38 protein-coding genes and 1 pseudogene (1 of these 39 cut by a window edge) are annotated in these 49,913 nt (G+C 73.6%); 11 read left to right on the forward strand and 28 right to left on the reverse strand.

The window, feature by feature from the left end:
* Window positions 1–237, forward strand: the 3' portion of a protein-coding gene (locus THESUDRAFT_RS10975) for an aldehyde dehydrogenase family protein (RefSeq protein ID WP_006904861.1). 1,254 nt of this gene lie to the left of the window's left edge; the window shows 237 of its 1,491 coding nt (coding positions 1,255–1,491); its start codon lies beyond the left edge, outside the window; it ends in the stop codon at window positions 235–237.
* A 124-nt stretch (window positions 238–361) separates the two neighbouring features.
* Here the strand turns inward: THESUDRAFT_RS10975 and THESUDRAFT_RS10980 are convergent, their stop codons facing one another.
* Window positions 362–1,186, reverse strand: coding sequence for a metallophosphoesterase family protein (locus tag THESUDRAFT_RS10980; RefSeq protein WP_006904862.1), 825 nt, complete (start codon window positions 1,184–1,186; stop codon window positions 362–364).
* A gap of 70 nt (window positions 1,187–1,256) precedes the next feature.
* Entirely contained in the window at window positions 1,257–2,495 is a 1,239-nt protein-coding gene (locus tag THESUDRAFT_RS10985; protein WP_278199634.1) for an MFS transporter, read from the reverse strand.
* Window positions 2,496–2,864: 369 nt separating this feature from the next.
* Here THESUDRAFT_RS10985 and THESUDRAFT_RS13100 point away from each other — a divergent pair, with 369 nt between their 5' ends.
* From THESUDRAFT_RS13100 to THESUDRAFT_RS11000, 3 genes are all read left to right on the forward strand, one after another.
* Window positions 2,865–4,463: an IS200/IS605 family accessory protein TnpB-related protein gene (locus THESUDRAFT_RS13100; protein WP_006904864.1), complete on the forward strand. Its 1,599-nt coding sequence runs from the start codon at window positions 2,865–2,867 to the stop codon at window positions 4,461–4,463.
* A gap of 89 nt (window positions 4,464–4,552) precedes the next feature.
* The gene (locus tag THESUDRAFT_RS10995; RefSeq protein ID WP_006904865.1) at window positions 4,553–5,440 is read left to right on the forward strand and encodes a zinc-binding dehydrogenase; all 888 of its coding nucleotides are present in this window, start codon (window positions 4,553–4,555) and stop codon (window positions 5,438–5,440) included.
* Between the two features lie 217 nt (window positions 5,441–5,657).
* On the forward strand, window positions 5,658–6,473 hold the full coding sequence (locus tag THESUDRAFT_RS11000; protein ID WP_006904866.1) for an enoyl-CoA hydratase/isomerase family protein: 816 nt from the start codon (window positions 5,658–5,660) through the stop codon (window positions 6,471–6,473).
* An 881-nt stretch (window positions 6,474–7,354) separates the two neighbouring features.
* On the opposite strand, the gene THESUDRAFT_RS13760 is transcribed toward THESUDRAFT_RS11000, so the two are convergent.
* Window positions 7,355–7,537, reverse strand: coding sequence for a LysM peptidoglycan-binding domain-containing protein (locus THESUDRAFT_RS13760; RefSeq protein WP_040827659.1), 183 nt, complete (start codon window positions 7,535–7,537; stop codon window positions 7,355–7,357).
* 659 nt (window positions 7,538–8,196) lie between these two features.
* Here THESUDRAFT_RS13760 and lexA point away from each other — a divergent pair.
* Complete coding sequence (gene lexA, locus THESUDRAFT_RS11010; protein WP_006904868.1) at window positions 8,197–8,802, forward strand: transcriptional repressor LexA; 606 nt, start codon at window positions 8,197–8,199, stop codon at window positions 8,800–8,802.
* 71 nt (window positions 8,803–8,873) lie between these two features.
* Here the strand turns inward: lexA and THESUDRAFT_RS11015 are convergent, their stop codons facing one another.
* Window positions 8,874–9,395: a DUF456 domain-containing protein gene (locus THESUDRAFT_RS11015; protein WP_006904869.1), complete on the reverse strand. Its 522-nt coding sequence runs from the start codon at window positions 9,393–9,395 to the stop codon at window positions 8,874–8,876.
* Window positions 9,396–9,467: 72 nt separating this feature from the next.
* Window positions 9,468–11,030 carry a GTPase HflX gene (hflX, locus tag THESUDRAFT_RS11020; protein ID WP_006904870.1) on the reverse strand — a complete coding sequence of 521 codons (1,563 nt, stop codon included), beginning with the start codon at window positions 11,028–11,030 and terminating at the stop codon, window positions 9,468–9,470.
* A 206-nt stretch (window positions 11,031–11,236) separates the two neighbouring features.
* On the opposite strand from hflX, the gene THESUDRAFT_RS11025 reads away from it, so the two are divergent.
* The 3 genes from THESUDRAFT_RS11025 to THESUDRAFT_RS12525 are packed head-to-tail and all read left to right on the forward strand — an operon-like array spanning window position 11,237 to window position 13,669.
* Window positions 11,237–12,268 (forward strand): AAA family ATPase, encoded by a 1,032-nt coding sequence (locus tag THESUDRAFT_RS11025; protein WP_006904871.1) that lies wholly within the window; start codon window positions 11,237–11,239, stop codon window positions 12,266–12,268.
* Window positions 12,265–12,870, forward strand: coding sequence for a GTPase domain-containing protein (locus THESUDRAFT_RS11030; protein WP_006904872.1), 606 nt, complete (start codon window positions 12,265–12,267; stop codon window positions 12,868–12,870). The genes THESUDRAFT_RS11025 and THESUDRAFT_RS11030 overlap by 4 nt, the downstream gene beginning before the upstream one ends.
* Window positions 12,851–13,669, forward strand: a complete 819-nt coding sequence (locus tag THESUDRAFT_RS12525) for a hypothetical protein (protein ID WP_006904873.1) — start codon at window positions 12,851–12,853, stop codon at window positions 13,667–13,669. Before THESUDRAFT_RS11030 ends, THESUDRAFT_RS12525 begins: the two co-directional genes overlap by 20 nt.
* Window positions 13,670–13,924: 255 nt before the next feature.
* Here the strand turns inward: THESUDRAFT_RS12525 and miaA are convergent, their stop codons facing one another.
* From miaA to miaB, 4 genes are all read right to left on the reverse strand, one after another.
* Window positions 13,925–14,920 (reverse strand): tRNA (adenosine(37)-N6)-dimethylallyltransferase MiaA, encoded by a 996-nt coding sequence (miaA, locus tag THESUDRAFT_RS11045; RefSeq protein ID WP_156821928.1) that lies wholly within the window; start codon window positions 14,918–14,920, stop codon window positions 13,925–13,927.
* Window positions 14,921–14,926: 6 nt separating this feature from the next.
* Window positions 14,927–17,065 (reverse strand): DNA mismatch repair endonuclease MutL, encoded by a 2,139-nt coding sequence (mutL, locus tag THESUDRAFT_RS11050; protein ID WP_006904876.1) that lies wholly within the window; start codon window positions 17,063–17,065, stop codon window positions 14,927–14,929.
* Window positions 17,066–17,075: 10 nt separating this feature from the next.
* Window positions 17,076–20,192, reverse strand: coding sequence for a DNA mismatch repair protein MutS (gene mutS, locus THESUDRAFT_RS11055; protein WP_006904877.1), 3,117 nt, complete (start codon window positions 20,190–20,192; stop codon window positions 17,076–17,078).
* 223 nt (window positions 20,193–20,415) lie between these two features.
* Window positions 20,416–21,972, reverse strand: a complete 1,557-nt coding sequence (gene miaB, locus THESUDRAFT_RS11060; RefSeq protein WP_006904878.1) for a tRNA (N6-isopentenyl adenosine(37)-C2)-methylthiotransferase MiaB — start codon at window positions 21,970–21,972, stop codon at window positions 20,416–20,418.
* Window positions 21,973–22,241: 269 nt separating this feature from the next.
* On the opposite strand from miaB, the gene THESUDRAFT_RS11065 reads away from it, so the two are divergent.
* Window positions 22,242–22,658: a hypothetical protein gene (locus tag THESUDRAFT_RS11065; RefSeq protein ID WP_006904879.1), complete on the forward strand. Its 417-nt coding sequence runs from the start codon at window positions 22,242–22,244 to the stop codon at window positions 22,656–22,658.
* Here THESUDRAFT_RS11065 and THESUDRAFT_RS11070 read toward each other — a convergent pair.
* The 16 genes and pseudogenes from THESUDRAFT_RS11070 to bshC form a co-directional block, all read right to left on the reverse strand.
* Complete coding sequence (locus tag THESUDRAFT_RS11070; RefSeq protein WP_006904880.1) at window positions 22,597–23,043, reverse strand: hypothetical protein; 447 nt, start codon at window positions 23,041–23,043, stop codon at window positions 22,597–22,599. The genes THESUDRAFT_RS11065 and THESUDRAFT_RS11070 overlap by 62 nt on opposite strands.
* A 216-nt stretch (window positions 23,044–23,259) precedes the next feature.
* Window positions 23,260–24,126 (reverse strand): PHP domain-containing protein, encoded by an 867-nt coding sequence (locus THESUDRAFT_RS11075; RefSeq protein WP_006904881.1) that lies wholly within the window; start codon window positions 24,124–24,126, stop codon window positions 23,260–23,262.
* The gene (locus THESUDRAFT_RS11080; protein ID WP_006904882.1) at window positions 24,123–25,922 is read right to left on the reverse strand and encodes a leucyl aminopeptidase family protein; all 1,800 of its coding nucleotides are present in this window, start codon (window positions 25,920–25,922) and stop codon (window positions 24,123–24,125) included. Before THESUDRAFT_RS11080 ends, THESUDRAFT_RS11075 begins: the two co-directional genes overlap by 4 nt.
* 47 nt (window positions 25,923–25,969) lie before the next feature.
* On the reverse strand, window positions 25,970–26,983 hold the full coding sequence (locus THESUDRAFT_RS11085) for a dipeptidase (protein WP_006904883.1): 1,014 nt from the start codon (window positions 26,981–26,983) through the stop codon (window positions 25,970–25,972).
* Window positions 26,984–27,300: 317 nt separating this feature from the next.
* The gene (locus tag THESUDRAFT_RS11090) at window positions 27,301–28,089 is read right to left on the reverse strand and encodes a TIGR00282 family metallophosphoesterase (protein WP_006904884.1); all 789 of its coding nucleotides are present in this window, start codon (window positions 28,087–28,089) and stop codon (window positions 27,301–27,303) included.
* 150 nt (window positions 28,090–28,239) lie between these two features.
* Window positions 28,240–29,784, reverse strand: a complete 1,545-nt coding sequence (gene rny, locus THESUDRAFT_RS11095) for a ribonuclease Y (protein ID WP_006904885.1) — start codon at window positions 29,782–29,784, stop codon at window positions 28,240–28,242.
* A gap of 571 nt (window positions 29,785–30,355) precedes the next feature.
* Window positions 30,356–31,024 (reverse strand): regulatory protein RecX, encoded by a 669-nt coding sequence (locus THESUDRAFT_RS12530; RefSeq protein WP_006904886.1) that lies wholly within the window; start codon window positions 31,022–31,024, stop codon window positions 30,356–30,358.
* A 64-nt stretch (window positions 31,025–31,088) separates the two neighbouring features.
* Complete coding sequence (gene recA, locus THESUDRAFT_RS11105) at window positions 31,089–32,111, reverse strand: recombinase RecA (RefSeq protein ID WP_006904887.1); 1,023 nt, start codon at window positions 32,109–32,111, stop codon at window positions 31,089–31,091.
* Window positions 32,112–32,193: 82 nt separating this feature from the next.
* Entirely contained in the window at window positions 32,194–32,856 is a 663-nt protein-coding gene (gene thpR, locus THESUDRAFT_RS11110; RefSeq protein WP_006904888.1) for an RNA 2',3'-cyclic phosphodiesterase, read from the reverse strand.
* A gap of 457 nt (window positions 32,857–33,313) precedes the next feature.
* Complete coding sequence (locus THESUDRAFT_RS11115; RefSeq protein WP_006904889.1) at window positions 33,314–34,834, reverse strand: metallophosphoesterase family protein; 1,521 nt, start codon at window positions 34,832–34,834, stop codon at window positions 33,314–33,316.
* A 335-nt stretch (window positions 34,835–35,169) separates the two neighbouring features.
* Window positions 35,170–35,568 (reverse strand): RNA-guided endonuclease InsQ/TnpB family protein, encoded by a 399-nt coding sequence (locus THESUDRAFT_RS11120; protein WP_242823420.1) that lies wholly within the window; start codon window positions 35,566–35,568, stop codon window positions 35,170–35,172.
* A 232-nt stretch (window positions 35,569–35,800) separates the two neighbouring features.
* Window positions 35,801–37,255, reverse strand: a complete 1,455-nt coding sequence (locus THESUDRAFT_RS11125; RefSeq protein ID WP_006904890.1) for a competence/damage-inducible protein A — start codon at window positions 37,253–37,255, stop codon at window positions 35,801–35,803.
* Window positions 37,256–37,322: 67 nt separating this feature from the next.
* Window positions 37,323–38,996, reverse strand: a complete 1,674-nt coding sequence (locus THESUDRAFT_RS11130) for an AAA family ATPase (RefSeq protein WP_006904891.1) — start codon at window positions 38,994–38,996, stop codon at window positions 37,323–37,325.
* Entirely contained in the window at window positions 38,993–39,529 is a 537-nt protein-coding gene (locus THESUDRAFT_RS11135; protein ID WP_242823406.1) for a hypothetical protein, read from the reverse strand. Before THESUDRAFT_RS11135 ends, THESUDRAFT_RS11130 begins: the two co-directional genes overlap by 4 nt.
* Before the next feature lie 521 nt (window positions 39,530–40,050).
* A pseudogene (locus tag THESUDRAFT_RS13110) lies at window positions 40,051–40,572 on the reverse strand (IMPACT family protein); the annotation flags it as partial.
* Entirely contained in the window at window positions 40,469–42,664 is a 2,196-nt protein-coding gene (gene bshC, locus THESUDRAFT_RS11145; protein ID WP_423219092.1) for a bacillithiol biosynthesis cysteine-adding enzyme BshC, read from the reverse strand. The pseudogene THESUDRAFT_RS13110 and the gene bshC, both read right to left, overlap by 104 nt.
* Before the next feature lie 201 nt (window positions 42,665–42,865).
* Here bshC and THESUDRAFT_RS11150 point away from each other — a divergent pair, with 201 nt between their 5' ends.
* Both THESUDRAFT_RS11150 and THESUDRAFT_RS11155 read left to right on the forward strand, forming a co-directional pair.
* Window positions 42,866–45,133 (forward strand): DEAD/DEAH box helicase, encoded by a 2,268-nt coding sequence (locus THESUDRAFT_RS11150; RefSeq protein ID WP_006904895.1) that lies wholly within the window; start codon window positions 42,866–42,868, stop codon window positions 45,131–45,133.
* Window positions 45,130–46,830, forward strand: coding sequence for a ribonuclease H-like domain-containing protein (locus THESUDRAFT_RS11155; RefSeq protein ID WP_006904896.1), 1,701 nt, complete (start codon window positions 45,130–45,132; stop codon window positions 46,828–46,830). The genes THESUDRAFT_RS11150 and THESUDRAFT_RS11155 overlap by 4 nt, the downstream gene beginning before the upstream one ends.
* A gap of 22 nt (window positions 46,831–46,852) precedes the next feature.
* On the opposite strand, the gene THESUDRAFT_RS11160 is transcribed toward THESUDRAFT_RS11155, so the two are convergent.
* The 3 genes from THESUDRAFT_RS11160 to THESUDRAFT_RS11170 all read right to left on the reverse strand — a co-directional run.
* On the reverse strand, window positions 46,853–47,701 hold the full coding sequence (locus THESUDRAFT_RS11160) for a polysaccharide deacetylase family protein (protein ID WP_006904897.1): 849 nt from the start codon (window positions 47,699–47,701) through the stop codon (window positions 46,853–46,855).
* Between the two features lie 73 nt (window positions 47,702–47,774).
* Window positions 47,775–49,340 carry a D-alanyl-D-alanine carboxypeptidase family protein gene (locus tag THESUDRAFT_RS11165; protein ID WP_006904898.1) on the reverse strand — a complete coding sequence of 522 codons (1,566 nt, stop codon included), beginning with the start codon at window positions 49,338–49,340 and terminating at the stop codon, window positions 47,775–47,777.
* Between the two features lie 162 nt (window positions 49,341–49,502).
* A partial coding sequence (locus THESUDRAFT_RS11170; protein ID WP_006904899.1) for a DUF4115 domain-containing protein occupies window positions 49,503–49,913 on the reverse strand: 411 nt, incomplete at its 5' end.

The raw sequence follows: 49,913 nt of genomic DNA on the forward strand, positions 1-49,913 counted from the left end.
AACGTGCGCAACGCCTTCGTGGCCATGCGGGATCTGGCGACGGGCATCTGCTACGTCAACCACGGCACCATCGGGGCCGAGATCCACCTGCCCTTCGGCGGCATGCGGGCGACGGGCAACGGCCACCGGGAGGCCGGCCAGGCGGCGCTGGAGGTCTACACGGAGTGGAAGGCGATCTACGTGGACTTCAGCGGCCGGCTGCAGCGGGCCCAGATCGACGAGGTGAAGATCGACTAGGGCCCCGTGACGCCTGACGGTTCCTGGACCGCACGATCCCAGGGAAGGCCGGGGGAGGGCAGGGGAGAGCCCTCCCCCGGTGCCGTTCCACCCGGGGTTCGGGGTTCAACCCGGGGTTCGGGGTTCACCCCTGGGGGGCCGGATGCATGCGCGCCTGGCGCAGCTGGGCGGGGAACAGGGGATTGTAGTCCATGAGCCCTGCCTGCCGGTGGGCAGCGATGACGGCCTCCACGTCATAAGGGACCCGCACCAGGGTCACCGCCATCCGCGGTGCACCGACGCGGGGGGCGTCCCTGTCCTCCTCCACGGTGATCAGGGCGTAGGCAGCCCGCGGATCTCCGTCGAAAGGCATGCCCACGCTGCCCGGCCCCACCATCCAGGGGCCGGTCCCACCCTGGCGCCAGGCCAGTTGCAGGTGGTGGTGACCGAAGAGCACCAGCTGGGCGTCCACGCCCGCCAGGGGATCGCCATCCTCCGGGCTGCCGGCACCGGGCGGGCTCCCAGTGCCGGGTCCCGTGCCGGGAGCGCCGGCCGGGCCGGTGCCCGGCAGCCTGGGAAGCAGGGGCTCTTCGTCCGAGCGGGGCGAACCGTGCACCAGAAGCCCTGGGGCGCCACCCCACGTAACCTCGAGCCGCTCGGGCAGAGCCCCCAGCCAGGCCAGCCGCTCCGGCCCCAGGGCTTCCCGCCAGGGGCGCAGCAAGGCGTCGGCCCGCCCGGACGGCATCCCTGGCGGCCGGCCGCCTCCCGCCAGGTACCGGTCGGTGTTCCCCCGCACCGTGGGGATGTGCCGCTCCCGCAAGACGTCCACGCAGTAGGCCGCGTGGGGCCCCTGGAACGCCACGTCACCCAGGCAGTAGATGGCGTCCACGGCCCGGGCGGCGATGTCGGCCAGGACGGCGTCCAGGGCCGGCCCGTTGCCGTGGATGTCGCTGATCACCGCGACCCTCACGGTAGCACCTCCTCGCACGCGTCCCTCACCGGGCCCCGCCCCCGACCCTGCCCGTGCCTGGTCCGCCCCCTCAGGACGAACCCGCCAGCGGCCGGATCCCCCGGGCCAGCCCTTCAGCGCCGCCCGCCAGCCGGCGGTGAAGCCGGCCGATGAGAACCAGGCCCGCCAGTTGCAAGAGCACCGCCAGGCCCCAGGCGGCCGCGTAGTGGCCCACTGCGTCCACCACCCGCCCGAAGAGGGGCGGCGCCAGCATGGTGAAGACGTACAGCACCGTCATGCTCAGGCCCAAAGCCGGCGCCGACCGGGATCCCGCGTTTTCCGCCACCACCGTGGTGTAGAGCCCGTTCCACCCGAGACAACTGAACCCTGCCAGGGCCGCCAGGAGCACCATGGCCGCGGATCCTACCGGACCGTGCCCGCTGGTGCCGCCCAGGAGGGCGGCGGCCACCAGGCCCGCCGCCGCCAGCATCCCCCCCAAGGCCGCACCGGCCATGGGCTGCGCCCGCTGGCCGCCAAACAGCCGGTCGGAGGCCCAGCCCCAGGCCAGCCGCCCCAGCATGCCCCCCAGATGGACCACCAGCAGAAGGCGCCCGGCCGCGTCCGGGGACCAGCCGAACACGTCTTCCATGAACAGGGGCAAGTACCCCGTCAGGCTGAACTGGACCGCTGCCAGCACGCACGCTACGACGGTGACCAGGACCAGCGTGGGCTGGCGGAAGAACCAGGCCGCCACCGCCAGGGCGCCGGCATCCCGCCCCCGCGCCGCCCGGGCCGCCCGCGGGTCCTGGGCCCGCCCCGACCGCCCCCCGTGGACCCCCGCCGGCCCGCATTTCGCGGAACGCCCCCCGGCAACCCGGTCGCGTTGTCCGGACCCGGGTCCGGTTCCCGTCTCCCGGGGCCGTGGGACCGATCTGGGCTCGTCCCGGGGGAGGACCAGTCCCACCAGCACCCCGCTGGCGATGCAGGCCACCGCCGCCCCTGCCAGGGCCGCCCGCCAGCCCCAGGCGCTGGCCAGGCCGGGGAGGAGCCATGCGGCCGCAAACCCGCCCGCCGGCAAGCCCGCCTGGCGGATCCCCATGGCGAGGCCGCGCTCCCTGGGGGGAAACCAGCCGATGACGGCGTGGCTGCCGGCCACCTGGCTGGACGGGAAACCCGTACCCGCCATCACCAGCAGGCCCAGCAGCATGCCCAGCCCCGCCCCATCCAGGGCCGCGGCCAGGGAGACCAGGCCCGCCTGGCCATCCCTGAAGAGGTTTGGGCAGCACCGGCGGTAGCTCCTGCCGGGCAGCCGGGGAGCGCGGGCTGCCACCCGGCTCGCCCGGGGCCCGCCGGTGCCGCCGCCGGCCGGCAAGCCGCCCGTGCCGGGCGGCGCCGCCTTCCTCCCGGTAGCGCCGGGGCGCAGGCCGCCTTGACGAGGCTGTAAGCATTGGCTTATCCCGGTAATGGGTTTACCCGTTAACTGGGTCCAGATCCCACGGGTGGGGGGAGTCCCATGGCGAAGACGGCGAAGACCATGAGGGCCATGGTCATCCGGACCTTCGGAGGGGTTCGTAACTGCTGACCAAACTATCGTCAAATCTTATCAGACGTAGGCGAAACATTTCACCTCCGTCTCCTGTTCCTCTTTGGTGTATGGAACAGGCGTTTGGTATGATGAGAGAGGGAGGACACGCGGGCCATGCAGGCGACCTTTCAGACGAAGATTCAAGACCCGTCTGTTTATCCCGTGCTGGACGCCATCGCCGCCCTGTACGGTCGCCTGCTGCGCCGGTTATTTGTCGATGTCTATGTTCACAATCGTCCCCTTGTTGAGTGCAAGCGGGAATACATTGCCCACTACGGAATCACGGCTCGCCACTTCAATGCTCTGGCCATCGAACTCAAGGCCAAGGTGAAGGCGGCGGAGGAAGCCCATCGGCACCATCTGGTGCATCTGCGCGGGCAGATTCAATCCACCGAACGAGCGATTACCAAGCTCCAAAAGCAGGAGAAAGCCTTGGCATCGGGCAAGGGCCGCTGGGCCGCCCTGCCGCCCGAAGAGCGGGCGGAGCGTCGCCGTCGGGTCCGATTTCAGCTGCACCAGAAGCAACGGCGACTGGCGATGCTTCGCGCTCGCCTTGAAACGGCGGAAGCCCGGACGGGATTGCCGCCGATTTGCTTTGGTTCTCGGCGTTTGTTTCACCGGCAGTTCCACCTTGAAGAGAATGGGTTTGCTTCCCACGACGAATGGCGCAAGGCATGGCGCGATGCCCGTAGCCAAAGCTTCTTCTGCATCGGATCAAAAGGCGAAATGAGCGGGAATTTGAATTGCTCGCTCATCGCCGGGTCATTGCGCCTTCGCGTGCCAAACGCCTTGGCCGCTCGTTTTGGTCGCTACATTTGGATTCACGGTGTCCGCTTCCCCTACGGGGATAATGTGATTTCGCGTGCCATCGCAACCGGGCAAGCGATTTCCTACCGCTTTGTCCGTAAGCGCGGTGTGTGGTATGTGTTCGCCACCACCGAACGGCCAGCGGCCCCGATCACGACATCGCGGATGGCTGGCGCCCTTGGCGCGGATCTGAACCCCGACCGGCTGGCCGTGGCGGAGGTGGACCGCTTCGGCAACCCGGTGGCGGCTCGCGACATCCGGTTTCAGCTTCAAGGCAAGCGCCGCGAGCAGGTGAAGGCCATCCTGGGCGATGTGGTGGCGGACCTTGTGGCATGGGCAAAGGGCGCCGGCAAGCCCATCGTCGTCGAACGGCTGGATTTTCGGGAGAAGAAGGCCCGCCTTCGGGAAGAAGACAACCGCTACGCCCGGATGCTGTCCGCCTTTGCCTACGCCGCGTTTATGGCCCTGCTGCTCTCCCGGGCCGCCCGGGAAGGCGTGGAAGTGATCCGCGTCAACCCGGCCTTCACCAGCGTGATTGGCAAGGTCAAGTTTATGGCCCGGTACGGGCTGTCGCCCCACGCCGCAGCGGCGGTGGCGATTGCCCGCCGGGGCCTTGGTTTGGGCGAGCGCTTGCGCTCTGGAACCGCCCGCCCTCTACCCGCGAGGAATCGAGGGCGGCACGTCTGGAGCGATTGGCGGCGCATCGCCCCGGCGGTGCGCGGCAAGCAGGCGCACCGGCTTTATGAGTGGTCCTCCGAGGACGCCCCAGGCAGGGGAGAACCCCTACCCACCCTGGCACCGGCGGCCCCAAGGCCGCACGGCCCGGGGTGCGATGGTCTGGCTTGGGGTCCGGGGTGCGATCCCCCGGCGCGAATCGTCGGGAGCGCTGTTCGCCCGGCGTCATAGGCAGATGTAATAAATGCCTATGTTTTTAGGAACGGCCTGAGGTCTTTGAAGCCCGGGAGGTACCGGTACCCGAGCCCGGCCCGGGCGAGGTGCTGGTCGAGGTTCACGCCAGTTCCGTCAACCCGGTGGATTACAAGATTCGCCGCAACGGCACCTGGGCCGGTGTGGTGCCTCCTGCCATCATCGGCTACGACGTGTCGGGCGTGGTGGTGGCGGTGGGACCGGGAGTGACGGATTTCCAGCCGGGCGATGAGGTCTACTACACCCCCGAGATCTTCGGTGGCCGGCCGGGCAGCTACGCGCAGTATCACGTGGCGCGCCAGGAGATCGTCGCCCGCAAGCCGGAGAACCTGTCCCACACCGAAGCGGCCGTGGTGCCCCTGGCCGGGGGAACGGCGTGGGACGGCCTGATCACCCGTGGTGGGCTAAAGGTGGGCGAAACGGTGTTGATCCACGGCGCGGCCGGTGGTATCGGCCACTTCGCCGTCCAGATCGCCAAGGCGGCCGGTGCTTTCGTCTACGCGACCGCCCGGGCCGACAACATGGAATTCGTCAAGTCCCTGGGCGCCGACCGGGTGATCGAGTACCGGACCCAGGATTTCGTGGAGGTCATCCGGCGCGAGACCGGCGGCCAGGGCGTGGACCTGGTCCTGGACACGGTGGGAGGGGAGGTCCTCACCTGGAGTCTTGAGGTGGTGCGGCCCCACGGACGGGTGGTGACCATCCTGGGCGGCCAGGTCAACCTGGGCCCCCTGTCGCGGAAGAACCTGACACTGCACGGGCTCTTCCTGGAGCGGGCCCGGTACAAGCTGGACGCCCTCCGGACCCTGATCGAAGGCGGCAAGCTGCGCCCGGCCCTGGACGGCATCCTGCCCCTGGACCAGGTGGCCGAAGCCCACAGCCGCCTGGAGGAGGGCGGCGTGCGCGGCAAGATCGCCCTGCGGGTTCGACCCGCCGGTTCCCCCGGCGGCTTCTGAGCCGGAACCGGACCCGCGGGAGCCGGGAGCCCGGTGCAGGCCGGCCCCGCCAACGGCGACCGCAGCCGAGACGGCAGGAGAGAGAGCCGTGCAGGAGCTCGGCAAAAGTCTCGGCAGGAGTTCGGGGTCCCCCCGGCCGAACTCCGTCTCCCTCGGGTTCACTCGGGGCCGGACGTCTCTCCACTGCACCTGGAACCCTCGCGGAGGAAGGCAGGGAATGCCCGTGTCGTCCTGGTGGCACCAATACCGGCGGCTGCAGCTGTCCTGGGCGGAACCCGGGATCCTGGAGCTGGTCCTGGAGCAGCCGGAGACGCTCAACGCGGTGGACGCCGAGACCCATACCGAGCTTACCCGCATCTGGAGGGACATCGACGGCGACGCCGGAGTTCGGGTCGTGCTGGTACGGGGCGCAGGGAAGGCCTTTTCAGCCGGCGGCGATTTCCGCCTGGTCGAAGCCATCATGCAGGATCCCCAGGTCCGGGTGCGGGTCTGGAAAGAAGCCCGCGACCTGGTGTACAACCTGATCAATTGTTCCAAGCCCGTGGTCTCCGCCATCGAAGGCCCCGCCGTCGGCGCCGGACTGGCCGTGGCGCTGCTGGCCGACATCGCCGTGGCCGCCCGGAACGCCCGCCTGCTGGATGGGCACGTTCGCCTGGGCGTGGCCGCCGGCGATCACGCCGCCATCATCTGGCCTCTACTGGTGGGCATGGCCCGGGCCAAGTATCACCTCCTGCTGAACGAGCCCGTGAGCGGCGAGGAAGCCGCCCGGATCGGGCTCGTCGCCCTCTGCGTGGACGACGGCGAGGCCCGGGAGGCTGCCCTGAACATTGCCCGCCGGCTGGCCCAGGGCAGCCCGACGGCGATCCGCTGGACCAAGTACGCCCTCAACAACTGGCTGCGGGCCGCGGGTCCGATCTTCGACACCTCGACGGCGCTGGAGTTCCTGGGTTTCACCTTGCCGGATGCCGCCGAGGGCCTGGCTTCGCTACGCGGCAAGCGGCCGCCCCAGTTCGAGGCCAGCTCGCCGCTTTGAGGCACGGGCGCACCTTCGGTAGGGATAGACCCCGCCTGCAGCCCCCACCTCCAGCCCACGCCGGCGGAGGGGGACCCGCCCTGGAGCGGGGGCCGGGCTCGCCGCCACACGGGTGGGGCCGCTCGGTCCGTAGGTGCCCCTTCGCGGCGGGCCCCGATTCCGGGCAACATGCTTGGGGGAACGCGGCCGGGTCCGCGTCACCCGGCGACGCCCGCCGTCCCCCGGCACCCTTCGGCTGGGGCGAATCCCTGCAGGCGGGTCGGCGACTTCCGCCTGCAGGGAGCCTCCTCGCCGCTCGTCACGGTCGAACCCGCCGCCGGGCTGGTCGTGTCGCGGGAGCGAGAGGGGCTGGGGGCCGTGGGGTGCCCCGTGCTTACTTAACTTACTTAACATAATGCCACTTATACGAAGTACAGGACGGCGTCCTGAAGCCAGGTCCCGGGGTCTCACCAGAACCCCGGTGTCCCGCTGCCCGCCGGCCCCCCAGCCCTGGCGGTGGCCACGGAAGGTGGTCGCTCATGGCTTCTCCAGAGAAATCTGCGAATCTGGACGAAGCGACCCAGAGCGGCGGTAAGCCTGCCCATCGCATCCACCGGCTGCGCTGCAACCGGTACCGGTTCCTCCGCCCAGGTACGGCTCCGCCGCAATGTGGCTGCCCGCTACCCGCCCGAAAAATCCCGATCGGCGGACGGTTGCATGCTCACCCGGTGTACCGCTGCCGAGCAGCGGGCCCGCAGGATGCCTTCCGGCAAACACAAGGAATGAATCGCTCACAAGACATCCGTAAGAAAAGGCCGGGAGGATGGCCGTATACCATGGGCGGTGCGGCGGCCGGCAGCGGGCCGCCCTGCACCGGATGTCTGGGGTCCGCGGTGCTCCGCCTACCGGAGAACCTCGGGTGGCAGGACCAGGACCATACCGGGCCGTAGTGCCGGGGATGTTAGGCCGTTGGCCTCCATCACGGCCGCCACCAGATCCCGGGGATCCCGGTCGCTGCGCCCATACCGCTCCACAATGGCCCAGATGCGATCGCCCCGCCGGACGACCACCTGGTTCCCCTGCAATAAGGCAGCCTCCCCAGCGCCATCGCCATTCGTGGTCGACGCTTGCGGTGACCTCCCGGCCCGTGCCGCCGGATCCGCGCCCCCTGGATGACGGGCCACCTTTTGAACCGGCGGCTTGGCCGCACCCTCGTCCGAAGCCACCGCCCGTGCCGGCCAGAGCCCGCCGCCCCAGGCTACGCCCAGGATCACCCCTGTCACAAGAACCAGCGCGGCCACGGTCCGCCCAGGCCGGCCCCATCGGTACCGGCGGCGCCTGAAAGCGCCCGCCGCCGGCCGGCCGCTTCGGCCCCTACCGTCGCCAAAGGGTCTGGCACCCCGGCACTGAACCCGTACTGCCACGGTCATCCCCCCGGTACCGAAACATGTGTTCGGGTCCCATCATACCATGGAACATCCGTTCGGTGTCAAGGGACAAAAATCTGGCGACGGTGCGTCCCATCATGCAGGAATTCCCACGCGGGGTCCGAACAACTGTTTGTGGAACCTGCTTTCGATCCGTACAATGGGTGCAGGGCGGGTGCAGGGCGGTCCGCCGGCGCCCGAAGCCGGCAGCGCCGGCGTCACGGCGCCAAGGTGGTGGAAAAGGCCGATCCACCGGGTTAGGAACCGGGGCGGCCTAAGCAGCGGGAAAAGGGCCCGCGGCGGTGGGAGGTGCCGACTTGGAAGAGCTGACCCGCAGGCAGCGGCAGATTCTCGATTACATCAAGGCGTCGATCCGCGAGCGAGGCTATCCCCCTTCGGTACGGGAAATCGGGGAAGCGGTGGGCCTGAAGAGCACATCCACCGTCCACACCTATCTGGCGAGGCTGGAGCGAAAGGGCTACATCCGCCGCGATCCCACCAAGCCGCGGGCCATCGAGGTCCTGGAGGAATCCGGCCTGCGGACGCGGACGGTGCCGGTCCCCCTGGTGGGGCAGGTGACCGCGGGCCAGCCGATCCTGGCGGTCGAGAACATCGAGGACGTCCTCCCCCTCCCGACGGAGCTGGTGCCCGAGGGGGAGGTGTTCGCCCTGCGCATCCGCGGCGACAGCATGATCGGGGCGGGCATCCTGGACGGTGACTACGTCATCGTCCGCCGGCAGGAAACGGCCGACAACGGGGACATCGTGGTCGCCCTGATCGACGATGAAGCGACGGTGAAGCGGTTCTACCGGGAGCGCGACGGCATCCGGTTGCAGCCGGAGAATCCGGCCATGGAACCCATCCGCGTGCGGACGGCCCGTATCCTCGGGAAGGTGGTGGCCCTTCTGCGCCGGATGATTTGAGACCGGGGTGATCAAGGCCGATTCAAGGCCAGGAATGCCCCGGACCGCGGCACCTGACCCGCGGCGCGGCCTCATGCGAGGACCCGTATCCAGAAGTAGACCGCCATGGCGAGGCCGATGAGCAGCTCAAGTGCCAGGCCGGCCACCAGTCCCACCGCTGTCGTCCAGCCGGTGGACAACGCCTGTTGCCATGTCCGGCCGCTGGCCAGTTCACCCACCACGGCCCCGGCCAGCGGCCCCAGCAAGATGCCCAGGGGGCCCAGGATGAAGGTGCCGGCCAGTCCACCTGCAATGGCACCCCAGAAGGCGGCCCGGCTGGCGCCGCGGCGCCGGGCCGCTGCCGGCCCCAGGCCGTATTCCAGGGCCATGCCGGCCACGGTGGCCGCCAACATGACCAGCAGGGCCGTGCCGGAGATTTCCCGAAAGCCCGTGGCGACCGCGTAACCGGCGATGGACAGGAAGACCAGCGGGATCCCCGGGAGCGCGGGGAGGACGGTTCCCACCAGGCCAGCGGCAATGCCGATGGACGCCAGCAGGGCGAGCCACCACGGGCCTCCTCCAGCCTCAGCCGCCATTCCCGGCAGGATCGGCATGATCCCTGATCCCTCCCGTCTGCGGCGCCGTTCCGCCCGTTGCAGCGGCCGGCCCGGCCCGCCACGCCCGGTTCAAGGCCGGCTCCCGTCCAGCCTCCTTGCACCATCTTCCGCGTCCCCGATCGCCGCGTCCTCGATGCGGCACCCGGCCCGCCGGAGCCGCCCGATCTCGGCCTGCGGCAGGAGGGCCACCAGGCTCCAGCCCGCCGGGACCGGTTCTTCCGCCAGGACGGGGCCCCCGGCATGAATCCGGGACCGCAGGTCGCTCCGGTGGTAGGGCACCTCCACCCGCACCCGGCGGCGATCCCGACCCAGCAGTTCCGCCACCGCAACCGCCAGCCGGTCCAGTCCCTGGCCCGTCAGCGCGGAAACCCGCACGGCCCGGCCGCCAATACCAGCAGGGGCCGCATTTTCGCCGCTCAAGGGGGCCGCCGGCAGGGGATGCGCCGTCGGGATGGCCTCGGGCGGCCTGCCTTCTCCCCTGGGGTCCCTGCTCCCGTCTCCGGATTCCCTTCCCCAGGCCTCGCCGCCGCCGGCCTCCCCGCCCTTGCACTCCGCATCGTGTCGTCGGGTCTCCTCGCCGCCGGCCGCCTCTCCCCTCGCCCCCTCTCCCCCGGCCTCCCCCCGGTCGATCTTGTTCAGCACCAGCAGCCGGGGCTGGACGGCGCCCAGGTCATCGAGGATCTCCTCCACCGTGTCCACATCCACGGGCCACCGCGGCTGGGAAACGTCGACCACGTGGAGCAGCAGGTCCGCTTCCAGGACCTCTTCCAGGGTGGCGCGGAAGGCGGCGATCAGGTGGGGCGGCAGGTCGTGGATGAACCCCACGGTGTCGGCCACCAGAACGGGCCCCAGACCGGGCCACTCGACCCGCCGCACCGCGGGGTCCAGGGTGTCGAACAGCCGGTCGCGGCCCGCCACCACCGCACCGGCCGGGACGGCCCCGAACCGCCGGACCAGCGCGGCGTGCAGGGTGGTCTTGCCGGCGTTGGTGTAGCCCACCAGCGCCACCACGGGCAGCCCCGCCCGGCGCCGCCCCTTGCGCTGGGTCTGGCGCTGGCGGCGGACTTCGGCGAGCAGCCGGCGCAGGCCCGCGATCCGGCGGCGGATGCGGCGGCGGTCGACCTCCAGGCGGGTCTCGCCAGGGCCCCGGGTGCCGATCCCGCCGCCCAGGCGGGAGAGGGCTTCGCCCATGCCGGCCAGGCGGGGCAGCAGGTACTGCAGCTGGGCCAGTTCGACCTGCAGCTGGCCCTCCCTGGTCCGGGCCCGGGACGCGAAGATGTCGAGGATCAGCTGGGTGCGGTCGATCACCTTGCCGCCGATGGCCCGCTCCAGGTTCCGCTGCTGGGCCGGGGTCAGGTCCCGATCGAAGATCACCACGTCGGCTTCGAGCCGCCGGCGGGCCTCCGCCACCTCCTGGACCTTGCCCGGCCCGATCAGGGTGGCGGGCTCCGGCCGGTCCCGCCGCTGGCGGATCTCCCCCACCACCTCCGCCCCCGCGGAGCGGGCCAATTCCCTCAGCTCGGCCAGCCGCTCCTCGGGGGAGAGGCGCCCGCCCCGCTCCCAGCTGACGCCCACCAGCAGCGCCCTTTCCGGCCGCCGGCGGGGACTTCCGCCGGCGCTGTCGCCCGTCAAGCCGGTTCCTCCTTCCTCCCGCCTGCCCCCCGGCCCTCCCCGCCGCATCTACCCGAATTCTATCAGACACCCCCGCGACGTCCGCGGCGTCACCGGGGGCGGAGGGACCTCGCCTGGACCCCCGCCTCCTATCCCCCGGCGCCGGACGAACACGGCGCCCCGGCGCCCCGAATACACTGGAACGATGCCGGGCCGGAGGTGGTTTCATGGAACGCGTCGTCGTCACCCGCCCGCCCGCGGGCGGCCGGGTGCCGTCCCCGCAACCGCCCCAGCCGTCCTCCCCCGACGAGGTGCTGCGCTGGATCGAGGACGGCCGCATCGCCCCGCCCCAGGCGGTGGTCTACCTGCACCGGCTGGAGCGGGAACCGGCACCGGACACCACGGAGGACCAGCGGCAGCGAGAGCGGGAAATCGAAGCGGCCCTGGCCGAGCTGGACGCGCTGATCGGCCTGCACCACGTCAAGCGGGTGGTCCGGGAGATCCGGGCCTACGTCACCGTGCGGGAGCGCCGGGCCCGGGCCGGCCTGATCAACGAGCCCCTGACCCTGCATATGGTCTTTACCGGCAACCCGGGCACCGGCAAGACCACCGTGGCCCGCATCCTGGCCCGGCTCTTCCGGGCCCTGGGCGTGCTGGAAAAGGGCCACCTGGTGGAGGTCGAGCGGGCCGACCTGGTGGGCGAGTACATCGGCCACACGGCCCAGAAAACGCGCCAGGTCATCCACCAGGCCCTGGGCGGGGTGCTGTTCATCGATGAGGCGTACTCCCTGGCTCGGGGCGGCGAGAAGGACTTCGGCAAGGAAGCCATCGACACCCTGGTCAAGCAGATGGAAGACCACCGGCAGCGGCTGGTGGTCATCCTGGCAGGGTACCGGCAGGAGATGGCCTGGTTCCTCCAGGTGAACCCGGGCCTGCGCTCCCGGTTCCCCATCCACCTGACCTTTCCCGACTATACCGTGGACGAACTGGTGGCCATCGCCCACCAGCTGGCCGGGCAGCGGCAATACCGGCTGGATCCCGGCGCCGAGCAGAGGCTGCGGGAGATCCTCCTGTCCCTGCCTCCCGGCTACGGCGAGCGGTCCGGCAACGCCCGCACGGTCCGCAACCTGATCGAGCGGGCCATCCGCCGGCAGGCCGTCCGGTTGCTGGACCGGCCCGCGGCCGGCCGGGAGGAGCTCATGCGCCTCACCGCGGCCGATTTCGACCCGGCCCCCGGCCCCGGGGAGGGGTGGCCGTGAAGACGGCGCTGATCATCGGGCAAGCCAACGCGGGCAAGACCCTGTTCCTGCTCAACTTCGCGCGCTACCTGGGGATCGAACGGGCGGAGATGACCGTCCAGGCGGCCGAGGGCGGCACCTTCACCCGGCCCTGCCACCTGGAACGGGACCGCCCGCTGCTGGTGGGGGACGAGCCCCACACCACCCGCTGCCTGCAGTCGCTGACGGTGTCCGTGCCGGGCCGCAAGCGGGCCCGGGTGGTGGTGCTCACCGACTCCACCGGCCTTCTGGACGGCATCGACGAGGACCGCCAGGTCCGGCTGGCGGTGGCCCAGACCCTGCGGGCCCTCCGGCTGGCCGATGCCGTGCTGCACGTGATCGATGCCGACCGGGTGGGGCGGCAGGGCCGGAGCGCCATCGCCGAGGTGGAGGTCCAGATCGCCCGCTACCTGCCCCTGCGGGCACCCTACGCCGTCCTGGCCAACAAGATGGACCTGCCCGCCGCGCCCGGCGGGCTGGCCACCATCCGGCGGGTTTTCAGCGGCCGGCCGGTGCTGCCGGTCTCGGCCCTGCAGCGGACCGGCTTCCGGGAGGTGCGGCGCTTTGTGGCCCGCTACGTCTGATCTCCTTCCCCTGCTGGCCCGCTGGCGGGAGGGGCTGGCGGCCGGATGGCTGCCGCCCGCCGGTCCAGCCGAGGGGCTGCGGGTCCTGGCGGTGCTGCTGGTGGGCGTGGCGGTGAAGCTGATGGACGACGTCCTCGACCGGGAAGAAGATGCCTGGACGGGCCGGCCCAACGCCGCCGCCCGCCTGGGGCCCGCCGCCACCGCCTACGCCCTGGCTGCCCTGGCCGCCGCTGCCGCCCTTTCCCTGCGGGACGCGCTGCTTCTCTTTTGGGCCAGCTACGCCTGGGGGATGGCCCACGGCAGCGGCACCCGGCTGCCCCTGGGGCTGCGCGCCTGGCAGGAGACGGCGCTCACGGTGGCCCTTTCGGTGGCCGCCGCGGGCCTGCCGGACACCCTGGCCGCCCTGGCCCTGGTGGGCTCGGTACAACTGGTGGACGACTGGATCGACCTGCGGCGGGAGCAAGCCCGGACCTCAGGGGACGACCCGCTTGGGCCGGTGCCCGGGGCCGGGCCCGCCCGCAACTGGGCGGCGCGGCTCGGCCCGCAAGAGGCGCTGCTGACCGGGCTCGGGCTGGCTCTGGTGGCGGCCGCCTGGGACCCCCTGCGGGCGGTGGCCGCCTGGGCCGCAGCCGCCGGGGCCGGGCTGGCCGGTCGCGGGCCGCTGGTCCCGGGGAGGCGGGGCCGGACGCACCCGGCGCGGGATCCCCAGGCCGGCAACGGCGCCGTGGCCTCCGGGGCACCCCCACAACGCGGTGGATCCCCGGCCGGCCCTCCGGCCGGCGGGGAGGGTGTGCCGTGAGCCCGGGGGCGTCCGTGCCGGCGCTGGCCGAAACGGGGGTGGCGGCGGTGCTGGCCGGGGCCGCCCTGCTCGTCCTGGCGCTGGCCGCCGGGTATGCCGCCGGCCGGCGGCGGGGGCGGCGAGAGGGCTACCGGCTGGGCTGCGCCGAAGCGCCCCTTGCCCTGCGGGCCGAGGCCCTGGTGCGAGGCAGCTGTCCCGTCTGCGACCACCGGACCGGGGCAGGCCACGACCCCGACAACACGGCCCCGCCCGCCCTCAGCGGCCCGGGGCAGGGGCCTGGCCCGGGTCGTCTTTTGCCGGTGCCACCGGAGCCCGTACCTTCCCGGACGGCATCCCCGCCCCCGCCTCCGCCGCGATGAAGCGGGCCACCTGGGGCAGGGTCCACTCCCGGCGGTCGAACCACCGGACCTCCGGCAGCTGGTGGCGGAACCAGGTCCACTGCCGCTTGGCATAGTGCCGCGTGTTGCGAATGAGCCGCCGCCGGGCCTCGGCCAGGTCGTACTCGCCCCGCAGGTATCCCGCGATCTCCTTGTAGCCCAGGGCCTGCAGCGCCGGCAGCCGGGGGTCGTACCCCGCCTCCAGCAGCCGCCGCACCTCCTCCACCAGGCCCCGGGCCAGCTGGCGGTCGACCCGCCGGGCGATGGCGCGGTAGACGTCATCCCGCGGTGCCGTCAGGCCGTAGCAGCGGGCGGCGAAGGCGAGGGGCCCCGAGCGCGGCGGCGCGAACTGGCTGGGCGGCCGGCCGGTCTGGTACCAGATCTCCAGGGCCCGGACCAGCCGCTTGCGATCGCGGGGGTAGATGACCGCGGCCCGCTGGGGGTCGACGGCGGCCAGCCGCCGGTGGAGGGCCTCCGGGCCCAGCTTCTCGTACTCTTCTTCCAGCCGCCGCCGCAGGTCCGGGTCGGGAGGAACGGGCTCGAAGTCAAAGCCCCGCAGCAGGGCGGTGACGTAGTAGCCCGTCCCTCCCACCAGCACCGGGTACCGCCCCCGCCGGCAGATGGCCTGGATGGCCGCCGTGGCGTCCCGCCGGAAATCGGCCACGCTGTACGGCTCATCGGGGTCACGGATGTCGATCAGGTGGTGGGGGATGCGGCGCCGGACGGCAGGATCGACCTTGTCGGTGCCGATGTCCAGGCCCCGGTAGACCTGGGTGGAATCGGCGGAAACCACTTCGACGGGCATGAGATCGGCCAGCAGCAGGGAGAGTTCGGTCTTGCCCACCGCCGTGGGTCCCACGATCACGATGAGCACGCCGCCTCACCCCCCGCCCCGCCGGCCGAACCGGCGCTCCAGCTCGTCGACCCCCACGCGGATCACCGTGGGCCGGCCGTGGGGACAGGCATAGGGTTGCCGGCAGCGGGCCAGGTCGGCCAGAAGCTGGGCCATTTCCTGGGGGTGGAGCCGGTCCCCCGCCTTGATGGCCGCCTTGCAGGCCGCCAGGATCCGGGCCGCCCGGTCGGTGTCCAGGACCGGCGCCTCCTCCCCCCCGCCGCGGACCGCCTCGGCCAGCAGCCGGGCCAGGAGGTCGGCCAGCAGGGACGGCGCCGGCCGGTCGGCCAGGGCGGCCGGGACCGCCCGCACGGCCACGGAGCGGGGCCCGAAGGGCTCGATCTGAAAGCCCATGCGGGCCACGGCGGCCGCCTGCTCGAGCAGCAGCGCGTATTCCGATGCCGGCAGGTCCAGCACCACGGGGACGGCCAGCAGCTGGGCGGGCACGCCGGCCTGGCCGGCTCCCTGAGCCAGGAACCGCTCGAAGTAGATCCGCTCGTGGGCGGCATGCTGGTCGACCACGTACAGGCCGTCGGGTCCCGCACAGGCCAGGTAGGTCCCCGCCACCTGGCCGAGGGGCTCCAGGCGCAGCAGCAGATCCCGGGCGTCCTGCGTGGGGCCCGCGGGCCCCACGCCCGGCTGCCGCGCTCCGTCGGGCACCTCCTCCTCCCGGGCAAGGGACCCGGTCCCGGCCGCCGGGCTGCCCGTTCCACCGGCGGGGTCGTCCCTCCGGGCGCCCGGACTCCCCCACCCCTCGCCGGGCGGCTGCGGCGCGGGCTCGAACGTCTCCCCGGGAGTACCGGCCTGTCCCGCTCGTGGCCCGCGCGCCGCCCCGGTCCCGTGGGGTTCTTCCCCCCGGCGGAAGACCTCCAGCCAGGCGGCCGTGGCCCCCTCATAGGCTGCCGCCGCTTCCGCCGCGGCCTCCGCCGTCCCTCCCGCCGCCCCTCCGGACGCCACTTCGGGAGCTCGACCGCTCCCCGGCCGCACCGCCCACGACGCCCCCCGCACCCACCGGGGCGACCCCGGGCGCCAGGGGCCTTCCCCATTGCCCCAGGGCCCCTTGGGGGGCGTGAACCGCTCGCCGGGGTTTCCAGGAGAGGGTGCATAGAAGGGGCCCGGCGCCGCAGGACGCAGCGGGTCCCGCTCGGCCAGGGCGCTCTCCACCGCCCGGTAGAGCAGGGACGCCACCGCCCGTTCCCGCACCAGGCGCACCTCCAGCTTGGCGGGGTGGACGTTGACGTCGACCTCCTCCCCCGGCACCGTCAGCGCCAGCACGGCCACGGGGTAGCGGCGGGCGGGCAGCAGGTGGCGGTAGGCGTTCTCCAGGCTGAAGCGCAGGCTCGGCACCTGGACGGGCCGGCGGTTGATGCTGAAGAACTGCCAGGCCCGGCTGGCCCGGGCGATGCGCGGGGCCCCCACGTAACCCTCGATCCGGCAGGCGTCGCCGGCGGCCGCCACCGGGATCAGGCCGGTGGCCACGTCGGGCCCGAAGCACTCCAGCACCGCCACCGCTGGGTCGCCGCTGCCGGAGGTGCGCAGCACCTCCCGGCCGTTGTGCCAGAGCTCGAAGCGCACGTCGGGCCGGGCCAGGGCGTGGGCGGTGACCACGTCGGCGATGCGGCCGAACTCGGCCACGGGCCCCTTGAGGTGCTTGCGCCGGGCCGGCGTGTTGAAGAACAGGTCCCGCACGGTCACCCGGGTGCCGGGCGGGCTGGCCCAGGGCCCGGCGCTGCGCTGGGCGCCGCCTTCGACCACCACGCGGAAGCCGCCCTCCGCCGCCGGCGGCCGGGTGACCAGCTCCAGGCGGGCCACCGAGGCCATGGCCGCCAGGGCCTCGCCCCGGAAGCCCAGGGTGCCGGCGCGGGCCAGATCGTCCAGGCGGCTGATCTTGCTGGTGGCGTGGCGCTCCACGGCCAGCAGGGCATCGTCGGGGTCCATGCCGCAGCCGTCGTCGGACACGGTGATGGAGCGCAGGCCGCCCTCCGCCACGTCGACGCGGATGCGGCGGGCGCCGGCATCCAGGCTGTTCTCCACCAGCTCCTTGACCACCGAGGCGGGCCGTTCCACCACCTCGCCGGCGGCGATCTGGTTGATCACCTGGGGATCCAGGCGCCGGATCCTGCCCATGGGCCTCCTCCTATTCGCCGCCCTCCGCGAGCCGCTTCAGCCGCCGCTGCCAGGCGTAGAGCAGGTTCATGGCATCCAGCGGCGTCAGGCGGACCAGATCCAGCCGGGCCAGCTGCTCGAGCCAGGCCCTCGCCAGGCGCTCCCCTGCGGGCGGGGCGGCGGAGGCCGCCGTCCCCCCGGCGGCCGGCGCCCCGTCCCCCGCGCCGGGGGCGGTGGCGGGCGGGGCGGCAGGTGCGGGGACCGCACCGGGTGCCCCGGGCCCCGTCCCCAAGACCCCGGCCGGGCCGGGAGGCTCCCCCGTACCGGGCTCCCGGGCAGCGGCAGCCTGGGACCAGCCCGGCAGCGCCCCGGCGGTACCCGGCGCCCCTGCCGGCGAGCCCGGCCCGAGGCCCGCGGTCCCCGCCGCCTCGCCGCCGGCCCGCCCGGTGGTGGCCCTCCCGCCGGTCTCCCCCGCTGCGGCGCCCGGTTGCGGCGCGCCGGGCGGGCTGCCGCCGCCGGAGCCGGGGACCCCAGCCGGCGGCGCCGCTCCGGCGGCGCCGGTGCCGGGTTCGTCCCGGGACGGCGGAGCCCCCACGGGCTGCGCCATCAGGTCGGCCAGGGAGATCTGCCGCGGCCCGGCCCGCCGGTCCAGTTCCGCCAGGATGGCCTTGGCCCGCTCCACGATCTCCACCGGCAACCCCGCCAGCCGGGCTACATTGATGCCGTAGCTGCGATCGGCGCCGCCGGGCGCGATGCGCCAGAGGAAGCGGATGCCGTCCCCTTCCTCCACCACCCGGGCGTGGTAGTTGCGGATCCCGGGGCGCGTGGCCGCCAGGCCCGTCAGCTCGTGGTAGTGGGTCGACACCAGGGTGCGGGCCCCGATGCGGTCGTGGATGTACTCGATCACCGCCCGGGCGATGGCGATGCCGTCGAAAGTGCTGGTGCCGCGGCCGATCTCGTCCAGCAGGATCAGGCTGCGGGGGGTGGCGTGGTGCACGGCCAGGGCCGTCTCCGCCACCTCCACCATGAAGGTGGACTGGCCCGAGGCCAGGTCGTCGCTGGCCCCTACCCGGCAGAAGATCCGGTCGACCAGGCCGATCTCCGCCTCGGCGGCCGGCACGAAGCTGCCCATCTGGGCCATGATGACGATGAGGGCCACCTGGCGCATGAAGGTGCTCTTGCCGGCCATGTTGGGGCCGGTGATCAGCATGACCCGTTCCTCTTCGCCGTCCAGGTCGATGTCGTTGGGGACGAACCGGCCCTCCAGCGTCCGGTCCAGCACGGGGTGCCGCCCTGCCTTGATGCGCAGCCGGCGGTCGGCGGCCAGCTTGGGGCGCACGTACCCGTACCGGGCCGCGGCCTCGGCCAGGGCGGCCAGCACGTCCAGCTCGGCCAGGGCGTCGGCGGTGGCCTGCAGCTGGGGGATGGCTGCGGCCACCTCCTGCCGCAGTTCGAGGAACAGCTGGTGCTCCAGGGCCGCCAGGCGTTCCTCCGCCCCCAGGATCCGGCTCTCCATCGCCTTGAGCTCCGGGGTGACGAAACGCTCGGCCCCTGCCAGCGTCTGCCGCCGCTCGTAGTCGGGAGGCACCAGGTGGCGGTTGGCCCGGGTCACCTCGATGAAGTACCCGAAGACCTTGTTGAAGCCCACCTTCAGGGATTTGATGCCCGTGCGCTCCCGCTCCCGCGCCTCCAGGGCCGCGATCCAGTGGCGGCCCTGGGCCATGGCCTGGCGCAGGGCATCCACTTCGGGGTGGAACCCGTCCCGGATCAGCCCGCCCTCGGTGATGCCGGTGGGCGGATCGTCCACCAGCGCCCCTCGCAACCGGGCGGCCAGGCCCGCCAGTTGGGGATCCAGGGCCTGGCGGACGGCCTCCAGCCGGCCCAGGGGGCCGGCCCTGGCGGCTCCCTCCAGCTGCGCTGCCAGCTCCGGCAGCCGCTCCAGGGCGCGGGCGATGCCCAGCAGGTCGCGGGCGTTGGCCTGCTGGTAGCCCACCCGGCCCAAAAGACGCGGCAGGTCCTGCATGCCGGCCAGTTGCTGCCGCAGCCCGGCCCGCAGGAAGGGGTCGCGCACCAGGGCCTCCACCGCATCGAGCCGGGCGGAGATGGCCGCAGGGTCCACCAGGGGACGCTCGATCCACTGGCGCAAGAGTCGCCGGCCCATCGCCGTTTCCGTCAGGTCCAGCACGTCCAGCAGGGTGCCCTGGCGGGAGCCGTCCCGCAGCCGGCGCACCAGCTCCAGGTTCCGGCGGCTGTTGGCGTCGATGGCCAGCCACTGTCCCAGGGCATCGGTCCGCAGCCGGCGCAGGTGCTCCAGGTCCACCTTCTGCGTGGCCCGGAGGTAGGCCAGGAGCCCGCCGCCCGCGCTCAAGGCGGCGGCCCCGGTCTCCGCCCGGGCCTGGTCGACCGCCGGCCGGCCGAACTGGGCCGCCAGGGCGGCGGCGGCTTCCCGGAGGCGCCAGGGACCGGCCTCGGTGCGGGTGAGCGTGCAGCCTCGCTCCCGCAGGGTCTGCTCCAGCCCGGCGGCGCCAGGTCCCTCCAGCCCCGGTCCCAGCAGGCACTCGGCCGCCTGCAGCCGGGCCAGCTCGTCCAGGGCCAGGCGCAGGGGGTCGTCCCCGGCCAGCTGGGCGATGGTGAACTCGCCCGTGGACACGTCGGCGTAGGCGAGCCCCAGAACCCGCGGTGCCCCCGCGGCGCTGCCGGTCTCAAGGCCGCTGCCTGCCGGCTGCGGAGCCGGGACCCGGCCATTACCCGCGGGCCGGGTGGCCGGATCCGGGTCGAGGGCCAGGGCGGCCACGTACCGGCTCTCGTCCCGTCCCGCCGCCGACCAGAGGGTGCCGGGGGTGACGACCCGCACCACCTCCCGGCGCACCAGCCCCCGGGCCAGCCGCGGATCCTCCACCTGCTCGCAGATGGCGACCCGGTAGCCCGCTTCCACCAGGCGCGGCAGGTACTGGTCGACGGCGTGGTAGGGCACGCCGCACATGGGCACCCGCTCGCCCTTGGCCGTCTCCCGGGAGGTCAGGGTGATGTCCAGGATCCTGGCGGCCAGGCGGGCGTCGTCGCCGAACATCTCGTAGAAGTCGCCCAGGCGGAAGAACAGGATGCAGTCCGGGTAGCGCTCCTTCCACTCCCGGTACTGACGCATCATCGGGGTTTCCCGGCCCGACCTGCCCTGCTGAGGCTCGTCAGCCTGCGCCATGATTGGAGCCTGCCACCCCCGCCGCAGCGCTTCCCCTCCCGCCCAGCGGCGCCCCTTGCCTGCCCGGAATCGGCCCGGAGCCCGCCGCGGTCCGCGCACCGTTCCCGGAGCCGGAACCGGCTGTTACCACAGCTCCCCGGACGGCCGCACTGCCCGCCGCGCCCCGACCGGGTCAGGCCCCCCGGGCCGCGGCGCTGTAGGGCGAGAACTGCCCGTGCCGCCCGATTTCGGGCGCGTCGTCCGGAAGGAGTTCCAGCAGCCGCCCCTCCAGGGTGAAGGTCTGGGCCCGGGTGATCTCCACCCGGGCGAAGCGGCCGGCCCAGGCGGCGTCGCCCGACACCAGCACCAGCTTGTTCGTGCGGGTGCGGGCACTGAGGACCTGCGGGTTCTTCTTGCTGGGCCCGTCGATGAGGACCACGGCCCTCTGGCCCACCAGGCGCTTGTTCTTCCGCAGGTTGATCTCGTACTGCACCTCCATCAGCCGCTCCAGCCGCTCCTGCTTGACCTCCCGCGGCAGCTGGGGCCAGCGGGCGGCCGGCGTGCCCTCCCGGGGCGAGTAGATGAAGGTGAAGGCGTTGTCGTACTCCACCTGCCGCACCAGGTCCAGGGTCTGGCGAAAGTCTTCCTCGGTCTCCTTGGGGAACCCGACGATGATGTCCGTGGTGATGCAGGCGTCGGGCACCGCCTCCCGGATCTTCTCGATCAGGCGCAGGTAGTGCTCCCGGGTGTAGCGCCGGTTCATCCAGCGCAGCACCTGGTTCGAACCGGACTGCACCGGCAGGTGGAAGTGCTCCGTCACCTTGTCGGACTCCGCGATGGTCCGGATCAGCTTGTCGCTGAAGTCCCGGGGGTGGGAGGTGGTGTACCGGATCCAGCGGATTCCCGGAACCTGGTCCAGCCGGGCCAGCAGATCCGCGAAATCGTACCCGATGCCCAGGTCCTTGCCGTAGGAGTTGACGTTCTGGCCCAGCAGGGTGACCTCCTTGTATCCCTCGGCGGCCAGGTACTCCACCTCGGCGATGACGTCTTCCGGGCGGCGGCTGCGCTCGCGCCCGCGGGTGGTGGGCACGATGCAGAAGGTGCAGAACTTGTCGCAACCATAGATGATGTTGACCCACGCCTTGACGCCCCCGGCCCGCCGCGAGGGCAGGTGTTCGACCACGCCCTCCGCCGCCTGCCAGACGTCGACCACCATCCCCTCTTCCCGCCGCACCCGCTCGATCAGCTGGGGCAGCTGGTGGACGTTGTGGGTGCCGAACACCAGGTCCACGTGGGGATAGTACCGCTGGATGCGGCGAATGGTGGCCTCCTCCTGGGCCATGCAGCCGCACAGGCCCAGGATCAGGTCCGGGTTCTTCTGCTTGAGCACCTTCAGGTAGCCGATGGTGCCGAAGACCTTCTCCTCCGCCGTCTCCCGCACGGCGCAGGTGTTGAGCAGGATCAGGTCCGCGTCGTCCAGGAGGCCGGCCGGGACCATGCCCATCTCTTCCAGCTGGCCGGCCAGGATCTCGCTGTCGCGCTCGTTCATCTGGCAGCCCCAGGTCAGGATCTTGTACGCAGGGTGGGGCTTGCCGAAGATCGACTCGGCCAGGGTGCGGCCGTCGGCCAGGCGCCAGACGTTCTGCTCGTCCCGGTAGGCGCCGTAGCGGGTGGCCCACTGGGCCTGCAGCACCCGGTAGTCCTGGGTGCCTGCCGCCCCCGGCCGCGGGATCAGGGGCAGGGTCTCCATGGCTCGTTTCCTCCTTTGTACCTTCGTTCATTATGGGCGCTGCGGGCACCCGTGGGCAATGCAGCGGCTGGTACGGCATGCAGGCCGTTGCAGGGCCGTCGCAGGCGCTGCAGGCCGTGGCAGGCCTGTCCGCCGTTGCGGACCGAACCCTGGCCAGGGAAGCTCCGGTGCTGCCGTGGCCCTCGGCCGGTGCCGGTTGCCCGGCCGGCTTGGCTGGGCGATCCAGGGGCATTCTAGGCGATGGACGATCCGGGATGGAGGTGGTTGGGGTGGAAACCGGCGCAATGCCCGAAGGGGGGCTTTCCCCGGCCGCCCACGCCGGCGGGACGCCTCCGGCGGCCGGAACGGAGCCTGGCGCTGCGGTGGCGGCCGGCGACACCGCCGCCTGGCAGGCGGCCCTGCCCGCCCTGACCCGGCGGCCGCCTTACGCGTGCCCGCGCTGCACCGGCAACCGGGCCTCCTTCACCCTGCTGTGGCCGCTGACCTGGTCCGTGCGGAAGAACGCCCACACGGGGCAGGTGGAGGAGTGGCGGGCAGGACCGGCGCTGGCCACCGCGGCCGGCGGGGAGCCGGACCTGACGGTGCGGTGCGAACTTTGCGGCTTCGCGGGTCCGGAGTCCATGTTCACCGCGGCGGCCCGCCGCTTGCCGCCGCCTTTCCAGGCAGGACCCGCCGCCGGCGGATGAAGGCCAGCAGCCGCTGCCGTTGCCGCTCCAGCTCGTCCACCCGGCGGCGCAGCCGGCTGACCTCCGCCTCGTAACGGGCCTGCTGGGTCGCCAGCAGCTCGAGCAGCACCCGGCGGCTGCGGCGCAGGGTCACGACCCGCCGCTCCAGCAAGAGGATCCGGACCTGCCAGTCCCCGGCACCGGCCGGCCCCGCCGGCGCACCCGCCTGCCCGGCGCCCGCCGGGACCGGTTCTTGCGGGGCGGGTACCGGAACCCGTTCCGCCGGCCGGGATGCCGGGGGCGGGTCCCCGGCAGCGGGCCACTGGCCCCCTCCGCCGGGCCGGGACGCCGGTGGCGCGCTCCGCGGCCCGCCCGGGGGCTTGGACCATCGGGCCTCACGCTTCACGGGCCTTACCTCCCAGGGGGAGGATTATGCGGGGGGCGGCGGGTCCATGCATTGGGCGTCCTGGACCCGGCGTGGAGGGTTGCCCTGGCCCCGGCCCTGGCCCCGACCCCGGGCCTGCCTCGGCCGCCGGCCGGGAGGGCGCCCAGAGGCGCGCTCCCGGTTTCGGAAAGGTGGGTCGAGAGGGTGCGACCGGACCGGCCGGGCGCCTCCAGGTCTCTAGAGGGTATGCTCTGGATCGGCCGCCCGGGCGGCCAGCCGCTCCACCCACTCCCGCGGAACCCGCACCCGCCCCATCAGAGCAGGCTGTCCCGGCTGGGGCCCGTGGCAGTCGGACCCTCCGGTGGGAACCAGGTCCAGCTCGCGCGCCCGCGCCAGGAAGTCCGCGGCCTGCCCGGGGCTGTGCTTGGAATGGTAGACCTCCACGCCTGCGAGGCCCATCCGCTTCCAGGCCGGCCACAGCCCCTGCAGGCGGCTGGGCAGGAGGCCCGGATGGGCCAGGACGGGCACGCCCCCCGCGGCCCGGATGGCCGCGATGGCCTCTTCCGGCGCCAGGGGCGCGCGGGGCACGTAGCCCGGCTTGCCCGGCGTCAGGTACCGCTCAAAGGCCTCGGCCACCGTGGCCACCACCCCGGCCTCCACCAGGGCCCGGGCCACGTGGGGGCGCCCGATGGCGCCCCCTTGGGCCATGGCCCGGATCCGCTCCTCATCCAGGACGATCCCGGCCTCCGCCAGGCGCTGCAACATGCGGGCCAGCCGCTGCTCCCGCGAGGCCCTCCGGCGCGCCAAAAGCTGCACCAGGGGCTCGGCGGCCTCGTCGACCCAGTACCCCAGGATGTGCACGCCCACCCGGCGGCTCCCCAGGTCGACGTCGGTGCTGAGTTCGACCCCCGGTACCAGAACCACCCCGGCCTCCCGCGCCGCTTCCCGGGCCGCCGGCAGGCCGGCCAGGGTGTCGTGGTCCGTGATGCCGACGAACTCGAGCTCCGCCTCCCGGGCCATGCGGATGCGCTCCCGGGGGGTGACGGTGCCGTCGGAGGCAGTGGTGTGGGTGTGCAGGTCGGCCCCACCCCGCTCCGCCGTCATGCCCGTCCCCCCGCCGCCAGGTTGCGGGCCAGTTCCACCAGGGTGCGGACGCCGTAGCCCGTGGCCCCCTTGCCGTGATCGCCCTCGACCCGGTCGGACCAGGCCACCCCGGCGATGTCCAGGTGCGCCCAGGGCGTGTCGCCGGCAAAGGTCTGGAGGAACAGGGCCGCGGTGATGGACCCGGCGGGCCGGCCGCCGGTGTTACGCAGGTCGGCATACTCGCTGCGCAGCCGCTCGCGATACGACGCGACCAGAGGCAGCCGCCACAGGGGCTCGCCGGCGGCGCCCGCGGCCCGCAGCACCCGCGCTGCCCAGGCATCGTCGTTGGCAAACAGCCCCGCCACGTGGTGCCCCAGGGCGATGACCATGGCACCGGTCAGGGTCGCCAGGTCGATCAGCCGTCGGGCGCCCCGCTCGCGGGCGTAGGCCAGGGCATCGGCCAGGATCAGGCGCCCCTCCGCGTCGGTGTTGTTCACCTCCACGGTGGTGCCGTCGTAGGTGGTGATCACGTCACCGGGCTTGAAGGCGCGGCCGCCGGGCATGTTCTCCACCGCGGCCACCACGCCCAGCAGCCGGGCGGGCAGGGCCAGCCGGGCCACGGCCTCCAGCGCCCCGATGACGGCCGCCGCGCCCATCATGTCGAACTTCATGTCCTCCATGCCGTCCCGGGGCTTGAGGGAGATGCCGCCCGTGTCGAAGGTGACGCCCTTGCCGACGAAGGCGGCGTCGGGCGGTTCCGACCCATCCCGCCCCGGCCCCACGTAGTCGATGGCGATGAGCCGCGGCGGCTGGGCGCGGCCTTGGCCCACGGCCAGGATCGCCCCGAAGCCGCGCCGCCGCAGCTCCTCCTCGTCCAGGACGGCCACCTGCACGCCGGGCAAATCCTCCAGGCGCGCGGCCGCCTGGGCGAGGCGGGCCGGCGTCAGGTCGTTGGCCGGCCGGTTGCCCAGCTGGCGAGCGGTGATGACGGCTTCGGCGAGGATGCGCCCTTCCTGCAGGCCGCGCTCCAGCGCCTGCTGCTGCGCTCCGGTGCGGTCGACCAGCCAGATCTGCTCGACGCCGGGCCCGTCGCCTTCGTCGGCGGCGCGGCCGCGCCGTCCCAGGGGCCGGCCGCCGCGGCGCCCCGTGGGGTCGACGGCCGCCCCCAGAAGGCCCAGGGCGTGGCTCGTTTCGGGAGCCGTCTCCGGGCCTGCCCCGGCCGGGGCGCCGGGCCCCGCCTGGCGGGCGGCGGATCCGGCCCAGGACCCGGCGGCCCCTTCCCCGCTGTCCCCATGGGCCGGGGCGCCGCCCATACCGGCTGCGCCCCTGCCGCCACCCGCTGCCTCGCCGCCTGCTCCGGACTGCCCTCCGGGCCCCTCGGGCCGGTAGCGGTACAAGCCCAGGAGGGCACCCTCCACCGTGGCCAGGGCAGCCAGCTGCGGGTCCAGACCGCCGATGCCGGCGCCGTGGGCGATGGTGGCCACCGAGCGGCAGCCGTGCTTCTTCGCTGCCCGCAGCGCGGCGGCGGAGGCCGTCCGGACTGCCACGCGGCCGAACTCCTCCCGCGGGCCCAGGCCCGCCACCACCACCCAGCGGGCGGGGAGCCGGCCCAGGGTGGGCAGCACCAGCACCTCCCCCAGCCGGCCGCGCAGGGCTCCGGCGGCGATGGCTTCCTGAATGGCGCCGTGGAGCGCCTGATCCACCGCCCCCGTGGCGCCGCCCGGCACCGTGACCCCTTCAAACAGGTTGACCACCACGGCGTCGGCGGCCACCTCCGTCACCGGCGCCACGCGAAAGGCGACCTCCGGCGTGCGCATGCCATTCCCTCCCAACATGCCATCCCCTCCCCGGGTCAAGATTCCCCTCAGCGGGCTCCGCCGGCCGGGTCCTCCGGCACCGGGTAGGCCGGCTCACCCGCCGACCACACCTGGCGGAAGACCCGGAGGAAATTCTCACCCAGGATCCAGCGCAGGTGTTCTTCCTTCCAGTTGCGTCGCAGCAGCGCCTCGACCAGCCGTGGCAGGCGGGTGACGTCTTCCAGCCCCTGGGGCGTCTCGCTGATGCCGTCGAAATCGGAACCCAGGCCGATATGGGCGGGGCCCACCAGGGCGGCGATATGTTCGATATGTCGAACCACGTCGTCGATGGTGGCGGGGCCCTCGGACCGGAGGAACCGGGCGAAGAAGTTCATCCCCATCACACCCCCCCGGGCGGCCAGGGCGCGGATCTGGTCGTCGGTCAGGTTGCGCGGGTGGGGGCAAAGGGCCCGGCAGTTGGAGTGGGAGGCCACCACGGGCTGGCTTGATACGGCCAGGACGTCGTAGAAGCCGGCATCGGAGAGGTGGCTGACGTCCACCACCATGCCCAGGCGGTTCATCTCCCGCACCACCTGCTCCCCCAGCTGGGAAAGGCCGCCCCCGCTGCGGGCGTCACCGGCTCCGTCGGCCAGGTCGTTGCGCTCGTTCCAGGTCAGGCCGATCAAGCGAACCCCCAGGCGCTGGAGCAGGCGCAGGATGCCCAGCCGGCCCTGCAGGGCCTCGCCCCCCTCGATGCCGATGACGGCAGCCACCTTCCCCGCCGCCAGGGCGCGATCCAGCTCGGCGACGGTGGTCACCACGGTGATCCGGTCGGGGTGGCGGGCCACCTCCCTGAGGAACACGTCGTAAAGCTCCATGAAGCGGACCAGGGCGGCATGGGGCTTGTAAACGGGTTCGATATAGTGGGCGAAGACCTGCACGCCGACGCCGGCCTCTTCCAGGCGGGGCAGGTCCACATGGCCCTGGTGGGAACGCTCGCCCAGCCGCCGGCGACCGGCGGCCAGATCCAGGACGGTGTCGACATGGGCATCCACGATGGGGCCGTAGGGCGTATAGGGCATGGCTTTCGCCTCCTGATGGGTGGGTCGCACCGCAGGCAAGCGGCGGGCCTCGCCCCGGCCGGCGGGGCCGGCTGGGGGCGAGCCAGGGTAGCCGGGCGGCAGGGGCGGCAGGGGCCGGCTCCAGCGGGAGGCCTCCCTTCCGCCACCATGCCGGTGTGCCGGGCAAGCGTCGGACCGGGGCCGGCCCCATCCTGCCGGACGGGCCTCCCCGGCACCGCGGCGGCGGTGGTCGCAGCCCCTGACGGGGCGGCGGCCCCAGCGTGGCCGCGCTCCGGGGAACGGTCCGGCCGGAGGCGGACCGGGGGCGGCCCGCGCCCTCAGCCGGAATCCTCCAGCCGGATGCGCTCGATGGCCACAGCCCGGCCGGTGTCGCGGTCCACGTCCACGATGACGCCGCACAGCATGCGCGGGCCGGGCGCCACCTCCAGGGTCACGTGGAGCTGGGTGCGCAGCCGCTGGATCACCAGGTCGGGCCGGAAGCCGATGACGGAATCCCGAGGTCCCGTCATCCCCACGTCGGTGATGGCGGCCGTGCCCCCTGGCAGCACCCGCTCGTCGGCCGTGGCCGTGTGGGTGTGGGTGCCCAGCACCGCCGAGACCCGCCCGTCCAGGTACCAGGCCATGGCCTGCTTCTCCGACGTGGCGTCGCCGTGGAAGTCCACCAGGATGGCCGTGGCCTGGCCGGCCAGCTCGGCCAGGGCCTGATCGGCCGCGGCGAAGGGGTCGTCCAGAAGGCTGTCCGCGAAGACACGGCCCATGAGGCACACCACCGCCACCGGGCAGCCGCTGCGCCCCTCCACCACGGCCAGCCCCCGGCCTGGCGGGCGACCGGGCCAGTTCAGGGGGCGCAGCACCCGCGGGTGGCGGTCCAGGTAGGGCAGGATCTCCTTGCGATCGGCCCAGTGGTTGCCGAGGGTGATGACGTCGGCCCCCGCGGCGAAGATCTCCTCGGCGGTGTCCGGGGTCAGGCCCCACCCGCCAGCGGCATTCTCGCCGTTGGCCACCGTCAGCTCGATGGCATGCTGTTCGATCAGGGTCTCCAGGTGGTCCCGCAGCATGCGCCGCCCCGCCCGGCCCACCACATCGCCGATGAACAGTAGCCGCACGCCCGTGCCCCCTATCCTGGCTCTGGGTTGAAAAGCCGCGGCGCGCCGAAACGGCGGGCCCCCGCCCGCCGTTTCGGCGCGCCCTGTCACACCCCGGCTGCCTGCGCGGCCCAATGGGCGGCCCCCGGCCGCCCATTGGGCCGCCTTGCCTCAACGCGCGTACTCCGTCACCCTCGTCTCCCGGATCAGCGTCACCTTGATCTGGCCCGGGTACTGCAGCTCCTGCTCGATCCGCTTGGCGATCTGCCGCGCCAGCAGATAGGCCTCGGCGTCATCCACCTTGTCCGGGTGGACCATGATCCGGACCTCCCGCCCGGCCTGGATGGCGTAGGCCTTGGCCACGCCCTCGAAGCTGCTGGCGATCTCCTCCAGCTGCCGCAACCGCCGGATGTAAGCCTCCAGGGTCTCCCGCCGGGCACCCGGCCGGGCCGCCGACAGGGCGTCGGCCGCCGTCACGATCACCGCCTCGATGGTCCTGGGCTCGAAGTCGCCGTGATGGCAGGACATGGCATGGATGACCTCTTCGGACTCATGATACTTCTGCAGGATCTCCATGCCAATGGTCAGGTGGGTGCCCTCCATCTCGTGGTCCAGGGCCTTGCCGATGTCGTGCAGCAAGCCGGCGCGCCGGGCCACGTTGACGTCGGCCCCCAGTTCGTACGCCATGAGGCCGCACAGGTGGGCCACTTCGATGGAGTGCTGCAGGATGTTCTGGCCGTAGCTGGTGCGGAAGGCCAGCCGGCCGAGGAGCTTGACCAGCTCGGGGTGCAGGTTGTGCACGCCCACCTCGTAACAGGCGCGCTCGCCTTCCTCCTGGATGCGCTGGTCCATCTCCTGGACGGCCTTGGCGTACATCTCCTCGATCTTGGCGGGGTGGATGCGGCCGTCGGCGATGAGCTTCTCCAGGGTCATCCGTGCGATCTCCCGCCGGATGGGGTCGAAGCAGGAGATCACCACCGCTTCCGGCGTGTCGTCGATGATCAGGTCGACGCCGGTCAGCGCCTCAAAGTGGCGGATGTTGCGGCCCTCCCGGCCGATGATCCGCCCCTTCATCTCATCTCCCGGCAGCTCCACCACCGAGACGGTCAGCTCCGGCACGTACTCCGCCGCCAGGCGCTGGACGGCGGTGGCGATGATCTCCCGGGCCCGCCGGTCGGCTTCCGCCCGGGCTTCTTCCTCCATCTCGCGGATCATCACGGCCAGGTCATGGCGCATTTCCTGCTGGACCTGAGCCAGCAGGTACTCCCGCGCCTCCTCCCGGCTCAGCCCGGCGATGCGCTCCAGCTCCGTCATCTGGCGCAGGCGGAGCTCTTCCACCAGCTCCTCCGCCCGGTCCAGGTCCCGCTCCCGGGCCCGCATGAGCTCTTCCCGCTCGTCCAGCTGCCGGGCCCGGCGGTCCAGCGCCTCCTCCCGCTGGAGGAGGCGGCGCTCCAGCTGCTGCAGTTCCTGGCGCCGCTCCCGGGTTTCGCGCTCGAAGTCGGTCCGCAGCCTGTGAACCTCTTCCTTCGCCTCCAGCAGGGCCTCGCGCTTGCGCGCCTCGCCTTCCTTACGCCCTTCCTCCACCAGCTGCCGGGCCAGCGCCTCGGCCGACCCGATCCGGCTTTCGGCCACCAGCTTCCGGATCACGTAGCCCGCCGCCCCGGCGATGACGACGGCGACGAGCACGATCAGGACGACGATGGCTGTCGACACCATCCCTTTCACTCCCTCGGGCCACGACCAGCAGTCCCCCGGTCCCCGCCGGTGCTGGGGTCCCTGTAACAAAAAAGCCGAGTTCGGGGACCCGGCTCGGCGCGCTGACCACTCCGACGCACGCCCCGAACCCCGTGGGGGCCGGGACGGGGACCGGCAATCCGTTCCTTGTTACACCCAGGTTTCGGACATATTTCATGATTATCGCCGATTTTCGTCAAAAGGCGGATGCGTGGTCGCGTTTTCGAGTCATCCCGATAATTCATTCTAGGGGCTGCGGGAAAGCCATGTCAAGGGAACCGCGGCCAGGCCTCCCTGCCGCTCCCTGACCGGGCGTGTGCCGCCGGCCGTCCCCTCCGCAGCCGGCGGCCGGGGGCCGGGCGGGCTCGCTGCCGGAGCCGATAAAGCTGCAGGAGCCGATAAAAAAGACCCGCAGCGGCAAGGCCGCGCGGATCGCCCCCCATCCAGCGCTGCACCGGTGACCTCCGGCCACCTGCCACCGGGCCCGCCTCCCGGCCGCCGCTCCCGGGCACCCGCGTCAGGGTTCGGCGCGGGCCTGGGCGGTGCCCCGGGCCTACATGGACCGGTGGGAGCCGGTCCCCCCGCCCGCCCCGTCCTGAAGGTCACCGACGAGCTCGCGCACCACCCTCTCCGCCACATGGGCATGGAATCCCCGGCCCAGAAGGTACCGGTACAGCCGCCCCGCAGCCCGCCGGCGCGGGTCGCTGCCGGGCCGGTCCCCGGGATGCAGGCGGGCCTCCGCACCCTGGCTGCGGGCCGGGCTCCCCTTCAGTTGCGCCCAGCGCCGGCGGGCCAGCTGGCGCGCCTGCTCCAGCTCGGCCCCTTCCGGCCATCCTTCGGCCAGGACCTGGTCGGCCAGGGGCGGCGCGATCCCGCGGCGCAGCAGTTCGGCCCGCAGGCGGAGGGGTCCGATATGCCGAACCCGCGCCCCTTCCACCTGGTCCCGGGCCAGCCGCCGGTCATCGATGTAGCCCCAACCCTGCAGGCGATCCAGGACGGCCGCCACCACCGGCTCCGGGAAGCCCCGGTCCTGCAGCCGCCGGGCGATCTCCCTGGCCGTACGCGCCCGGAAGCCCAACCAGCGCAGGGCCAGGGCGAGGGCCTGGTCCAGGCCCAGTTCCTCGCCGCCGCCAGCGCCGGCGCCCCCGCCCGCTCCAGCCCTCCCGGCCGGCTCCTCTCCGGCCTCCCCCGCGCCCCCGGATCCCGGTCTCGCACCGGCCAATGCGGTCCCTCCCCTTGACGGGCGCCTACGAGGCCGCTCGCCGTGAGGCCCTTCTCAGGTGCCTTCACTCGTCCTCGTTGGCCGTGGCGGCCCGGATGCCGCCCAGGCTCAGCAGCTCCCGCAGCCGCCGTTCGATGGCATCGGCCACCTCGGGGTGCTGCACCAGGTACTCCCGCGCGTTCTCCCGGCCCTGGCCGATGCGGGTGTCCCCGTAGGAATACCAGGCGCCCGCCTTCTCGATGATGCCGTGCTGGGTGGCGATGTCCAGCAGGTCGCCCTCCCGGGAGATGCCCTTGCCGTAGAGCAGGTCGAACTCCGCCTGGCGGAAGGGCGGGGCGACCTTGTTCTTCACCACCTTGGCCCGGGCGCGAATACCGATCATCTCCCCGCCCTGCTTGAGCGTCTCCACCCGGCGCACATCCAGCCGAACCGAGGCGTAGAACTTCAGCGCCCGCCCGCCGGGCGTCACCTCGGGATTGCCGAACATCACCCCCACCTTCTCCCGGATCTGGTTGATGAAGATCAGGCAGGTCCTGGACTTGGCGATGGCTCCGGTGAGCTTGCGCAGGGCCTGGGACATGAGCCGGGCCTGGAGGCCCACGTGGGCGTCGCCCATCTCCCCTTCGATCTCCGCTCGGGGCACCAGGGCGGCCACCGAGTCGATGACGATCACGTCCACCGCGCCGCTGCGCACCAGGGCTTCGGCGATCTCCAGGGCCTGTTCGCCCGTGTCCGGCTGGGAGATCAGCAGGTTGTTGATGTCGACCCCGAGATTTTCCGCGTAGACCGGGTCCAGGGCATGCTCGGCGTCGATGAACGCGGCCACCCCTCCGGACCGCTGGGCGGACGCCACCACGTGGAGGGCCACGGTGGTCTTGCCCGACGCCTCCGGCCCGAAGATCTCGATGATCCGGCCCCGGGGCATGCCGCCGACTCCCAGGGCGATGTCAAGAGCCAGGGAGCCGGTCGGGATGACCTCGACGTTCAGGCGCGCCGAGGCTTCTCCCATGCGCATGATGGAGCCCTTGCCGAACTGCTTCTCGATCTGGTTGAGGGCCATCTCCAGGGCCCGCTCCCGCTCGATCATGGGCGTCGCCTCCGTCTCCGGCCGCACCCGAGCCCGCAGGTCACGGCCTGCCGAATCCCGCCATGGATTTCCAGTTTCTACCTTACCGTGGGGCAGGGGGCTCGTCAAGGCCGGCGGCCGCCTCCCCCAGGGGCCAGCGGTGCAGCGGCGTGTACACCGGCCCGCCAGGATGCAGCTGGCTGCGGAACAGGACCATGGCCCGCACGGGCAGCCGGCCCCAGTCCTGTTGCCGCACCGCCGCGGCATGGGGCCAGCGGTCGAGGTCGATCCAGCCGCCACGGACCCGGGCCAGGGTGATGTGGGCCTGGAAGGGCTGTTGCACCGGATCCAGGTCGGGCGCCACCGCCAGCAGCTGCGTCTCCAGGCTGGCCGCCAGGGCGGCCAGCGCGGCGGCTCCCTCACCCACTCCGGCCCACAACGTGCGGGCCCGGCCGGCAGCGGGAAAGCCGCCGACCCCTCGTACCGCCACGTCCAGCGGGGCCGCCTCCCGCGCCGCCCTCGCCCCGGCTGCCACCAGGGAGGGAATGCTGGCCACGGGGCGGTTCCCCAGAAACCGCAAGGTGATGTGCAGGTCCCCGGGGCGGACCCACTTGAGTCCGGGCCGCTGGCGGCGGGCCGCGGCCATCCAGGCCTGCAGCGCCCCGGCCACCGGGCCCGTCACGGGCACGGCGATGAACAGCCGCCAGTGGTCTTCGCCGTCCCCACCGGCCGCGATGCGGGCCGGCATGGGGATGCGGGCCGGCACAGGCCGGGACCCGCCGTCCGCCCGAGCGGCCGCGACCGGTCGCGGGGCGGCCGCGTTCGTCCCCTCCGCCGGCAGGGACTGCCGGTTCCTGTCGATGGCCGCCACCTCCAGACGGGCCCGGGCTGGTGGGGCCGGAGCGGCCCTGCGGCAAGACCGCGCACCTCCCCGGCGGGCCCGGCACCGAACAATAGTTTGACATGCCGGCGTCGAATCCTGCGCCGGAGGCAACCTGCATCCCGTGGCGCTCCGGGGCGGCGGGGTGCGGGGCAGCGGAGGCTAGGCGGCCGGCCGGAGGCCGGCCCGGCGGCCGGTGGGATGGCCGGCCGGTTGGGCGGCAGGACGGCCGGACAGCCGCTGAGACGAGCCGGCCGGCCGGGCCCGGCACCAGGCCCGGACCCCCGGCCGGCGCAGGTCGATCCGGGGGCGACGGCCGGTCCGGCGGGCGGTCCGGGCGTCGTCAGGGGCCGTCGCCGCCGCCCGCGGGCAACTCCTCCAGGGGCAGGGAAGGCCGTTCCCGGAAGGAGACGGGAGCATCCGGCCGGCCGTCCACCACGTAGCGCTGCAGGGTGAAGCCCGTGGACGCCAGGCGAAAGACCTCGACAGCGTCGACGGCGATGGGCACCCAGCCCGGAGCGTCGCCCGGCGCCGGCACCAGGGTCAGCAAGAGCAGGCCGTACGGGATCTCCCGCGGCGCGGTGAGGCCGCGCAGGCCGGCGGCCCCCGTGGAACCCGGGTTGAGGAACAGGCCCTGCGGGGTGTCGTCCACCCGCTGGACGTGGGTGTGGCCGCTGACCAGGACGGGGACCCGTCCCCGGAACCGGCCCGCCACCACGGGGTTGTGGACCACCAGGATGTCCGGGCGCCGCGGCGCCGTCTGGAGGAGGCTCTCCAGCGCCCCCACCTGGGCTTCGATCTCCGCCGGCCGGCCCATGGCGGGGGACACGCGGTGACTGGCCGGATCCCGGCTGGCGGCCAGGAGCAGCCCGCCGGGCAGGGTGACCAGGCCGTCCTCCAGGATCTGGACACCGGTCTGGGTTGCCAGGGCGCCGAGCGACTGGGGAGAGTCGTGGTTCCCCGGCACCAGGTAGTAAGGAACCTCCAGATCGGCCAGCTCGGCCACCAGGCGGGCTTCCGGCGCGGTGCCCCAGTCCGCCACGTCGCCCGCATCCAGGATCAGGTCGGGACGGAAGCTGGCGGCCATCTCCCGGATCAGCCGGACCCCTGCCGGGTTGTTGTGCAGGTCCGAGACGACGAGCACCCGCAGGCTCTCGTCCTGGGGCACCACCGCCTGCTGGACCTCGATCCCCTGGTAGAGGTCGTTCAACCGGCCCACCAGCACCTCCATCTGGCGGCTGAAGGCCTCCACCTTGGCCGGGGTGCGGGTGAACACGTCCAGCAGCCAGGGCGCCGCGGTGATGGCGCCGCTGTACTCCGCCTGGCGGAAGGCGCCCGGATCGTAGGTCTGCTGCGTGGCCACCACCAGGCCGCCACCGACCAGCAGGCCCACCGCCGCCCCCACGCCGATCCGGCGCCAGCGCCGCCGGGCCAGGACGAACCCGGCCAGCCCGCCGCCCAGGACACCCAGCAGGACCAGGCGCAGGGCAAACCGGCGCGCCACACTGCCGACCTGCTGGCGCAGGCTGTCCACCAGGCCGCGGGTGCCCCGGTGCTCCAGCAGCCGGCCCAGGGTCGGGATATCGACGGTCTCCAGCCGCACCTCGAGCTCCAGGGGAGCGGCGTGGGTGGCTGCGCGCACCCGGCCCAGGGGCGGGATGGCCACTTCGGTCAGCCCCTGCCATGCCGGACGGGCCGCCACGGCCACGCCGAAGGGGCCCAAGCTGACCCGGGCGGCCGAACCGGCCACCATGGCCAGGTAGGCCCCGGCGGCAGCCGCCAGGATCAGGACCAGGCGCCGCTGCCACAGGCGCAAGACCCGCGATGGCGCAGGCCGCGGGGAATTCCCTTGCCTGCCCGGCAAGCCCGCTCCTCCCCTCACGGGCGCCCCGCCGCTCCGGCCGGCCGGTGGGTGGCACCCCCGCCCACCCGAACGCCCCAGGCCACAGCCATCCCGCAGCACCCGCCCGGCAGGATCGCCGGACGTGCCGGCGGCCCCCGCCAGCCTTCCGGCGGCCGCTCCTCACCGGGTCGCGAGGCCGGGCCGGTACCCGCCGGCCGCGGAGCGGGAGGGTCCGACCTGGCGGGCCGGGCGCCCTTCCTTCGACTCTGGCACCGTGCCATGCTTACCGTGACCGTTACCTGAAACATCATCATCTGCTTCAGGTAGCCGATTCTTGCGGATCGGCGGTGCCGGTCTTACCCGGCCATGCGCCGGTGCCGGCTTCCCGCTTCCTCCGGGATCGCCTGCCTTGCGGCAGGTCTTCCATCCCGTCCACGGGCGTTTTCCGTCTCCGGACCACTCCCGGCGACGGCGGCCACCAGGGCCGCGAGATTCCGGGCCGCGTTTTCGTCCCGGTCGAGCACGAGCCCGCATTCCTCACAGCGGAAAACGCGTTGCGAAAGCGGCAGCGACGGCTTGACCGCACCGCACCGCGAGCAACGCTTGCTGTTGGGATCGAAGGGCGGCGCTTCGACCAGAACCGCCCCGTGCCAGGGACACTTGTAGCTGAGCTGGCGGCGGATCTCCGTCAGGGCCGCATCGGCCAGCACCCGGGCCAGCCGCCGGTTCTTCAGCATGCCCGCCCCGGCACCCATTGACACCGGTGGCCGCACCTGGTTAGGGAGGGCCGCACCGGGGACGGGTGGAAGGGCCGGCAGCGGGGTCCCGACACCGCCGGGATCGTCGGGGGATGGCGGCTCCGTCCGGCCCGGCGGGCCGGGGACGTCCGGGAAGGGTTTGTGGGGAAGCCGCGGGAGGGATGCACGGTGGGCCACGCGGGCCGGTCCGGCAATGGACCCCCGGCGGGACGCCGGGGCGCGGGGCCCGTCAGGCCGGGCCCCCGGCCCCGGCGTTCCCGGCCTCCAGGCCTTCCACCAGGGCCCGGTAGAGCAGCAGCAGGGCCGCCTGGGCCGAGCGGGTCTTGACGGTGTCACGGTCGCCCAGGAAGCGGTGGCGTTCCACCCGGCTTCCTCCCGGGCCGGCGACGGCCACGTAGACGGTGCCCACCGGCTTTTCCGGCGTACCGCCGCCCGGACCGGCGATGCCCGTGGTGGCCACGCCCCAGTGGGCTCCGAACATGCGCCGCACGCCCGCCGCCATGGCCCGGGCCACCACCTCGCTCACCGCGCCGTGGGCCGCCAGGTCGTGGGGGCTGACCCCCAGGGCCAGCACCTTGGCGGCATTGGCGTACGCCACCACGCCGGCCAGGAAGTAGGCGGAGCTTCCCGGCACGGCGGTGAGGCGGTCGGCCACCCGCCCGGCGGTGCAGGACTCCGCCACCGCCACCGTTTCGGCCCGCCGCCTCAGCAGCTCCCCCACCACCGCCTCCAGGGTCTGGTCATCCTCGCCGTAGACGTGGATGCCCAGGCGCTGGCGGATGGCCGCGGCCACCGCCTCCAGCTCGGCCAGGGCGGAGGCGGCGGCCGCCTCCGGTGAGGGCGACGCGCCCGCCCTGGCGGCGGGCGCCCCGGGGTCCCGCCCCGGCGCGCCGCCGGGTTCTGCCCCGGGAGGAAGGGGCACCTTGGCCGCCAGCCGCAGGTGGACCTCCCCGTCCCTGGCGTAGGTGGCCAGGGTCACCCGCTGCTGCCGGGCGAACAGGTCCGCCAGCCGGTGCTCCACCTCGCTCTCCCCGAGCCCCGCGACCCGGAGCACCCGCCGCACCAGGCGCATGCCCCCCGCCCGGCGGCTCCACCGCTCCAGGTAGGGGACCAGCGGGCCGTCCACCATGGGGCGCAGCTCCCGGGGCGGCCCGGGCAACGCGACGAACCAGCGGCCACCCTCCCACTCCAGGACGAATCCCGGGGCGGTGCCGTTGGGGTTGGGAAGGATGGCGCTGCCCGCCGGGAAGAGCGCCTGCTTGCGGTTGCCCGGGGCCATGGACCGGCCCCGGGCGGCGAAGTAGCGCTCGATCCCCTCCAGCACACCGGCGTCCAGGACCAGGGGACGGCCCGTCACCCGGGCGATGGCCTCCCGCGTGAGGTCGTCGCCGGTGGGGCCTAGGCCGCCGGTGACGATGACGACGCCCGCCCGGCCGGCGGCCTGGCGCAGGGCCGCCTCCAGGCGGGCGGGGTTGTCGCCCACGGTGACATGGTGGTAGACGTCGATGCCGTACTCCGCCAGCCGCTGGGAAAGAAAGGCGGCGTGGGTGTTGAGGGTTTCGCCCAGCAGCAGTTCCGTGCCCACGCAGACGATCTCAGCGTTGAGGCCGGCCCCGGTCCCCCCGGCGCCGGCCCCGCCCGTGCCGGTGCCCGTGCCGTCCCGCGCTGGCCCGTCCATGTCCATCCGTCGCCCCCTGCCCATCCCGGCGACCGGCCCGCCCCCGCGGCGCTCTGCCCTTGGGGCCGTCCCATCAATCGCCGGCCGTGTCCTGCGGCGCGCCGCGCCGGCCCCGGGGGCCGGGTTCGTCCCGGCCGGAACTGCCGTCCTGCGGCCCGCCGGGCCCCTCCGGCCGCGGGCCGCCACCCGCCGGTCCGCCGTCCCGCGGGCCCGGGCCGCCACCGGCGGCTTCCTCCGCGGTGCGGCCCGCGGCGCCGCCCGGCAGGGGCGGCAGGCCCACCAGCCGCCGGAACTCGGCCGAGGTCAGCCGCTCGCGCTCGAGCAGGACCTCGGCCGCCGCGCGCAGCCCGTCGCTGAACTCGCCCAAAAGCGCCCGGGCCCGCAGTTCCTGGCGCCGCAGCACCCGGCTCACCGCCCGGTGCAGCGCCGCGGGCGGCAACACGTCCCGGGCCACCACCCCCAGGGGTGTCATGCCGTCTTCCACCATGCGCCGGGCCAGTTCCACCGCCTGCTGGAAGTCGGCGGCGGCGCCGGTGCTGGGCCGGCCCAAAAGCAGCCTCTCGGCTTGCGAACCGGCCAGGGCGATGCAGATGGTGTCCTCCATCTGGTCCTGGGTCTGGAGGAACCGGTCCTCGTCCGGGCGCTGGCGCACGTAGCCCAGCGCCTGCCCCCGCGAGGCGATGGTCACGCTGGCCACCGAACCGGGGCGCAAGAGCTCGGCCACCAGGGCGTGGCCGCACTCGTGCACGGCGATCCGCCGCCGCTCCTCCTCCCCGGGCCGCCGGTCCAGGCGCTCGCCCATCATCACCTTTTCGATGGCCTCGCGCAGGTGCTCCATGGTGATGGCCGGCGCTCCCGCCCGCATGGCCAGGATGGCGGCCTCGTTGCACACGCTCTCCAGGTGGGCGCCGGAGAAGCCGAAGGTCTCCTGGGCCACCTGGCCCAGGTCGACGTCCGCGGCCAGGGGCTTGCCGCGCATGTGGATGCGCAGCACCTGCTCCCGCGCCTCCCGGTCGGGCAGCTCGACCCGCACGATGCGGTCGAACCGGCCGGGCCGCAAGAGGGCATCGTCCATCAGGTCGACCCGGTTGGTCGCCGCCATGACCAGCACCTGCACGTCGTCATCGGATCCGATGCCGTCCAGCTCCACCAGCAGCTGGTTCAGGGTCTGGTCGTACTCCAGGTGCGAGGTGTGCCGGCCCCGCTTGCCCGCCAGCACCTCGATCTCGTCGATGAACAGGATGGCGCTCTGCTTGCCCTGGCGCCGCGCCAGCCGCCGCACCTCCGCGAAGACCTCCCGCACCCGCTGGGCGCCGACCCCCGCGTACACCTCGACGAAGGCCGAACCCGAGGTGGCCAGGAAGGCCGAGTCGGTGTAGGTGGCCGCCGCCTTGGCCAGCAGGGTCTTGCCGGTGCCCGGCGGCCCCGCCAGCAGGATGCCCTTGATGGGCCGGATGCCGAAGCGCTGCGCCTCCTTGGGCCGGCGCAGGAACTCCAGGGCCTCCTTCAGCTCCTGCTTGGCCGCCGCCTGCCCGCCGATGTCGTCGAAGGTGACGCCCGTGGACTCGACGGCCCGCGCCGCCGGCCCGCGCCCCGTTGCCGGCAGCAGGCCCGACCGGAACACGAAGAGCAGCACGCCCGCCAGCACCAGCAGGGGCAGCCACTGGGCCAGGGGCAGCCGCAGGAGGAAGAAGGCCAGCACCCCGGCCCCCACGCCCACGGCGATCTCCAGCCAGCGCTCCTTCACCGGGCCGTCACCTCCTGCTCCGGCCGCAGGGGCATGACGGAATACAGGACACCGTCGCCGCGAGCCAGCTCCAGGTAGAGGAACTCGGCGTCGACGTACAGCCGCGCGCGGTCGAGGCCCAGGCGCCGGCCGGCGGCTTCCACCTGGCGGGCGGCTTCGGCATAGTCGCCCCGGCTGCGCCCTTCCTCTACGTAGTAGCTCACCTCGTAGAACGCCTGCTCCAGCTCGGGCGTCCGGCGGTCGGCCAGCTCCAAGTCGTACTGGCCGGGACCCAGGCGCCGGTCAGCCCGCTCCCGCAGTTCCCGGTAGGTGGCGGGGAAAAGGTCCACGCTGCCCAGCTGGACCCGCACGTGCCAGCGGCCGGCATCCCGTTCCACCGCCACCGCCGCCACCCCGGGCACGCCGGCCAGATCCCGCTCCAGGGGCGCTGCCTTGGCCTGTTCCTGGTAGAACAGGCTGGCCAGCAGGAGGACCCCCAGGGTGATGGCCGCGGTCAGGGCCACCCAGCGGATTTCCAGCGGTCGTCCAAACATGCGCTTCAACCCCATCGTCGCCCCAGCAGCCGCTCCGGGCGATGCCGTGATCAACGAACCGGGGAACACCCCGTTCCCACCGGGGTGCATCGATTCAGAAGCGGCGAAGGCCGCCGCACCGGGTACGAGAAGCGGCGCTGGATCGCGGTCAAGCAGCGTAAAAGGCACGAAGAGAGGTCAACAAACCGTCAACAGGCAGGTTCCATTATACCACCTGTGGGGCGCCTGGCCCGGTGGCCGGCGCCGCGGCGGCCGGCACAAACTCCGGCATCACCGGGACCGCCTGCCACCCTGCCGCCATGCAGGGCGACGGGCTGCGTGGCGTCGGGGGCATCGGGTGCGGGCTCCTGGGTCCGACATCGGCAGAGGGCATGCCTGGGGCGGCGGGTGTCGCGGGGGTGCTCGGGCCCGTGCCCGGCGGGTGCCGCAGCGGACGCCCGGCGGGGACGGTAGGCGACCTCCCCCTAGGGGCACCTGCGGCGGTCCCGGACCGGCAACACCCTGCCCCCCGCGGGGCCGCCCTACGCGGGTTCGACCGCACGGTACTCCCACGGCCCGGGCTGCCAGGAGGCCTGTCCGGCAGACCGTTCCCGCGCCTGGGCGGGAACCTGGGCCTCCAGATCCTCCGGCACCCACAAGTCCAGGGAGACGCCGGTGCCGAAGGACTCGTCGAGGATGGCGATGGCCTGTTCCTCCAGCCAGGCCCGGACCGGGCCGTAGGCCGCATAAGGCAATTCCAACCGCCCGCGCCGGCCCCGCCGGTAGGTGACGGGCCCGGCCGCCTGGACGGCGGCGGCGCAGGCACCGGCATAGGCCCGCACCAGCCCTGCAGCCCCCAGCTTCACCCCGCCGAAGTAGCGGGTGACGAGCACGGCCACCTGGACCAGGCCCGCCCGCTCCAGGACATCCAGCACGGGACGGCCGGCGGTGCCGGAAGGCTCACCGGCGTCGCTGCACCACCGCCACTCGCCCCGGAACCCCGCGATGAACGCGGGCACGTTGTGGGTTGCCCGGGGGTGACGGGCCCGAACCTCTTCCAGCCAGGCCTCGGCCCCTTCCCGGCCCGCCACCGGGGCCACCCGGGCGATGAACCGGGAGCGCCGGATCTCCAGCTCCACCTCGGCCTCCCGGGTCACCGAGCGGAAGGCGGGCGGATCCGCCGCCGTGGCCGGCCAGGTGGGCGTGCCGCCCGGGCCCGGCACCGCCGCCCCGCGCCCTGTCACCGCCCGGAGCCCCCTGCCGGTCCCGGTGCCGGCGCTGCACCCGGCTCCCGGCCGGCGGCAGGGCTGCCTTCCGCCACCCATGCCCGGGGGCGGCTGGCACCGGGCTGGCGGTACGACCGGCGCCGGAGGCGCCGCTGCCACCCGCGCCGGAGGCGTCGCCGCCGCCTGCGTCCGGCGGGCCGGCGTGACGGCCTGCGCCCGTTGCCCGTTCCGGCGGCAGGCCCGGAGCGTGGGCTGGCGCGGCGATCGCCGGCAGGATGCCGGGTTCGTCCCCGGGGGGATCGAGGAACACCAGCTGGTGCCCTCCCGGCCAGGGCGCCCGCAGGAGGGATCGCAGCCAGCGCTCGCCGTAGCGCATCAGATAGGGGAAGACGTTGTGCACCCTCTCCTGGGGCTGGCCGGCAGGGCGCAGGCTGCCCTCCAGCCAGTCCAGGTCGCGGCCCGCCTCCCGCTGGCGCCGCCGGTGATGTTGCCAGGTCTTGCGGTGCAGGTAGTCGACCTGCATCAGGATCCGGCCCAGGTTGTCTTGGCCCAGGGAGCGCAGCTCGGGCCGCACCCGCTCCAGATCGTCCAGCAGGGCGGCGTAGAGGTCCTTGAATTGTTGCCTGAGGGAGGCGAACCGGTCGTCGATGCCCACCGGATCCAGCTCCTGCAGCACCCGCCGGCGCAGGCCCGCCGGATCGGCCAGCACCTCGCCCACGGTGGCCCGGTACCGTCCCAGCCGTTCCACCGCCGCCGGTTCGACCAGCGTGAAGCCGGGCCGGGGCAGCACCACCGGCATCTCCAGGCCGAACAGGGGGTAGACATCGCCCAGCTGGGCCAGGTAGAGCGCCTCGCCGGGTCCGACCACGAAGCCCACCACCGGCAGGAGCCAGTCCTGCACCAGGGGACGCAGCACCACGTTGGGGCTGAAGGCCTCGGGCCGGCGCTCCAGTTCCCGCGCCAGGTCCGCCGGGCTGAAGGCCAGCCGGCCGTGCCGGTCGGCGAAGCGGCCGTCCTGCCAGAGCAGGGCGGCCCGGCGCCGCCCATCGAAGTAGAACAGGTTGGTATGGGCGGGATCCACGTCCAGACCGGGCCGGTAGCCCCGCCGCTGGAGCCGCTGGGCTGCCGCCGCCAGCTCCCGGTGGATCGCCTCCCGCCGCACCACCGCGCGCTGGAACAGGGGCCGGCTCAGGCGCCGCAGGACCGAATCCATAGGATCCAGGATCACCAGCCCGTCCCGGGAGAACAGGCGCGCCAGCAGGCGGCCCACCCACTGGCCCAGGTTCTGCGAGCGCTGGCGCGCGTCTTCCAGCACTTCGACCACCGGGTGGCCCGCGGGAACGCCCGCCAGGCGTGCCATCTCCGCGATCAGGGCGCGGGCGGCCGGCACCAGCGGCAGGGTGCCTACCGGCGGCTGGCCGCCGGCGCGGGCGGCCGGAAAGGGCAGCGCCAGCCGGTGAAGCCGGCCGCGGTCGTCCAGCAGGTGGAGCTGGTTGCACTCGGCCAGGTCGTGGTCCTCGGTGGCCAGCCAGAACACGGGGACCACCGGCCGGTTGAGGGCGCCGGCCAGCCGTTGCGCCCACCGGATGATGCCCAGCGCCTTGTACACCGTGTAAAGCGGCCCCGTGGCCAGGCCCGGCTGCTGGCCCCCCACCACCACCAGGGCCCGCGGATCGGCCAGCCGGCGGGCGGCCTCGAGGGCCGGTTCTTCCGCATCCAGGGCCGCGTTGTAGGCCGCCAGCGCCTGGGCCACCGCCTCCCGAGGCGGCCGGTGGGGAAGCCGCTCCAGGACCTGGGCCCGGCGGGCGAAGGCCGACTCGTCCTGGGGGTTGTAGTGAAAGAAGGGACGAACCCGCTCGAAATCCCGCTGATAATGAACGAAGAAATCGGGATATACCCATTCCAGCTGTTCCAGGGGCTGAATCTGCACCGGCCGGTCCCTTCCCCTCGTCAACATTGGTCGCCCCCGCCGGTCTTGGGGGGCCGCCTTCCCCTTCTTCGCCGGGGGCGGGGGGAAGCCTGCCCGCCGGCCGTGACCGGCCCCGGGGGCCGGCTGCGGGGTGCCCTGGGCGCCACGGCGGCAGGGAAGGCGCTCCCGGCAGCGAACGGATATTCGCTGGAGGTGGCCTCCGTGCCCTTGAACCTGAGCCAGGTGCTGGACCAGCTGCGCACCGACCCCGCCTGGGTCGCGGGGATCCAGGCCTGGGAGGTGGAACCGGCCTGCCCGGGCCGCTTCGTACCGCCGCCGGAGGCCCTGGACCCGCGGCTGGTGGACTGGCTGGACCGGCGTGGGATCGCGCAGCTCTACAGCCACCAGGCAGAAGCCGTCGCCGCCAGCCTGGCCGGCGAGGACGTGGTCGTGGTGACGCCCACCGCCTCCGGCAAGACCCTGTGCTACACCCTGCCCGTGCTCCAGCGCATGCTGGAACGGCCGTCGGCCCGGGCGCTGTTCCTGTTCCCCACCAAGGCCCTGGCCCAGGACCAGTATGCGGCCCTGCAGGAGGCCATCGACCAGCTGGGCCTCGACCTCAAGGCCTACACCTACGACGGCGACACGCCCGAAGCGGCGCGGCGCGCCATCCGGGCTGCGGGGCAGGTGGTGATCACCAACCCGGACATGCTGCACGCGGGCATCCTTCCTTACCATACACGCTGGGTCAACCTCTTTGAGAACCTGGAGTACGTGGTGGTGGACGAGCTCCACCATTACCGCGGCGTGTTCGGCAGCCACGTGGCCAACGTCCTGCGCCGGCTCTTCCGCGTCTGCGCCTTCTACGGATCCCGGCCGCGGATCATCGCCTGCTCGGCCACCATCGGGAACCCCGGCGACCACGCCACCCGGCTCTTGGGGCGGCCCGTGCGGGTGATCGGCGAAAGCGGCGCCCCCCGCGGGGAGCGGCACGTGATCGTGTACAACCCGCCGGTGGTCAACGCCCAGCTGGGCATCCGGCGCAGCGTGCTGCAGGAGGCGCGCCGCTGGGCCGAGCGGTTTCTGAAGAACGGCATCGCCACCATCGTCTTCACCCGCAGCCGGCTGTCGGTGGAGGTGCTGCTCACCTACCTGCGCCGGGCCATGGGCGAGCAGGGCCACCGGGTGCGGGGCTACCGCGGCGGCTATCTGCCCAACCAGCGGCGGGAGATCGAGCGGGGGCTGCGCTCGGGGGAGGTGCTGGGGGTGGTGGCCACCAGCGCCCTGGAGCTGGGTATCGACATCGGGTCCCTGCAGGCGGCGGTCCTGGCGGGCTACCCCGGCAGCGTGGCCAGCTTCTGGCAGCAGGCGGGGCGCGCCGGCCGGCGGCACGGCGGGGCGGTGGCGGTGCTGGTGGCCTCCTCCAGCCCCCTGGACCAGTACATCGCCCGCCACCCGCGCTTTTTGCTGGACCGGCCCGTGGAGGCGGCGTTCATCCATCCCGACAACCTCTACATCCTGGTCAGCCACATCCAGTGCGCGGCCTTCGAGCTGCCCTTCCGGGCGGGCGAACGCTTCGGCGACCAGCCCGTGGACGACGTCCTGACCTTCCTGGAAGAGCAGGGCCTGGTCCACCGGGCGGGCGACCGCTGGCACTGGATCAGCGACACCTTCCCCGCCCACGAGATCAGCCTGCGCTCGGCGGCGGAGGAAAACGTGGTGATCATCGACACCAGCCGGGGAGCCCGGGTCATCGGGGAGGTCGACCGCTTCTCGGCGCCGCTGCTGGTCCACGAGCAGGCCATCTACATCCACGAGGGGCAGCAGTACCAGGTGGAGCGCCTGGACTTCGCCGAAAACAAGGCCTACGTCCGGCCCGTCCAGGTCGACTACTACACCGATGCCCACCTGGCCGTCGACCTCAAGGTGCTGGACACCTTCGCCAGCCGCCCGGCTCCCGGCGGGACCGCCGCCCGGGGGGAGGTGGCCGTCATCGCCCGGGCCACCCTGTTCAAGAAGATCAAGCTCTTCACCCACGAGAACGTGGGCTGGGGCCGGATCCACCTGCCGGAGCTGGAGATGCACACCACCGCCTGCTGGCTGGCCCTGGAGGACGAACCGGCCGGCCTGGATCCGGCCGCCCTGCAGGCCGGCCTGCAGGGCATCGCCCACCTGCTGGGTCACCTGGCGCCCCTTTACCTGCTCTGCGACCGGCGCGACCTGGGCACCGTGGCCCAGCTGCGCTCGCCCTTCACCGGCCGGCCCACCCTGTTCCTCTACGACAGCTATCCCGGCGGGGTCGGCCTGGCCGACAAGGCGTATGACATCCTGCCCCTGCTCTGGCAAGCGGCCCTGGAGGCCGTGGACGCCTGCCCCTGCCAGGGAGGCTGCCCCGCCTGCGTGGGGCCGGAGACCGAGAGCGGGCCGGGCGCCAAAGCCGCGGCCCGCCGGCTGCTGGCCCGCCTGGCCGGGGAGGCGGTGCGGCCGTGAGCCGGCTGGAGCAGTTGCGGGCCCTGCGGGCCGCGGGCCGGCTGGTGCTGAAGGCCCAGCCCCAGGCTGCGCCCGCGGACGCGGGAGAGGGAGCGGACGCGGAGGAAGGGCCGGCAGGCGGCGCGGCCGGCGGGCGGCGGGCTGCCGAAGGGGGCGGTGCCGCCGGCCCGGCCGGGACCGGCGGCACGGGCGACCCGCAGCAAGCCGGCCGCCCCGCCGGGAGTGGGCCAGCCGATCCCGGCGCCGGTGGCCGTCCGGCGGCGCCGGCCGGCGGCCGCACCAGGGACCTGGACGGCGGCAGGACAAGCTGGCGGGAGGCGCCGGATCCTCCGCCTGGATCCGGCGGCCCCGCTCCCGAAGCGGCCGGCCTGCAGGCCATTGAGGGCGGGCACGGTACGGTCTGGCGCTGGCAGGTGGTGTACCCGGCCCACCACCGCCACGGCCACGGTCATCCCGCGGCATGGTTTGCGGACCTTGGCCGGTCCCTGGAGGTGCTGGCCGCCGTGGCGGGCCCCGCCGGGCGGCGCCAGGCCGCCCCTCCCGGTCCCGGCCAGCTGCTGTTCCTGGACCTGGAGACCACGGGCCTTGCCGTGGCCGCCGGCCACAGGCCCTTCCTGGCCGGGCTGGCCTGGTTTGGTCCGGCCCCGGCCGCCGCGGACGGCGGCGAACCTTCGCCGGCGGCGTACCGGGCCGGCACCGAAGGACGGGCCGGGGCAGCCGCCGCGGCCCCCCGCCGCCCAGACCCGGTGCCCGCCGGCGGCACCCCGGCCGCGGCCGGTTACGCTCTCTACCTCGAGCAGTACCTGGTCCCTGACCTGGAGCCGGAGACGGAAGCGGCATGGCTGGCTGCCCTGGCCCGCCGGGTGGAGGAACGGCCCTGGCTGGTCACCTTCAACGGCCGGGGTTTCGACTGGCCCATGCTGGAGACCCGGTGGCAATGGCACCGCCGCCCGGCTCCGCCCCTCAAGGCCCACTTCGACCTGCTCTACCCCGCTCGCCGCCTGTGGGCCGGCCCGGGATCCCGGGTCAACCTGCGGGCCCTGGAGCACCGCCTGCTGGGCTTCCTCCGCACGGGCGACATCCCGGGGGCCGAGATTCCGGGGCGGTACGGCCAGTTCTTGCGGGGCGGCGGCCCCGTGGACCTGCTCACCCCCGTCCTCCAGCACAACCGGCTGGACCTGCTGTCCCTGGTGGGTCTAGCCGCCTGGATCGGCGCCTGGCTCGCGGTGGGAGCCGCCACGCTGGAGCGGTGGGACGAGGCCCTGGCCGGAGGCCGGGAGTGGGAGCGGATCGATGCGTCCACGGCCACGACCTGGTACGAACGTGCCCTGGCCCTGGCCCCCGGCCGGGCGGCCGTGACGGCCGTCGCGCGGCGGCTGGTACCCCTCTACCGGCGCCAGCGCCGCCTGGCCGAGGCCGCGGCCCTGCTGGCCGCCCTCTGCGACCCGCAACACCCGCTGGCTCCGCTGGACCCCTGGGTCGACCTGGCGGAGCTCTGGCTGCGGTTGCGGGACCTCCCCCAGGCGGCCCGGTACCTGGCCCAGGCGGAGCGGCTCTGGCAACGGCGGCAACGCTTGTGGCGGGGACAAGCCGGCTCGTCCCGCCCCGGCCTGCCCGCGGGCCCCCTGGGTCACCGGCTGGAGCGGCTGCGGCAGCAGCTGGCCGGCGGCGGTCAGGACCAGGCGCGGGCCCTCTGAGCGGCCCGCTTGTGGCCGGTTTTCAGGGCGCCGCCGGGCCGGCCTTCCCCAGCAGTGTGCTCAGGGTCACCGGCCGGAGGCCCCGCTGGGCCAGCTGGTCCAGGACCCGGGGCAGCGCCCGTGGCGTCTGGCGGGCAAAGTCGCTGGCCTGAAGCAGCAGGATGTCGCCGGGGCGGGCCTGCCCGGCCCGGTAGGCGATGTAGTCGGTGCCGGGGTTCATCCAGTCCTGCAGGTCAAGACTCCAGAGCACCGGCCGCACCCCCTGCGGGGCCCGGCCGGCGGGCCCGCCGGCCGGGCCGGGGGCACCGGCCGGTTCCAGCAGCCCCACCTGGGCCGGTCGCACGTAGCGGACGGGCTGCCCGGCGAGCCGGGCCAGCCGGGCCGCTTCTTCCTGCAGCCCCGGATCGGCGCCGCCCGCTCCCGGGCGGCCGCTCCTCCGGCCGGGGCCGGGACCGGGCGGCCCGCCCTCCAGAGCCGCCCCGGGCCGGAGCGGCTCGCGCAGCGCCACCTCGTGACCCGCCGCCACCATCTGCCGCACCAGGTCGGGATGCCCCTGCGCCCACAGCCCGGTGACGAAGAAGGTCGCCGGGGTGCGCCGCCAGGCCAGGGTGTCCAGCACCTGCAGGACCACCCTCTCGCCCTCCAGCACGTCGAAGGTGAGGGCCACCTGCCGTCCCTCCTCCGGACCCCGGGTGACGGCCGCCCTCTCCCCGCCGGCGGGTGCCGCCACGGGCCGGCCCGGACCCGCGTCCATGCCGTCAAGGGGTGGCCGTTCCCAGGGCAGGGTAAGCCGCGCCAGTCCCAGGACCGTCGCCAGACCCGCGAGGAAAAGGAGCCACGTGCGGCCTGAACGGCCCAGGGTGATGAACACCCCGCGTCCCCCCTCGTACCGTGGTTCCGTTCCGGCCCCGGGCCGCGGTTCCGTTCCAGGCCCGGGCGCCGCCTTACCAGGGCCACCAGCGGCGCCACCACGGTGCAGGATCCACGCCGGCCGCCGCCACCACCGCGGTACGGGCCAGGGGCCACCCGTCGAGCACCAGGGACGCGGTGCCCAGGCGTTGCCCGGCCGCCACGGGCGCTTCCACCTGCCGGGCCAGCTCAAGGACCCGCCGGACCCGGGGCACAAGGCCCGGCGGCACCAGGGCCGTCAGATCGCCCGCCAGGCGGGCTTCCACCGCCGGCTGGCGCCCGCGCGCCACGGCCACCTGCCCCACCCCGTCGCCGGCGCGGCCGCCCTGGGCCGGTGCGAACTGGTCAAAACCCCACTCAAGCAGGGCCCGGCTGTCCGCCCAGCGATCCCCCGAATCCAGCACGACGGCGATCAGGCGGCGCCCCTCAAGCTCTCCCGAGCTGACCAGGCACGGTCCGGCCGCGCCGGTCGTCCCGGTCTTCACCCCGCGGATCCACTCGTGATACCAGAGCAGCCGGTTGGTCGACGAGAGGATGCGGACCCAGTCACCGTCGCCGCGGCAGAGGACCTTCTCGGGCTGGCAGACCAGGCGGGCGAAGTAGTCGTTGGCCAGGGCGTAGCGCGTCATCACGGCCAGGTCGTAGGCGGAGGTGAAGTGGGCCGGGTCGTGAAGGCCGTGGGGGTTCGTGAAGTGGGTGTCCCGCAGGCCCAGGCGCAGGGCCGTCTCGTTCATCAGGCGGGCGAAGGCCGCCTCGCTGCCCGCGATGTGCTCCGCAATGGCCACCGCGGCGTCGTTACCGGACTCCAGCATCAAGCCCCACAGGAGTTCCCGCAGGCTGTACCGCTCGCCGGCCACAAGGTCCATGGTCGACCCTTCAGTGGCGGCGGCGTGCTCGCTGACCGTGACCACGTCGTCCAGGTTGCCGAACTCCAGGGCCACGATGGCGGTGAGGATCTTGGTGGTGCTGGCCGGTGCCCGGCGCTGGTGGGGGTTGCGGGCGAAGAGGACCTGGCCGCTGGCTTGATCCATCAGCACGGCAGCCGCCGCGTCGATGGACGGCGGTGGCGCCACCACGCCGCGCCACAGGGGTGCCACGCCCTCCGGCACCGGGGAGGGCGACCCCTGCAGCGCGTCCGCGACCGCCGCCCGCCGGGGGGACCGGCTCCCGCTCCCGCCCGCGGCCGGCACGGTGGCGGGCCCGATCGCCGTCCCGGGCCCGCCCGCCACGGTGCCCAGGGCCGGTTCGGGCTCCACGGGAGCCACGGCACCCAGGGCCGGCTCGGGCTCCACGGGAGCCACGGCCGGCCGGCCCGGCCACAGGTCGGAGGCCCGCGCCGGCGCGGGCAGCGCGGACACGGTTCCCACCAGCAGCAGGGTAAGCAGGGTAAGGAGGACCCGAAGCGCCCGCAGCCCCCGCCACAGCACCACCGGCCGGCCGGCATCCGGCCGCCGGAGCCCGGCCGCGGGCCGGCGGCGGCGCAGCCCCTGCGGGGTCCGGATCGCCGGCCGGCGCGCCCCACCGGCCGCCTCCACAGGTGCGGAAGGGATCGGGCCCGGGATGTCCGAGCCGGGCGGCGACGAAACACCGGCGTGCCTCACGGTGCCTGCCTCCCCAGGGGGTTGCTCCCGCCCCATGGGTATGGCAAGCCGCAGCCGGCTAGACCGGTCGCCGCCCGCCCGCGCCCGTCGTCCTGGCCCGGGGCGGTGGTTCCACCGCCCCGCGGGCACCCGCCCGTGGTTGGCCTGCCCCGCCAGGTGCTCTTACGGGGCCGGCTCCAGGTGCAGGTTCAGCGGCGACTGCTCGTCGGGAACGTCCAGCTCCGTGTCGCCCAGGTGCAGCGCCAGCCCCCGGGGATACCCCACCCGGATGACCAGGCCCTCACCCAGCGGCACCGCGTGGCGCTGCCCGGCCTGCATCAGCTGCTCGAAGACCACCTGGCCACCGGCATCCCGCACCCGCACCCAGACCCGGTCCAGGGCCGTCAGGGTGACCTGCGGCCTCTCCCCCGCCGGTCCGGCGCCGGGGGACCCGGCCCCCCCGGGCGGCGGGGCCCCGCCGCCCGGCTCCGCCAGGCGGATCGCGAAGTAGACGTCGTTCCCGTCCCGCCGCACCATGACCTGGGGCGTGGGCGGCTGGGACGCCGGCGGTTCCACGGGGGTCTGGGGCCCGGC

The sequence above is a fragment of the Thermaerobacter subterraneus DSM 13965 genome (assembly GCF_000183545.2).
GTDB lineage: Bacteria > Bacillota > Sulfobacillia > Thermaerobacterales > Thermaerobacteraceae > Thermaerobacter > Thermaerobacter subterraneus.

Coding starts and splice junctions, on each gene's coding strand:
- THESUDRAFT_RS13100 (WP_006904864.1), top strand. CDS start 2,865: ATGCAGGCGACCTTTCAGACGAAGATTCAAGACCCGTCTGTTTATCCC.
- THESUDRAFT_RS11000 (WP_006904866.1), top strand. CDS start 5,658: ATGCCCGTGTCGTCCTGGTGGCACCAATACCGGCGGCTGCAGCTGTCC.
- THESUDRAFT_RS11015 (WP_006904869.1), bottom strand. CDS start 9,395: ATGCCGATCCTGCCGGGAATGGCGGCTGAGGCTGGAGGAGGCCCGTGG.
- THESUDRAFT_RS11025 (WP_006904871.1), top strand. CDS start 11,237: ATGGAACGCGTCGTCGTCACCCGCCCGCCCGCGGGCGGCCGGGTGCCG.
- mutL (WP_006904876.1), bottom strand. CDS start 17,065: ATGGGCAGGATCCGGCGCCTGGATCCCCAGGTGATCAACCAGATCGCC.
- mutS (WP_006904877.1), bottom strand. CDS start 20,192: ATGATGCGTCAGTACCGGGAGTGGAAGGAGCGCTACCCGGACTGCATC.
- miaB (WP_006904878.1), bottom strand. CDS start 21,972: ATGGAGACCCTGCCCCTGATCCCGCGGCCGGGGGCGGCAGGCACCCAG.
- THESUDRAFT_RS11075 (WP_006904881.1), bottom strand. CDS start 24,126: ATGACGGCGGAGCGGGGTGGGGCCGACCTGCACACCCACACCACTGCC.
- THESUDRAFT_RS11080 (WP_006904882.1), bottom strand. CDS start 25,922: ATGCGCACGCCGGAGGTCGCCTTTCGCGTGGCGCCGGTGACGGAGGTG.
- THESUDRAFT_RS11085 (WP_006904883.1), bottom strand. CDS start 26,983: ATGCCCTATACGCCCTACGGCCCCATCGTGGATGCCCATGTCGACACC.
- rny (WP_006904885.1), bottom strand. CDS start 29,784: ATGGTGTCGACAGCCATCGTCGTCCTGATCGTGCTCGTCGCCGTCGTC.
- recA (WP_006904887.1), bottom strand. CDS start 32,111: ATGATCGAGCGGGAGCGGGCCCTGGAGATGGCCCTCAACCAGATCGAG.
- THESUDRAFT_RS11120 (WP_242823420.1), bottom strand. CDS start 35,568: ATGGGTGCCGGGGCGGGCATGCTGAAGAACCGGCGGCTGGCCCGGGTG.
- THESUDRAFT_RS11125 (WP_006904890.1), bottom strand. CDS start 37,255: ATGGACATGGACGGGCCAGCGCGGGACGGCACGGGCACCGGCACGGGC.
- THESUDRAFT_RS11135 (WP_242823406.1), bottom strand. CDS start 39,529: ATGTTTGGACGACCGCTGGAAATCCGCTGGGTGGCCCTGACCGCGGCC.